The organism is Yersinia alsatica (assembly GCF_025133195.1).
Lineage (GTDB): Bacteria > Pseudomonadota > Gammaproteobacteria > Enterobacterales > Enterobacteriaceae > Yersinia > Yersinia alsatica.
In genome coordinates this window covers 3,689,756-3,747,426 of record NZ_CP104006.1, presented here as the reverse complement: position 1 = coordinate 3,747,426, position 57,671 = coordinate 3,689,756, and the positions used below count along the sequence as shown (strand labels likewise).

Here is a 57,671-nt window from a genome sequence, read left to right as displayed (position 1 = left end):
CAGAAATAACGCGATTCTTGCGGGCTAATGATCTGAATATAGATACCACCGTTGAGGTGTTTATTACCGTAAGCCGTAATGAGATGCTCGTGGCCTGTGGTGGTATTGCCGGAAATATTATCAAATGTGTGGCGATCAGTGAGCAAGTCAGAGGAGAAGGGCTGGCACTAACACTGGCAACAGAGTTGGTCAATTTGGCTTATGAACGTCATCACAGCCACCTGTTTATTTATACCAAAACTAGAAATGAGAGCTTATTTAAAGCTTGTGGCTTTTATCCTATCGCAAGTGTTCCCGGTATTGTGGTGTTGATGGAAAATAGTGACTGCCGCTTGCAGCGCTATGCCAAGCAATTGAGCCAATTACGTCAGCCAGGGCAAAAAATTGGCAGCATCGTAATGAATGCCAACCCATTTACCCGTGGACACCAATATTTAGTACGCCAAGCTGCGGCGCAGTGTGATTGGTTACATCTGTTTTTGGTGAAGGAAGATAATTCCCGTTTTCCTTATGAAGACCGGCTGCAATTAGTTCTCGATGGCACACAAAATATCCCTAATCTCACCGTGCACCCCGGCTCGGAATATATGATTTCCCGCGCCACATTCCCGTGTTATTTCATTAAGGATCAAGGCGTGGCAGACGACTGCTATACCGAAATCGACTTAAAAATATTCCGCCAATATTTGGCTCCGGCGCTAGGGGTGACTCACCGTTTTGCCGGTACCGAGCCGTTTTGTACGGTGACCGCCAAATATAACCGCGACATGAGCTTCTGGTTAGCAACGCCGTCATTGCCATATCCGCCAGTTTCACTGGTAGAGATTGAGCGCCTTAAATACCACGACACCGCTATTTCCGCCTCTTGGGTGCGCAAATTATTGGCACAGGGCGACGGTGAAACCATTCGCAAATTAGTCCCGCCCGCCACTTGCCACTATTTACAGCGACTGTTGGCACAACGTGCACAAAAAGCGGCTAGTGCAGAGAAGAGCGCCACCTCAGCAAAGAATCCAACCCTGCTGTTAGTCGATTAACGTCAGCCGACTAAAGCAGGGCGCAAAGATAGGGACTGGTACGTAAGTCAGCAACCACGAAATTGAAGACAAGTTAATCAGGTGAAAAATGAAAATTATCAGAGAGGCCGTCGCTGGAACGTTGGAGTCGAGCGACGTCATGGTGCGAATTGCGCCATTGAATCCACCCGAAATAGACCTGCAAATTCACAGCAGTGTGGATAAGCAGTTTGGTGAAGCCATTCGTTACAGCGTGTTGGCGTTACTGGAACAGTATCGGGTTACCGGAGTGCAACTGATTATTGACGATAAAGGCGCACTGGATTGCGTTTTGCAGGCTCGGCTGGAGACCGCTCTACTCAGGGCCTGTGATGAAAAAATTCTGCCATGGAGAGCTTCGCTGTGAAACCTGAAATGAAAGACAGAATGCGCCGCAGCATGTTGTTTGTTCCCGGTGCCAATGCCGCAATGGTCAGTAATGCTTTTATTTATCAGGCTGATGCGTTGATGTTTGATCTGGAAGACTCCGTGATCTTGCGCGAAAAAGATGCCGCCCGACGTTTGGTTTATCACGCCCTACAACATCCGCTTTATCAAGATGTAGAAACCATTGTGCGCGTCAATGCATTGGATTCAGCTTATGGCCTGGCGGATTTGGAGGCCGTGGTGCGTGGCGGGGCGGATATCGTGCGTTTACCCAAAACAGATAATGCGAAAGATGTGGAGGATATGGCGCAAGAAATCAGCCGTATCGAGGCGGAATGTGGTCGTGAGGTGGGTAGCACCGGCCTGTTAGCCGCTATTGAATCGGCGCAGGGCATTACTCAGGCTTTGGCCATTGCTCAGGCCTCTCCGCGCTTAATGGGGATCGCATTGGGGGCAGAGGATTATGTCCGCAACTTGCGCACCGAACGTTCCCCGGAGGGTATTGAACTGCTGTTTGCGCGCTGCTCAATTTTACAGGCCGCGCGCGCCGTCGGAATCCAAGCCTTCGATACCGTGTATTCCGATGCCAATAACGAAGCGGGTTTCTTGCAGGAAGCCGCCCTCATCAAGCAATTGGGATTTGATGGTAAATCACTGATCAACCCACGCCAAATCGAGCTGTTACACAACCTCTATGCCCCGACCGAAAAAGAAGTTCGCCATGCACAAGCGGTGGTTGATGCCGCCGCTGCGGCAGAGGCCGAAGGGCGAGGTGTGGTTTCCCTCAACGGCAAAATGGTGGACAGCCCAGTGATTGAACGGGCGCGGTTGGTTTTGCAACGTGCGGTCAGTGGCCTGCGTGAGGAATAACAGATGAATAGGCAACAACGAGTAGAAAGTTTACGTCATTGTCAGGATAACAGCCCGGCATATCACCTGTATCAGAATACTTCTAAAGCAAATTTACAGGCGCAGAAGCCCCGCAATATCAAGATTTGTGATTCTTTGGAAAGCACAATCCGCCGATCTGGGCTGCAAGATGGCATGACCATCTCGTTTCACCATGCTTTCCGGGCCGGCGATTTAACCTTGAATTTGGTCATGAATGCCATTGCTGCAATGGGATTCAAAAATCTGCGACTGGCTTCTAGTTCCCTCAGCGATTGCCACTCGCCATTGGTTGAGCATATCCGTAATGGCGTGGTGAGTGAGATTTACACCTCCGGCATGCGCGGGCCATTGGCCGAGGAAGTGTCACGTGGGTTATTGGCGAAACCGGTTCAGGTTCATTCCCACGGCGGCCGCGTTAATTTAATCGAATCTGGCGAATTGACCATTGATGTCGCCTTTATTGGGGTGCCGGCTTGTGATGAGTTCGGTAATACCAATGGCTTTAGTGGCAATGCCTGCTGCGGTTCTCTGGGTTATGCCCGGGTCGATGCCGAATATGCCGATTGTGTGGTGCTGCTGACTGAAGCACTGGTGGCCTATCCTCATCATCCGGCCAGTATCACTCAGGATCAGGTTGACCTGATTGTTCAAGTCGAGCAGGTGGGCGATGCCGACAAGATTGGTGCTGATACCACCCGTATGACCTCCAATCCCCGCGAGTTACTGATTGCCCGTCGTGCTGCCGACGTGATTGCCGGGTCGGGCTACTTTGTCGATGGTTTCTCGTTACAGACCGGTACCGGCGGGGCGTCGTTGGCAGTGACCCGTTTTCTTGAGGACAAAATGTTACGGCGCAATATTACCGCCGCTTTTGCCCTCGGCGGTATCACCTCAACCATGGTGGAATTGCACGAAAAAGGGCTAATTACCAAGCTACTGGATGTGCAAAGTTTTGACCGGCAGGCGGCTGCCTCTCTGGCGCGAAATCCACGTCATATTGAAATCAGTGCAAATCAATACGCCAACTTCAGTTCGAAAGGTGCATCTGTTGACCGGCTGGATGTGGTGGTGCTCAGTGCCTTGGAAATTGATACCGGCTTTAACGTCAATGTGCTGACCGGCTCGGACGGAGTATTGCGCGGCGCTTCTGGCGGCCATTGTGATACTGCGGTTGCTGCGCGGCTGTCAATTATTGTCGCGCCATTGGTGCGTGGACGTATTCCGACCTTGGTCAACGAAGTCACAACCTGTGTGACACCGGGTTCCAGTGTTGACATTCTCGTGACCGATCACGGGATTGCGGTCAATCCAGCGCGGCCAGAGTTAGCCGAGCGCTTGCAACAAGCCGGTTTGCCGGTGGTGACTATTGACTGGCTCTATCAGCGGGCTTTGATTCTGACCGGTGCGCCAAAGCCTATCCAATTCACTGATCGGGTAGTGGCAGTGGTGCGCTACCGCGATGGTTCGGTGATTGACGTTGTTCATCAGATACAGGAGTAGATGATGAATACTCTTTCCCCCGCATTAGCCGCCAACCGGCCCATCAGTTTGCCGGAGCTGCTGACCAGCCGCGAATCCCGTCAGACCAGACAACAGCTCTGGCTGGCGCGCCATCAGGTCACGTTAATTTCACTCACGCTGGTGGCTCCGGGCGCGGTGAAAGATAACCCCTTGACTCGCAAGCTATTTACTCTGGCATGGCAAGCCATTACGACACTGAGCCAACAGCAGTGTTGGCCGGTGCTGCAACAAGAAGTTTTCCCGCTGCCCACCGGTTGTGAGGGGCTGATTGCTGTCGATTTACCCGCCGAGCAAGTGAAGGATGCCGCTCTGTTACTTGAGTTAAAACACCCGCAAGGCCGGTTATGGGATATCGATGTGCTTGATGTTTCAGGGCGAATTTTATCACGCCGTGATGTGGGCTTGGCACCACGCCGTTGTTTGCTGTGCCACCGCCCAGCCAATGTCTGTGCTCGGGCGCAAACCCACAGCATTGATGAATTATTGGCTCAGATGGAGTTGATGCTCAATGCCACAACTGCAACGCACTGACGACAGCGTGGCCCAACCGCCACGGGCTTGGTCTGAGCCAGCCACCACACCGGATTTTGCTCGGCAATCTGACTTTATACAACATTACGGCGCATTGGCTTACCGGGCAATGCTGGCTGAAGTCAATCTGACACCGAAACCGGGCCTGGTCGATCGGGTTAACTGTGGCGCACATCAGGATATGACGCTGCTCGATTTTTATCACAGCGCCGAGGCGATTGCGCCGTGGCTGCCACGTTTTATCGAGCACGGCATTCATCAGTGTGATTTATCCGGGCCGGCGGCACTGAACAGCTTGCGGCCGCTGGGATTGGCTTGTGAACACAGCATGTTTAATGCCACTGGTGGGGTGAATACCCATAAAGGCAGTGTTTTTTCTCTGGGATTAATTTGCTGTGCACTGGGGCGGTTAACCGCCCGCGCAGAGCCGATCAGTGCGCAAGCCATTTGTCAGGAAGCGGCCACATTATGCCGTGGGCTAACTGAGCGCGAACTGCGCCAATCAAACCCACAGCAGACTGCGGGCCAGCGCCTGTTTTATCACCATGGCCTGACGGGAGCCCGTGGCGAAGCTGAATCCGGTTTCGCTACCGTGTTAACCCATGCTTTACCCGCGTACCGGCGCTTATTAGCTGACGGGGCGCAACCCGACCATGCCTTATTGCATACCTTGCTGGTTTTGATGTCCGTCAACCGCGATACCAATGTGGTTTCCCGGGGCGGAATGGCTGGGCTGCAATGGCTACAACAACAGGCGGCAGAGATTCTGTCTTCACTCTCACCGGCAGGGATGCGCGAGCCTCTCAGCCAGTGGCGGGTGCGAGTGTTTGACGCCCAATGTATCGCCCGCAACCTTAGCCCCGGCGGCAGTGCTGACCTGCTGATCCTGACCTGGTTTCTGGCGCAGTTTCCTCATCATCATCTCCCTCCTCAAAATAATAATGGTGCTATAGGAGTACCTCTATGTTGAAGTCGCAAGAGAAATTATGGAAAGCGCTCGCGCCTTTTGTGGTGTTGGCCGTTCTGCTGTTGATCCCAACCCCGGAAGGGATGCCACCCCAAGCCTGGCGCTATTTTGCGATTTTTGTCGCCATGATTGTTGGGATGATTTTAGAGCCGATTCCGGCAACGGCGATAAGCTTCATTGCCGTGACGATTTGTGTATTGAGCTCAGACTGGGTGCTATTCAGTGCCGCCGAAGTGGCCGATGCCAGCTTTAATGGCGGCAAAGAGTCACTGAAATGGGGGCTAGCTGGATTCTCCAGTACCACCGTCTGGCTGGTGTTCGGGGCATTTATCTTTGCCCTCGGCTATGAAGCGACCGGTCTGGGACGTCGCATTGCTTTGTTCATGGTGAAGTTCATGGGCAAACGCACACTGACACTGGGTTATGCCATTGTTATCATTGATATTCTGTTAGCGCCTTTTACCCCGTCAAATACTGCACGTACCGGCGGGACGGTATTCCCGGTGGTTAAAAACTTGCCGCCGCTGTTTGACTCATTCCCCAATGACCCATCATCCAGGCGCATTGGCGGCTATCTGATGTGGATGATGGTAATTGGTACCAGTATCAGCTCCTCAATGTTTGTTACCGGCGCAGCTCCTAACGTGCTGGGCATTGAGTTTGTGAGTAAAATTGCCGGTGTTCATATCGGCTGGATGCAGTGGTTCCTGGCGTTTCTGCCTGTGGGCTTAATTTTGCTGATTGTTGCACCTTGGCTCTCTTACGTGCTGTATAAACCCGGCGTAACCAAAAGTGATGAAGTAGCGGCATGGGCGCAAACAGCGCTCACCGAGATGGGTGGGCTGACTCGCAAAGAAGCTATCTTGATTGGATTAGTGCTACTGAGCCTGTGTTTGTGGGTGTTTGGCGGCAAGTTCATTGACGCGACTGCGGTAGGTTTGCTGGCGGTATCTTTGATGCTGGCTCTGCACGTAGTGTCATGGCGAGATATCACCAAATACTCCAGTGCCTGGAACACGTTGGTCAATCTGGCGACTTTGGTGGTGATGGCGAACGGGCTGACTCGCTCCGGCTTTATTGATTGGTTTGCCACCACCATGAGCACCCATCTTGATGGTTTCTCACCGAATATGACGGTGGTGGCATTGGTGCTGGTGTTCTATTTCTCCCATTATCTGTTCGCCAGTTTGTCTGCCCATACGGCGACCATGCTGCCGGTTATTTTGGCGGTAGGTAAAGGATTGACCGGGGTGCCGATGGAGCATTTATCCATGCTGTTGGTATTGTCCATTGGGATCATGGGGGTTCTGACGCCTTATGCCACCGGCCCTGGGGTCATTATTTATGGCTGCGGTTATGTGAAATCGAAAGATTACTGGCGACTGGGTGGGATCATGGGGGTGTTCTACATTGCCATGTTACTGCTGGTGGGCTGGCCAATCATGAGCCTGTGGTATTGATTTAAACGTTTTGCTTTAATCATTATGAGGCGGGCCAGTCAGCGGCCCGCTTTCGTTAACCGCGCTATCAGCCGTTGTGAACACCAAAGACCCTTGGCAACCACAACGAAATCTCCGGAACATAAGTGACCAGCATCAACACCAGCAGCAGCGCGCCGTAAAACGGCAGCATCGCCTTCACCACTTGCTCGATTTTCTGTTTACTCACCGCACTGGCAACAAACAGCACCGAACCGACCGGTGGGGTAATCAGGCCAATTCCCAGATTGATCAGCATAATCATGCCGAAGTGCACCGGATCAATACCCAATGAATTAGTTACCGGCATCAATACTGGCGTCAGGATTAAAATCAGCGGTGCCATGTCCATCAAGGTGCCAATCATCAGCAACATGATATTGATGCACATCAGAATGACGTATTTGTTATCCGAAACCGAGGTGAAGAACTCAGTGATACGTTCCGGCAATTGCATGTAAGTCATGATGGCACCAAAACTGGCGGCAAAACCAATCAAAATCATCACGATAGTGACGGTTTTTACCGTGCGGTACATCAGTTTTGGTAATTCTGACCATTTATAATCACGGTAGATAAACATGGTGACAAAAAATGACCACAAACAAGCAATTGCGGCGGATTCAGTGGCGGTAAACACCCCTGAAAGGATACCGCCCATGATGATGACGACCGTCATCAGCCCCCACAGGGTATCGAGAAAGATTTTGAGCGCCTGACGGAATGGCACTCGTTCACCTTTGGGATAACCGCGCTTATAGGCGAAGCCGACACACATGAGCATCAAGGTCAAACTGAGCAGCAAGCCCGGTAGGATCCCGGCGATAAACAGCGCAGCAATAGAGACAGTGCCGCCAGTTGCCAGTGAATAAATGACCGAGTTATGGCTAGGTGGTGTCAATATTGCCTGCACCGAACCACTCGCCGTCACGGCAGCAGCAAAATCGCGTGGATACCCTTTTTTATCCATTTCCGGGATCATTACTGAACCGATAGAGGCGGTATCTGCCACTGAGGAGCCCGAAATTGCGCCGAAGAATGTTGAGGCCACAATATTGACCAGTGATAGGCCACCACGAATAAAACCGACGAAGATATAGGCGAAATTCACTAGCCGCCGTGCAATCCCTCCTTCCGCCATAATGGCGCCCGCCAGAATAAAGAACGGGATAGCCAGTAATGAAAATTTGTTTACGCCGCTGGTGATTTGGATCATTACCGCTTCCAATGGTAAATCAATCCAAAATGCACCCGCGATGGCGCTCAGACCCACGGCATAGGCAACCGGGACACCGATAGCCAATAAAATAGCCAGAGTAAAAACTAGAATAAATGCATCCATAAGGCAAAAGTCCCCAAATTATGAATTGCCAATCATGACGACCGGGCGGTGGGTCTGCGGGCCAAAAAACAGGCGCTCGAGAATAAAGCACAGGGTAATGGCAGAGCCGATAGGCAGCGGGATATAAGTTTGTCCGGCGGTCAGTAATGGGAACTCAGCCACCGGTTGTGACCAAAGTTCGCTACATAAGATGTAGCTATAAATCAGGATAAACAGGCTGATAACTATCATCAGTAAATCGACTAAGAGCAGGCAAACTTTTTTACCTGTTGCCGAAAGTCGATCGGTAACCATACTGACCGCAATATGCGAGCCCGAACGATAACTGGCGGCAGCGCCAACAAAGGTAAATGTCACCATACATAAAATAGCGACAGGTTCAGGCCAGGATAAGCCATCGTTTTGAATATAGCGGGCGAATATCCCCATAGGGATAACTGCAACCATGATAATTAAAGCAATACCAGCTACCCAGATTGACAGGCGATATAAAGCATCCATCGTTGATAGATAAAAGCGAGCCATAGCGGAGACCTCAGTTTACCCTTTGTCCTTGACGCTGCAGCAGTGTTAGCAGTATTTGCTGCGACACCAAGGATTTGGGTATATATGTCAGCGGTATTAAGGTTATTAATACCGCCAGAATAGTGTTATTCGACAGCGCTGATTTGTTTTATGAGGTCTTGATAATCTTTGCCAAACTCATCGCGTACGGGCTGGGTGGCTTTGTAATAATAATCATGGTCAATCTCGTGATATTGCACGCCACCGGCTTTCATCTTGTCATGTGATTGTTGTACGTAGGCTTGCCATAATACGCGCTGTTCAGCCTGTGCTTCTTTGGCCAGTTTTAGAATAGTTTGTTGATCTTCGGGGGATAATTTATCCCACTTGGTTTTAGAATAGAGGAACAGCTCAGGAATAATAAAATGGCCGCTCAAGGTATAGTTTTTCACCACGGGCAGATAGTTATGGGCAACAAACGTTGGTTCGTTATTTTCAGTACCATCAATAACCCCGGTTTGCATGCCGCTAAACACTTCGCTCACCCCCATGCTCAGAGAATTTGCCCCCATTGCTTTTAGCGTAGCCAATGCAATTGGGCTGCCTTGAACACGGATTTTCATACCCTTGAGATCTTCCGGCTTAATCACTGGCTGCTTGGTTATCAGATTACGGGTTCCGGCATCCATCCAGCCAAGAAACACTAATTTTGAATCTTTGTTGTTAGTGATTTTATCGCCAATTTCTTGGCCGATTTTGCCATCAAGCACTTTATGTAAGTGATCTTCATCGCGGAACATATAAGGCAGGGTAAAGACGCTGATCTCCGGTAAAATAGAGGCCACCGGTGTCATGGATACACGAATAATATCAATGGCTCCCATTTGTGCCTGTTCGATCATCTGTTTCTCATCACCCAATACCCCACCAGGGAAGGTTTTAATTTCCAAACGCCCATCAGTGGCAGTCTTAAGTTTGTCGCCCATATTTTTAACTGCGACAACATTGGGATAATCTTTGGGATGAACATCAGCAGCTTTAATTTGTTGTGCGGAGGCTATTTGGCTAAATAATATGGCAGAAATAGCCAGACACAGTGTTGGCAAAGGCTTAGGGAATTTCATTCAGTTATCTCCAGAAGTCACTATACCCTTGTTACTTGAAGCTGCGGTGCTGTTAGCTGAAACTTCAACTACCGTGGGTATAAAAATAGATAAAAAGGCATCATTTCTAATAATGGAATCGTTATATCAATGTATATAAAAGGGTTATTCCCTTATCCCCATGGCATTCAAACTAGCGGTTTATATTTGCTATTAAATTGACCATTATCACAGAAAAAGAAATGACAGGAACTGCGTTTCAATAATTGTGAAGTTGCATTTCATTCGCGGTTAAAACGCAATAAAAAGATGATTAGCTGTGGGCTTAGGGGGGCACTCAGTGAGGAATAACGTGTTGCTGCTAACGTTTTACATCAAAAGGCAGGGGTTCTGATATTGTAGCAATGCGGGTTAACCACTACTATAAAAGCCTATGAATCAATGTGATTAGGATAGCGCGTGACGTCGGTATTTATTCGTAACTTTACTTTTGCTGCACTGCCAGCCAGCGGTTTGAATGGGCAGCCACAGTTTCGCGGGCTTTTGGCTAAATGTGATTTTGATGTCAATGAATACCGGGATGAGCTATTTGCTGTGTATGGCATTACGTTTCCGGGCAATTTACAAAAAGCGGTCGCTAAACGGCGCGCGGAATATTTGGCGGGGCGCTTTGTTGCCCGACAGGTACTCAATATGCTGGAAATCCGCGACTATCCGCTGGGCAGTGGGATAGACCGCGCGCCACAGTGGCCAACCGGATTGATTGGCAGTATTAGCCATAATAATCAACGTGCTTTATGTACTGCGCAAATAATAACGCCAGTGGTTGAGTCTGAAGAGGTGAACCTCAGTATTCATGGTGTTGGCTTGGATATTGAAAGTTTAATTTCTGCGGAAAGAGCCGAAAACTTGTGGCCGGGTATTCTTAGTGAAAAAGAATATCATTATTTTCAAGCAGGCCCATTGCCCTTCAATCAACTACTCACATTAGCTTTTTCAGCCAAAGAGAGCTTATTCAAAGCTGTTTTCCCTCAGTTAGGGCGCTATTTTGATTTTCTTGAAGCTCAATTGTTAAGTTATTCGCTAGATACGGGGCGTTTCGAATTACAATTATTACGCGAACTAAGTGATGATTTCCCTGAAGGGCGTCGTTTTACGGGGTGTTTTACACTCAATGACAGTGACCTTCAGACATTTATTGCCTACTAATCTTAATGTTACTGACCCTCTTAATGAGTTTTCATCTTTTTAAGTTGGAAAATTTGCTTGAGATAGACTAAATATTTAGCTACCAGCCATATTTGTTGATAGGACATCATGAAATATATAGTGCTATTGGTTTTTATCTTGTGCGTAGCCTATGTGCATTTTCGCGGGAAGGTTCGTTATAAGTTCTGGCGTCAACTTTCAGATCATTCGACATTTGTTTCGCCCATCAATGTTTTCATGTACTTATTTTCGCGGGTGCCGACAACACCCTATTTAAAACAGGATCTTTTCCCCGAGTTAGCCGTTTTGCGCGATAACTGGTTACAAATCAGGGAAGAGGGCAAAGCATTAATGGACATCCAGCAAATAAAGGCATCAGATAAATACAATGATGCCGGTTTTAACTCTTTTTTTAAAACCGGTTGGAAACGTTTTTATTTGAAATGGTATGAAGACAGTCATCCATCAGCCATGACACTGTGCCCCTATACCACCTCACTATTACGGGGGCTACCTTCAGTAAAAGCCGCCATGTTTGCGGAGTTACCGGACGGCAGCCGTTTACCTCGTCACCGTGATCCTTATGCGGGCTCTTTGCGTTATCACTTGGGCTTGATAACGCCAAATGATGATCGTTGTTTTATTGATGTAGATGGCACCACTTACAGTTGGCGCGATGGTGAAGGAATATTGTTTGATGAAACCTACATTCACTATGCTGAAAACCAGAGTGGGCAGAACCGGCTTATTTTGTTTTGCGATATTGAGCGACCAATGCGTTATCGTTGGGCGCAATGGGTTAACCATTGGCTAGGGCGTAACCTGATGACCGCGGCCACGGCCCCTAATGAAGAAGGGGACCGAACCGGTGGCGTTAATAGGGCATTTAAATATATTTATGCGGTGCGCAAAGTCGGTAAACGGCTGAAAGCTTGGAATCGCAGAATTTATTATCTGATCAAATGGCTATTATTTGGCGGGATTGCCGTATTGATTTTCTATGCATTGTAGCTTTTACGCACAGTTATTGAACCCGATAAAAAGCCCGCTTAAGTTTTCTTAAGTGGGCTTTGCTAATGAAGGCTTATGCTGTCAAGAGCACGAAAATAACCACTAATAAAGCTATAGCGATACAGTAGTGGCGCGGCAAGAGGGGGAGTATTGCGCGGTTGTTTAATCCTGAGGGCTAGCCATACCAGCCTCTGATAGATTCGTCCAAATTCAAACTACGCAGTGATCAAGCCCTGCAACCTAGTACAGCCTCGAAAATTACAGGTATAATCCCACAAATTATTCAATTGGTTTAGAAGCGAAGATGACAAAACTTACCTTACAAGAGCAGATGCTCAAAGCTGGACTAGTGACCAGCAAAAAAATGGCCAAAGTCCAAAGAACAGCTAAAAAATCACGAGTTCAGGCTCGTGAGGCAAGAGAGGCTGTGGAAGAAAATAAAAAAGCGCAACTTGAGCGTGATAAACAGCTAAGCGAGCAACAAAAACAAGCTGCTTTATCGAAAGAATATAAAGCTCAGGTGAAGCAGCTCATTGAAATGAATAAAATCGACATTTCAAAAGGCAATATTGGTTTTAACTTCACAGATAATAATTTAATTAAAAAAATAATGGTGGATAAGCTGACGCAAGCCCAGCTGATTAGTGGCCGCCTCGCCATTGCTCGTTTGGTTACAGATAACAGCGGTGAGAGTGAATACGCTATTATCCCAGCGAGTGTCGCCGATAAAATTGCACAGCGAGATGCGAACAGTATTGTATTAAATAGTGCGCTTAGTCAGGAGGATCAAGATGAAGAAGATCCATATGCTGATTTTAAAGTGCCCGATGATTTGATGTGGTAATTAACGTTTGGTAGATATCTATATATGAAAAGTCCCTCAGGGCTTTTCATATATATTTTATGCTCAACCTGTTCATGGAAAAATATCAGCATAGTCACCCATTTGGGCTGACCACCATAGTTTAAACATAAATAGTTTAAGCATAAATGGTTCGCTTTCAGAACGGGCTGGCATTATGGGCTTTGATCCACTCTCCGCTAATGGGATGTGCAAAATGCAGCTCACTGGCGTGCAACATCAGCCGTGGAGTCCGTTCGGTACCGGGTAGCTGGCGACCGCCATACAGGTCGCAACCCCAAATAGGGTGGCCCAACTGCTGACAGTGGATGCGGAGTTGATGAGTACGTCCGGTTTCCGGGGTCAGTTGTACCCGCGTCAATGGCAGTAACGCCCCATCATCCAACTCATGATAAAAGCGCTCAACGACCCGATAGTAGGAGCGAGCGGGCTTACCGTGGATTGCGCAAATCGACATTAGCGGGAACAGCGCCGGATCTTTGGCAATCGCTGCGTCTATCACCCCTTCGTTGTCATCCAGATGTCCACAAAGCAGTGCGCTGTACACTTTGGTCACTGTGCGCTGGCTGAATTGTTGGCAGAGGGCGGCATTTATAGCCTTATTGCGGGCAATCACCATCAGCCCCGAGGTACCGAAATCAAGGCGGTGGACCAGAGTGCAGCCAGGGAATATCTGTACCAGCCGATGATGCACCGAATCAAGATTTTGCGGATTTTTCCCCGATAGGCTGAGCAGCCCGGTGGGTTTATTGATAAGCACCAGATGATCGTCCTGATAAAGATTCTCGATCTTGTCATAGCACTGTGGGGCAATAAAGGTATCGATAATCTTGGACATAAGCGACCCGATGGAGAGTGGGAGCGGATGATAACGAATTTTAAGCCGACTGGCGAATCCGGCTATGGGTCTAACGGAGCAACTGGTGGCAATCTGTCACGCAGGTTACGACGCCAATTTTTCGCTCATAACTATCAGAAATAACTGAAAGCAAAAAGCCCGCTTAAGTTTCCTTAAGCGGGCTTTTCTAATTTGGCTCCTCTGACTGGACTCGAACCAGTGACATACGGATTAACAGTCCGCCGTTCTACCGACTGAACTACAGAGGAATCGTGTGAACGGGGCGCATGATATCTAGCATGCCGGATACTGTCAACGCTAAATTGGTGGATTTAGACTGACTGCTCAGCATCTGAACAAATACCTTATATTTTTCAAATTACACCGGTGCGGAAAATATATAAATTTACTCTCAGCGTGCTGAATCACTTAATTGATCACATTCGGCGGGGCTTGTTTCTTTCCGCCTGTCGGTGCATTGCAATCTATTAGGAGAGTATCTTACTTTTTATTTTTCCCAGCGTTTTAGCCTGGCAAGTGGATCTTGGCGATAGAAAGCACTGAAGTGCTGATAAACAGCAGGGAAGCGGTTTTCTAACAGTTCTGGTGCACTGAAAAAATACTCGGACAGCACCGCAAAACATTCGGCGGGGTCACTGGCGGCATACGCATCCATGCTGGCGGCTTCAATGCCGACCATATCTATCTCATCTTGAATATTGTCCATCGCCTGATGGAGATCATATTCCCATGCGGCGACATCACGCATAGCAATCGGCGGCACTCCATTAGAATGGCCGCCATTACGCATATCAAGCTTGTGAGCGGCTTCGTGGATGACAAGATTAAAGCCGGATAAATCAAAAGAATCTTGAATATCTTGCCAATTCAACACGATCGGACCTTGTTCCCAGCTCTGACCGGACTGCACGGTTTGGCCCGAATGAATTAAACCGGCATCGTCTTGCCAGTCATCATCAACCACGAAAGGGGACGGATAAATAAGCACTTCATGAAAGCCATCTAACCATTTAGCACCCAATTCCATTACGGGCAGTGCAAATAACAGCATCAAGCGAGCCTGCATTAATGGAGTCAATACCAAGCCTTGTAGCGGGACCAAACGTTTCTGTTGCAGCAAATGACTTGCAACAGAGACCAGCCGCTGCTGCTCCTGCTCATCCAAAGGTGCTAGCAAGGGAATACTCAGTGCTTCACGCCACTGTGCAAGCATCTCCGCTTGCGGTTGGTTTGCTTTCCACAGCCACTTAATCATCAGGTTGCTCACAAAGTGATAATTCGAACGTCTAAAGCAGGGAGGTGTTGTTGTAAACATGCCGTAAAAAGGGGCATGAACGCAACCGTTTCATGGGGTGATACCCCAGCGGTTGAAAGGACCGTCTCGAAAATTGTTGAAAAGAAAACCTTTCAGGGAGAAGAAATCCCTCTCGCTCTTTCATTATTCAAGCACTTATAGAAAAAAAATTCAGCGATCCTTATCACACTAAGCCTGTTAATTGGGGTGATAAATAATACGCTGCGCCAGCACATGGCTTTCTGATATTAGGTATATATTTAATGATAAGGGCAGGGATTTCTTATTACTTGCCTAATAGACGGGAGAAGACTATCCGCGGATTAACCGGTTCAATTGCGATCTTGGTGGCAGTATTCATGCCAGCGACTGTTGCGCATGCCACGACGGGCCATCCTGATCCTATTATGGTGGCTCAACACCATTTTGAGCAGCTTGAATCCTACCAACTCAGAATCCACTCCCAATCTGCGCTAGGCGATTCTACGATCATTCGTTACAGCTATCATAAGCCCGGCTATGTCCGCATGGATTTTGTCGAACCTCACAGTGGTGCGGCATTGGTCTATAACCCGGTTAGTGGCAAAGTTCGATTATGGCCATTCGGAATGGGAATGCTACCGGTCCTGAGCCTGCTGCCGACCAATAGTTTGATTCGTGATAAAAGTGGTCATCGGGTGGATCAATCCGATATCGGTGTTTTGCTCGGTAATATCCAACGTCTGCAACAAGGCGGGAAGACGGTGGTGGTTGGTGAGGAAAAGTTAGGGCAGCAACCAGTATTACATATGTCGATAACTGGCCCGGCGGGTATCAGTGTTGATAACGTCCATCGCTATGATATTTGGCTGGAGAATGACCAGAATTTCCCTGTGAAAGTAATGAGTTATGATGCCAGCGAGCAACTGCTGGAAACAGTCGTTATGGATGCCATGGTGGTTAATTTGCACTTTCCCGCCCATTTCTTTATTCCTTGATACGGAGTTGAACGATATGGCTGAGTATCGGTTTTCTACCCTCTGGCGCGTCAAGGCACCATTACAGATTGTATGGGATATCCTTGCTCATCCTGATATGTGGCCAAATTGGTGGAAAAGTCTGGAGCAGGTTGTTGAGATAGAAAAAGGGGATGTCCGAGGCATTGGTGCTTTGCATCGCTATACCTGGAAAGGCGCACTCCCATACCGAATAACGTTTGATATTCATGTGATTACTATCAAACCCCTACATTTACTTGAGGGTATAGCCAGTGGTGAAGTTGAAGGGATTGGGTTGTGGTCATTATTCTATGATGGGACGGATACTATCGTTCGTTACGACTGGCAAATTCGCACGAATACGCGCTGGATGAACTATTTGGCACCCATTGCGGCACCACTATTTCGTTGGAACCACCATAGCGTAATGCGCGAAGGTGCTAAAGGGTTGGCGCGAAAATTAGGCACTAAAGTTGATATTGGCTGACGTTGCCCCTCTACATTTCGGATAACAGAGTAAATAACCGGCAGTAATACAACATTGCATTGAGGCCGTTTATAACCACAAAAATAAAGGGTGTTATTTTAAAAACGTAGAAATATGATTTTCTCAGAAAGAATACTTTTATAACCACAAAGTGGTAGGGGGTTTATATGTATTCCATTTAAATAAAACTAGCCATTTTAAATGATAAAATAAATATCTTAGCATCGTCAAAATTAACTAATTAATGCATTGATTTAATTGTGCTTTATTTTTTAGTAAAATTTATTTTACGATTTATTTGTGGGTTTAAATGCAAGTGCCAGGTGTTTTATCTCGAAAAATAAATGAAATCCAGCATGACTGGAAATAATCCTGTAAGACAATTCCTACAATAAGTCGGCCTGCAGTCTGATGTACAAGGAATGTCTTAAAACGTTTAATAGCAGCATAAATTTTGAGTTCACATTTTGATTTGGGTCAGCCAAATACAAAACGAATTCAATTCCCAGGCACTAGGCCTATTAAAGTTTGGGTATCGCGACGCGATAAACATTATATATCAGGACTATTTAAATGAAAAAGCAACTGGCTAAAATTACTGTACTGTCTTCTTTAATTTTTGGTATTAACGCTGCCAATGCAGAGGCGCCAACTGCAGAATTAAAAGTGGTAGGTACTTTGACGGTGCCAAGCTGCACTATTGTTGCTCCGGATGACGGTGTTTATGACTTTGGTCATCTCTCTTCATCTTTAGTTAAATCCGGTGTTGCAACAACACCTCTGACGCCGATCACTAAAACCTGGACGGTAAACTGTGACGCTGAGACTTACCTGAACTTTACACCGATTGATAACCGCACTGCTTCAGCGAGTCTTGCTGCAACGACTAACTTCGGTATGGGTAACGTGAATGGTACCGGCAAGCTCGGTTACTACACTGCACAAATGAAGAACGGCACTGTTGATGGCAAAACATCTAACGTGTTCTCTTCTGCGACCACGACCTTCCCTGTTGCTACCACTGCCAATCTGACCACTGGTATGCGTACTGGTTGGTCATCTGCGGTTAACACCCAGACCACCGGTAAAGTGTTCACTGCTGATATTACGGTTAGCCCGATCCTGGCAGGTACCACCACGATGGGTGGCCCGATCACTGATGATGCAGAGATCGACGGCTCAATGACGATGAATTTCGCATTCGGTATCTAACTTCCGTGTTCGTTAATTCATAAAGTAAGGGCAGAGTTTTATATCTGCCCTTTATTTTAACGTTAATAATATTTATGGATAACTGCTAGCGATGTTTTTATATCGGGAGTTACTTTCATTTTATGAAAACGCATATTTCTAAATTAACTGTTCTGGCTTCTTTAATTCTATCTGTAGCGTCGCAAGCGGCGACACCAACAACAGAATTGAAAGTTAAAGGAAAAATTGGGGTTCCAAGTTGTACCGTCATTGCTCCCAATAACGGTGTTTATGATATGGGACGTTTGTCTGCTACTAATGTAAAAGCTGGGACGACCGTAACTGCGCTGCCAGAAATGAAAAAAAACTGGACTATCACTTGTGATTCAACGACATATTTAAGTTTGAGTAGTGTTGATAACCGCTTAGCTTCTGTCAGTGATGCTACATCAACTCGAAATTATGGATTGGGTAACATTAATCGTACCGGTAAAATTGGTTTCTACACAGTAATATTAAGTAATGCTAGCGTCGATGGCACCAGCACTTCTATGTATTATCGAGTGGGAACTGGGGCTGCCACATTAGGCACAAGTTTATATTTAGTTAATGGTTATACCTATGGTTGGTCAAACTCAACTTCGACTGCTAATTTTGGTAAGACGTTTAGCGCTGATATTGCTGTTACACCAACATTAGCAGGAACCTCTACTATGAATGGCCCAATTACTGAAGATTCTAATATTGATGGGTCACTGACTATGAACTTTTCTTTTGGTATTTAATTAAATAATTTCATATGTCAAAGGCTATTTTAAATAGCCTTCTTACGTTCTTTATTTTTTGAACAAAAATCGATCTGTACTCAGATTAAAAACTTTCGGGAGACCACATGTTTATCTGCCGTTTCCCGCGTCCATTCACCGCACTTCTTTTTTCTTTTTTTCCTCTAGCGGCTTTTTCCGCGACCAAAGGGGATGCAGTGGAGTTCGACATAAAAACATTGGAGGGCTTGGGTTTCTCGGCAGAATTAGCTAATTTTTTTAGCACACAGGATAAATTCTTACCGGGTGAGCATGATGTCACCATCATTATTAATGCCAATAAAACCTACCGTGTTGAAGCGACATTCGATAGTGAAGGGCAACTGTGCGCAGACCGAAAGCTATTGATGGCATTAAAGTTACGTCATAAAAACAGCGGAGACAGCTGCGAGAATATTGAATCTTTGTGGCCGGGGGTTGCGGTAAAGCTATTTCCCGGCCAATTTCGGGTTGAGTTGACATTACCGCAAGAGGCATTTGATCCTGAAATGGACAGCAGTGACTACCAGCGAGGTGGTCATGCATTGCTACTTAATTATAATTTATTCGGGCAGCGGATCGAAAATAACAGCGATAACCTTAATTTATTTCAGGGGCAATTCGAGCCGGGCATTAATTTTAATAACTGGGTGCTACGTAACCGTGGCTCTTATACCTATAACCAAGGTCTTAGCCACTATGACAATCAGGAAACCTATGCGCTACGCGCCGTGGAATCGTTAAAGTCAGTGGTGCAACTAGGTGAGTTTGGTCTGGTTGGCGATACTTATTCTGGCCTACCAGTAGCAGGGGCTCAGTTATATTCCGATAATGCCCAACTGAATAATTCGCAGTTAGTGGTTCCCATTGAAGGGATTGCCAACACCAATGCCACAATTGAAATTCGTCAGCGTGGCCGTGTTATTTATCGAACGGTTGTAGCGCCAGGGCCATTCTCGTTATCCAATATCAGTAACTTTTCTAGCGGTGTAGTCACAGATGTTGATGTCATTGAAGAGGACGGGAGTCGGCAACATTTTACGGTATCAAATGCTCTTGACCCTAATTTTGAGCAGCAAGCCACTACATACCAACTGGCTGTGGGCCGTTATCGCGACAATTTGCATGACAGTGAAAGCCAATCGCCACTCTTGGTTTCGGGCGAGATGTCTTTCAGCCCGGCGAATTCATTGCGCATGACATCTGCCGGGTTAGTTTCCCCTGATTATCAAAATATCAGTGTGCAAAATCTTTATAGCGGGTTAGAGAATGCCTGGTTTTCAGCGGCAGCCAGTTATACCAATACCAAAGATGCAGGACAGGGATACCAATTAACCTTGCAAAATCAGGTCGCAATTAACGGTAATCTGAGTGCGTCACTGTCTACAGTATATGACTCAGCTAATTACTGGTCACCGGATAATGCCCTAAGCGGTGGCAATAATCTGGATGACCTGATGTATGGAAAACTGAAGAATTCCACCTCGGCGGCAGTGACTTGGGCACACCCACGTTGGGGCGCATTTTCCTATGTTTTGTCTAATAATATGTATTATCAAGCGGCTGACAGTGTTTCCCATACTTTCTCAGCTAGCGAGCAATTTGGTCGGGTGACAACGACGTTGAGTTTTCAATCAACTTCGCAGGGGCAGAATGCGGTTTATGTCGGTATCAGTATGCCGTTGGGTAAAGGCTCACTTACGGGGCGGATGCAACGTAACAACGGCAATATGACCTTAGGTAGCTCCTATCAAGGTACTTGGGATGATAATAAAGGGTACTCGGTCGGGGTAACGGGCAGCAATAGTCAGCGGCGTGTTAATGGATCACTGAATATGAAAACGGCCTATTCGCAATTGGCTGGTGGGGTATCTCAGGCGACAAATAATAGTCGTTCGGCCTATATTTCGTCTAGTGGTTCAGTGGCTTATGCGAATAACACCTTTGCGACATCCTCCTCGGCTATTGGTGATACTTTTGCGGTAGTGAATATACCGAGCCAATCCAATTTACGCGTATCGTCGCCGAGTAGTGGAATGGCAATTACTGATTATGCCGGGACAGCATTGCTGCCATCAGTGATGCCTTATACTTTATCAAAGGCACAAATAAGCACTAAAACATTGCCACTTAATATTCGTCTTAATAGTACCAGTGCAGATTTGATGATGACCCGTGGCACTGTAGCCACCCGTAACTTTGAGGCGATAGAAACGCGCCAATTGCTGCTAACCATTCGCGATAGCAATAATGAAATGTTGCCAGTAGGGGCTAACGTGCTGGATGAAAAAGGTAATTTTCTGGGCACAATTATTGGTGATGGCAACTTTATGTTGGAAAACAAAGCAATTGGTACAACGTTACGTGTTAAAGCAACCAACCGCAGTGAATGTATCGTGAGTTATGCTGAGCCGGATAAATTTGATCCAGATACATTGTATGAAGTAGCCGAAGGCACATGCCATTGATACTAAAAGTGGCGATGAAAACAGAGACTCAACAATATTTTTTAGACATAGGATCTATTATGAACAATACGATGATTAATACAGTGACAGCATTTCACCCTATTTGGGGTCGCATTAAATTCAATCGCGTTAAATCGCTTTTCATTTTTAGCTTACTGCTGTTATTGAGTGGTTGGAGCCTGACAACTTATGCTTCGTTTAAATTAGAGAGCACGACGGTCATTTTAAAAGAGAGTGAGGGCCGCGCGAGTTTTACTATCGATAATACCTCAGCAAACCCAATATTACTGGTAACTAAACTGGTTGATTTGGATGGTAAAAGCCTCAGTAAGCAGATTTTGATTTCACCTCCGGTGACTCGCATTGACGCAGGGCAAAGTCAGCAAGTTAACTTTGTATTGAAGAAAGGCACGGTACTCGATACTGAAGTATTGTTAAAAGCCTCATTTGAAGGTGTTGAGCAGGTACCGGGTAATGCGACAGTAATGCCAATTCGTCAGGAAATCGGGTTTTTTATCCAGCCAAATGCGGTGCCACAAATTAAAACACCATGGCAAGAATTGGTTTTCTCTACCTCTGGTAATAACTTAATTATTAAGAACCCAAGCAAGCATGTAGTTCGCCTAGGCCCACAGGTGATTCTGGCCCCAAGCAATGAAGTTGTTGCGTTGGGTAACCCATATATTATGCCTGGTGCTAGTAAGCAATTCCCCATTAAGTCATCACCAACATCAGTAAAAATGACACCTCTGAGCCGTTATGGTTTTGCACAAGCGGAAGTTGCAATTCCTGTCACTCATTAATATCAAATAATCATGAATATTAAACACGGCCAGTAATGGCCGTCCGTTCGATATGAGTTATATAGTTCTAAATTGGCAATATGAATTGATAATCATTCTTCTTTAAGTGCTAATAAACATGGTGGTTATTGTTGTTTTTTATAATGACAGCTGTTAATCGTCATGCGTTTTTGCCAAAAAATAAAATATTTTCACTTTTATAACGTAAATAATGTGTAAACGTCATTTTTGGACAAATTTACGTTGTGCTTTTTTGTGATGCAGGTCACATAGTGACTGTTTTTTAGCAGTTTTTCCTCTTGCCGATACAAGAAAATTCCTAGAGCCCTGTTTTGTATTGTTTTTTTATTTCATGTTTTTTCGATACTTATAATTTGTGACAGATTAAATATTTTATTTATTATCTCGGTTGTGGGATTTTTCCTACAAGTGAAAAGATATATCACACAGTCTGATTCAGCTTTCTTTTATTCATATTTAATCATTCTTATTATTTAACAAAATATTGATGATCCTGCATTTTTGGCCTAATTGACAATATTTTAAATGATGGAATAATAGACACAACGAAATCGGACTTCACTGATTCAGGATATAAATCCTAATTAAACTTATTGGTCTAAACATATTTAAAATCACGGGGAAATAAACATGAAAATTAAAACTACTAGCGCATTAATTGCGGCTATAGCGGGTGTATTTATCGCACAATCTGCTTTTGCTACAGACGGTACTATTACTATTAATGGTCAAATTACTGATACCACTTGCGGAGTTTCAGTAAACAATGGCACCAAAGATGGCACAGTAAACTTACCGACTATCTCTGCAAGTGCATTGAGCACTATTAACTCGGTTGCCGGCACAACACCTTTCAATATCGTCTTGTCTGGTTGTACTGGGGCTTCAATGACCAATGCTTATGCTTACTTTGAGCCGGGCTCTACGGTAGAGACTGCAACTGGCCGTTTGAACAGTAATGGCACATCGACTGGTGTTCAGGTTCGCCTGTTAAATAAAAACAGCGCACCCATTGTTGTGGGGGGTGCAGGCCAGAGTAGTGTAGTTGAAGATATTGGTGGCGGTGGCGCGACATTAACTTACTATGCACAGTATTATGCGAACAATGTCACTGTTGAACCTGGCACAGTAACGACGCAAGTTGACTATACTATTGTTTATGACTAATTAATGCTTGTGATATAGCGGGGTTGATAATGGGGACTTGTTAATTACCCACGTTATCAGCTACAACATGGGAGCTTAATGCTCCCTGTTTCGTTCGCTCTATAATTGGAAACCTTATGCGTAAAACATTCTTTATAGCATTTACCCTGGCCGCATTATTAGTTGCTGTGACAGTTGCTCGCGCTGAAGTGATGATTTCGGGGACACGTGTAATTTACAATGAAAAACAACGTGAGGGTGTCGTTAAGGTTTCCAATACCGGGAATATGCCGGTTCTTCTTCAAGCCTGGATTGATAACGGTAATGCGAATGCGCGTCCGGATACTATCAAGGTGCCTTTTAGTGTTACGCCACCGGTAATACGTTTAGATCCGAAGAGAGATCAAACTATCCGGCTGTTTCGTACCGGCAGTGGCTTAGCCACAGATCGTGAAACCCTTTTTTGGTTCAATTTATTAGAAATCCCGCCTAAGCCAACAAAAAGTGCCACCGGTGAAGATAACAAACTGCAATTGGCTTTCCGTACCAGAATTAAAATGTTCTACCGGCCGGCAGAATTAGTAATGCCGTCAGAGCAAGCAATGAAACATTTGACCTTCTCTAAGAAAGGTAACCAATTGGTAATAAAAAATGCGTCGCCGTATTACATTACCTTTAGAAAAATTGAACTTCGCGCATCAAAAGAAAGCCCGATTTTGGCTAATATGAGTAAGATAAATAATAAAATGGTGGCACCTTTTGCTGAGCTTAGTTTGCCGGTCACTACTCAAGGGTCAATTAATAATACAACGCAAGTATTTTATTCTATTATCAACGACCAAGGTGGAGAGACTCAGGGCACTCAAAAACTGGAACAATAAAATTATAAAACATAAATAAAATTAATTTGTCTCTTTCTGCCATTTTTATGGCGCAGCTTCATTTAATGGCCTCGACATAATGCTTAGTTATTACATGTATTATCAAAAACGCGAGCGCCCGAAATATTTATCGGCATTCTCTCTTGTTATTTGTAGCTTGGGTAGTGTGCTATTTAGTTCAACTTCAGCAGCTGAAGATCCTGAGCATGTCGAGTTCAGCGATTCTTTTCTCCGTTTCTCTGTAGATGCGGCGCGTTACAGTGAGGGCAATCCTGTTGCTCCGGGTGAGCGCAGCGTTGATATTTATCTGAATGAGCAGTGGATTGGGCGTCAGAATATGCGCTTTGAGTTACCTACGCCGGATTCTAAAGTTGCCTCCCCCTGTTATGACGCCACACTGTTTGCGGAATTAGGAGTTGATATCACACATATCACTTCTGATGTTCAACAGCTGCTTGAAACGACGGGTGTGTGCCTGCCATTGAGCAATCTCGTGGAAGGCGGCAATGCCATTTTTGATGAGAATACTCAGCGCCTGGATATTCAGGTTCCTCAAGCTTTTTTAATCCGTCAGGCCCGTGGCTATGTTAATCCCAAATATTGGGATGATGGGGTGACGGCGGCAACCTTGAAATATGACTACACCGGTTATCGCAGTAACCAGCACGATATCAGCAGTCAGACCTATCAATATCTGGGGCTGTTGGGCGGTTTTAACTGGCAAAGTTGGCGTTTGTATTACCGTAGTGCACTAAATCGTAGTGATAGCCAAGGATTTGATTATCAAAATCTGGCCACCTATGCTGAGCGCGCCGTGCCATCCCTGTACAGTAAAATGACGGTGGGTGATTCAAGCACTGATGGTCAGGTATTTGACAGTATTAGCTACCGCGGTATTGAACTGACCTCGGATGACCGCATGTTTGCAGATTCTCAGCGCGGTTATGCACCAGTGGTCCGTGGTATTGCCCGCACCAATGCCCGCGTAGTGGTACGACAGCAAGGCCAATCTATTTATGAGACCACGGTACCGCCGGGGCCGTTTGCCATCGACGATCTCTATCCTACTGGTCAGGGCGGCAATCTGAGTGTGACCATCACCGAAGCTGATGGTAGCGAACAGTCATTTGTCGTGCCTTTTACCTCTATAGCTGAATTATTGCGACCGGGAACCACGCGTTATTCCCTGATGGCCGGTGAGTATCGTGATAATTCAATGGTCGAAAAACCGGCTCTGTTTATGGGAACCGTGCGCCATGGTTTATCCAATCTGATTACGGGCAATGGTGGCGTAGTGGCGGCTGAAGGGTATCTTTCTGCTTCTGCCGGGCTGGCATTTAATACCTCCGTCGGTGCACTGGCATTTAGTGTGACACAGGCGCAAACCAAGCTACCGGGGGAAAGTGATCAAAATGGTCAGAGTATTGGTGTGACCTACGCCAATTCATTACCCGAAACCAATACCAGCCTAACCATTGCCAGTTACCACTACTCTAGTGATGGTTTTTACACAGCTTCTGAAGCTATGCGAATGCGTGACTATCTGCAGCACGGCGAAGTGAATAGAACGGTTTTCAATTCTAGCTTGCCAACGGATAGCACCAGCTACGATGACAGCTTTAAATATCGTCGTCGCAATCAGGCGCAAGTCAGCATTACCCAAGGTCTGCCCGAGGGTTACGGTGCGTTTTATGCCAACGCCAATGCGCAGGATTACTGGGGCGGGCAACGACGCGATATGAATTTCCAGCTTGGCTATAATAATAGTTATAAGTCACTGAGTTATAACGTGGCCCTTAACCGGTTACGCAATATGTCTAGCGGGGATTGGGATAATCAGTTGAGTGTCTCTTTCTCTATTCCATTGGGCAGCAAAAATGGCTCACCGCGTTTGAACACCAGCTATACCAGTACTCGCGAGAGCAGTTCGATACAAACTGGCGTGTCAGGTTCTGCGGGAAGTGATAGTCAATTTAACTATGGTGTTTCGGTTGCGAATAATCGTACTGACGAGAATGGCAGCTATAACACTCTGGGCGTGAATGGTAATTGGCTGGCACCGAAAGCTACTATTGGTGGCAGTTATTCGAAAAGTAATGATTACGATCAGGTCAGCGGCAGTGTGTCTGGTGGTGTTGTTGCTTATCGCGGTGGTGTGATATTTGCCTCAACGTTGGGTGATACCGTTGGCATTATCGAGGCACCGGATGCGGCAGGGGCGCGAGTGACCAATTATTCAGGTACCCGCCTTGATAGCCGAGGTCGGGCGATTGTGCCTTATCTAAGCCCTTATCGACAAAATGATGTTGAACTTGATCCGAAAGGTTTGTCGTCAGATGTGGAATTTAAAACCACCAGTCAGCGGGTTGCTCCAACCGCGGGCGCAGTGGCGTTGATGAAGTTTGAGACTTCCAGCGGTTATTCGATTCTATTGACCGGGCATCGGGCGGATAGCACGCCATTGCCTTTTGGTGCTGAAGTAAAAGATGCTAATGGTATTGGTGTAGGCTATATCGCTCAGGGCGGGCAAGCCTTGGTCCGGGTGCATGAGCAAGAGGGCCATCTGCGCGTCATCTGGGGTGAGGGTGCAGGTGAAAGTTGTGGATTTGATTATAAATTACCCGGCGGCGCTGTGGCTCAGGGAGAATTCCGGCAGTTAGAGGTGATATGCAAATAAATACTATCGGAAGACAGGAATACGATAATGATGCAACGTAACTTTTTGCCCTTGAGTTCAGCCCTATGGGCTGTAATTGCCCGCTGGAAGCCGCTGTTTTTAGGTGGTTTACTGCTGCTGGGTTATGCCGGAGTGGCTAGTGCCGAGGGGGTGTATGCTAACTGCGCGCGTAACAGCGGTTATTATCAGTATTTCGATACCACGTCGCTGGAAATAGGTAAAGACAGTATCGTCGGTAGTGTGATTGGCCCTTGGATCAATTCAAATAACTCTACCGCCTGGAATTGCACGCCTAATAGCAATTATCAGCAACCAATTACTTTTAGCGTGCAGGGCTATCCACCCTATGGGGTAAACAGCAGTATCAGCACCGATGGGCAAACTTATAATGTTTATAACGGCACTGGCAAGACTGGCTTGGGGTACATTGCCCGCTGGCGTTTTAGCCTGAATGGTAAAACCACTAATTGGCAGCCGTTAACTATCGCCACTGGGGGGCAGCAAACACATTCTGAGTCGATCGCCATCAGTTACAATGCCGGGGTCAAATTCTATCTGGGGCTTGATGTCCAGATTCGTTTCGTCAAAACCGCTACAACCCTGACCAGTGGCACGATACCGTTGTTCGACCCGACTTATATGCGCCATGTGCAAATCTACAATAACGGCACGCCTGCGGTCGGTGATCTCACCTATATGATTACCCAGTTTAAAGCCGGGAGTTCAATTGCCGCAGCTGGCGGCACTTGCACGACGCCCAATGTGACGGTGAATTTGCCCGAGGCTTCAGTCAGTGATTTTCATGGGGTTGGTTCTAATGCCGGCCGCAAAACATTTAATCTGGCATTCAACCAATGCCCAGCCGGGTTGGCCAGCATTGGTTACAGTTTTGCGGCCACGACGAAAGTGCTTGATGCTACGAATGGTGTAGTGGCACCGAATGCAAGCTCCACAGCCAGTGGTGTCGGCATCCAACTATTACGTGGTACGGGTACACCGGTGACCTTTGGTACGGTTTATCTGCTGGATAACTACGATGCGACCTCAAAGGCCAACTATCAGGTGCCAATGCAGGCCGGGCTGTTTCAAACCGGCAACTCGGTGGGTGCCGGTAGTGCTAATAGCGAAATCACTTTCACGCTGAATTATAAGTAGGACTACTATGTCAGCTTCTCATCGTTGGGGCTTAAACTTGAAAGGTCGATGGTTAAGTGGTTTGCTACTCGCCAGTGCGATGGCCTTGTGTAGCCAGATTCCAGCAGCGCATGCCGAGATCTATCTGGGTGCTACGCGTTTGATAGTCAACGCCAAAGATAAAGAAGCGACACTGAGAGTGGTTAACGAAGGCCGCTCAGCGGTGCTGCTTCAGATCTGGGTCGATCTTGGCGAAAGTGAAGCGCCACCAGAGAAAATCACCACGCCTTTTATTGTGTCCCCACCGATTTTGCGTCTGGATGGCACGCGCTCACAACGTCTTAGAGTCTTATTTACCGGCAGTGGCACACCACTGCCCAGTGATCGTGAATCGGTATTTTGGCTAAATGTACTGGAAGTCCCACAGAAGGTACCGAACAATGCTGCCAGCCAAATGCAGATGGCCTTCAGAACGCGGATCAAATTATTCTATCGACCGCAGCAGTTGCAGGGAATAAGCACCGCCACTATTCAGGAACAACTCCGTTTTAGCCTGATAAAACAAGGAAATAAATCTGCGGTACTCGTTAGTAACCCCACACCTTTCCACCAGACGTTGCTCGAAATCTCACTGGGGCGCGATAAGAGCCAGATTGTCGCGAGTGTCGTCCCCGAAAGCGGCATGATTAATCCTAAAGGACAGGATAGCTTTGTTTTGGAGCAAACCAAGGGCATGGTGACTGCTGGAATGAAGGTATTTTACTCGGTGCTGGATGACTTTGGCACGGTGGTGACGGCTGAGCAGCTATTGCAGCCCTGATGGGCTGAGTACTCAATCATAACCGCTGACTCGACGCTACTTTCCGCGGCAATAATGGGCTGGCAATAGTCGAAGAAATGAAATCAAGAAAATTCCTATAAATCAATCTGATAGATCTGGTTTTCGCCTCATTTTTCCTGTTGGTCTCTTCGGCCACAAGTGATACCTTTCTAGAATCATTTGGTGTGGAATATTCAAATATCGCCACACCAGACAATTGCTGACTTTTTCAGGGTCAATACACAGGTGTATTTATGACGCTTTATGATATTAAACCACGATTTCAGGCGTTACTGCGCCCGTGTTTGGCTTGGTTGCACCGGCGGGGGATTACGGCAAATCAGGTCACATTATTTACCCTGATTGCCTCATTAGTGGTTGGCTGCTTATTGCTATTATTTCCAGCGCGGATGATGTTTATCCTACTGCCCGTGTTCCTGTTTTTCCGTATGGCGCTGAATGCTATTGACGGCATGTTGGCGAGGGAATTTAACCAGCAATCTCATCTAGGGGCTTTATTAAATGAGATTGGCGATATTGTCTCAGATGCGGCGCTCTATCTGCCCTTCGCTTTACTGCCTTTTGCACGTCCGGAGCTGGTGATATTAGCGGTATTTCTCGCCTTACTGAGTGAGTTTTGTGGTGTTATGGCCCAAACATTGGGCCGTCCACGCGGGTATCAGGGGCCGATGGGGAAAAGTGACCGCGCACTGTTATTCGGGGCTTATGGGCTAGCAATTGCCCTATGGCCACAGGCTTTAGCGTATTCCGGGTGGTTGTTTGCGCTGGTATCCATATTACTGCTATGGACCTGTATTAACCGCTGCTGGGCAGCACTAAAGCCAGAGGCATAATATGAACTCGACTCTTGTTGTCAGTCTGTCCGTCATTTTTGCTTTATTAGCCGTAGCCAGCGTCACTATTTTGGTCTTGATATTGCGCTACCCACAAAAAGACTGGCTGGAATTACGCCAGCGTATTACCAGTTGGTGGCTGATTATTATTGTTTTTGCCGTCGCTATGGTTAGCCCAAAATGGCTGTCGCTGGTTATCTTCGGTTTTATTAGTTTTTTGGCATTAAAAGAGTTCCTGACGCTTATTTCAACTCGTCGCTCTGACAATATTCCTTTGCTATGGATGTATCTCGCTATCCCGATTCATTATTTATGGATTGGAATGGGTTGGTACGGCATGTTTGTTATTTTCATCCCAATTTATGCTTTCTTATTCTTGCCGGTACGCATGGTGATGATTGGTGATACCCAGGGCTTCTTGCATGCGGCATCCAATATGCATTGGGGGTTGATGACCACGGTATTTGCACTCAGTCATGTGGCATTCCTAATGGTATTACCCGGCGGTATTGGCGGGCAGGGCGCGCTGTTAGTGGTGTTCTTGGTGGCATTAACCGAACTGAATGATATTGCTCAATACTTATGGGGGAAATCATTAGGCCGCATCAAGGTTACGCCGAAAGTTAGCCCAAATAAGACGCTAGCCGGTTTGCTGGGCGGAGTGGCAACCACCATGGTATTAGCGGGTATTCTGGGGCCACTATTAACACCGATGAACCTCGCGTTTTCACTGCTTGCCGGGTTACTGATTGGTTTAACCGGGTTCTGCGGTGATGTGGTGATGTCAGCAGTTAAACGCGATCTTGGGGTGAAAGATTCAGGCAAATTATTACCTGGTCACGGTGGCATTCTCGACCGGCTGGATTCCTTGATCTATACCGCGCCGCTATTTTTCCATTTCATTCGTTATTTTTATTATTGAGGGCTGGCCGTGAACCGACTATTGCGCTGGATTTTTACGCTGTGTGTGGCGTATCCGGTAGTGCTGGTATGGCTGGGGGTTTCTGTCTGGCAGCGAAAACAACTGCCCCTCAAAGGGCCGGCAATTGTGGTGGCAAACCATAATAGCCACTTAGATATATTGACGCTGTTTACCTTATTCCCCTTATCGACGTTGTCACAAGTTCATCCGGTCGCGGCAGCGGATTACTTTCTACGTAACCGCGCCATTGCCTGGTTCGCCATTAAAGTGATTGGCATTATTCCGGTAACCCGTGGTGGTGCAGCTAAGGGCAGTGACCCTTTGGCGGGCTGCATTGAAGCGCTCTCCAATAACAAAATTGTGATTCTGTTTCCTGAAGGAACCCGTGGCGAACCGGAAAAGTTCTCCGAATTTAAATCTGGTCTGTGGTATTTGAGCCGCCAATTTCCCAGCGTACCCATCACTCCGGTGTATATGCATGGACTAGGGCGGGCCATGGGAAAAGGACAGCGCATCCCAGTGCCATTCTTTATTGATATCTATGTTGATAAACCTTTCTATTTTCATGATGACAAACAGATATTCCGAACTGAATTACAGCAGCGTTTTATCGCCCTGCAACAGCTCGCAACAAGGAAAATGCCGTGACTCAAGGAAATCGTATTGCTCAGGAACTGACATTTACCACCAGTGACAATGTCGCGCTATTTTACCGCTGTTGGCCGGCGCAAAATGGCCCAGCTAAACGGGTCATCGTGCTATTTCACCGTGGTCATGAACATTCAGGACGTCTACAGCATATTGTTGATGAATTGATGCTGCCGGATGTGACATTTTATGCATGGGATGCCAGAGGGCATGGTCAGTCGCCGGGGGATCGTGGCTATAGCCCAAGTCTGGCTCGTTCGGTACAAGATGTTGATGAATTTGTCCGTTTTGCCGCCACTGATAGCCAAGTCGCGATGCAAGATATTATGGTGGTGGCACAGAGCGTGGGGGCGGTACTGGTTTCGACGTGGGTACATGACTATGCGCCGAAAATTCGCGGAATGATTCTGGCGTCACCGGCATTTAAGGTAAAACTGTATGTGCCGTTTGCTCGCCCTGGATTAACCTTAATGCACCGTTTACGCGGGCTGTTTTACGTTAAATCCTATGTCAAAGGTAAATTCCTGACCCACGACGCACAGCGTGTTGCCAGTTTTGATAATGACCCACTGGTCAGCCGCCCAATTGCGGTCAATATTCTGTTAGATCTCTACCGCGCCGCCGACCGAATTGTGCAGGATGCTGCGGCCATTACCTTACCGACACAATTACTGATTTCGGGTGACGATTTTGTGGTCCATCGCGCGCCACAGCAACAATTCTACCAGCGGCTGAGTAGCCCGGTGAAAGAGCAACATATTTTGCCCGGTTTCTATCACGACACCTTGGGTGAAAAAGATCGCCAACTGGCGTTTGATAAAATGCGTATTTTTATTGAGCGCCTGTATACCGAAGAACTGCCTCGCCACAATTACCGCTATGAAGATCGCTGGAGTGCCAGTGCGGACAGCTATCGCGCACTGCAAGTGCCACTAAAACCCTATTCTGCTGAAGGATTATACTATCGCGCATTGCGCTATGGCATGAAGACACTGGGCAGCAGTGCTACCGGGGTACGTTTAGGGTTCGAAACCGGTTTTGACTCTGGCAGCACGCTGGATTATGTCTATCGCAACCAGCCGGAGGGCAAGAACAAGCTAGGAAAGTATCTTGATCAGCAATATCTCAACAGCATTGGCTGGCGCGGCATTCGGATGCGTAAAGTCCATCTGCAACAGACAATCCAAATGGCACTGACGCAACTGCGTGATAAAGGGATGCCACTGCGCATTGTCGATATTGCCGCAGGTCATGGTCGTTATGTGCTGGATGCCCTGACCGAGCAACCTGATGTTGAACAAATCCTGCTCCGTGATTATAGCGAGCTGAATGTAGAAAAAGGGCAGGCCATGATTGCGCAGCGCAATCTGGCTGAAGTGGCCCATTTTGAAAAAGGCGATGCCTTCGACCGGGACTCTCTGGCGAGTCTGACGCCCAATCCTACACTGGCGATTGTTTCTGGCTTGTATGAGCTATTCCCGCAAAACGAGATGGTTGCGGCGTCATTGGCTGGGCTGGCAGCGGCGGTTCCGCCCGGCGGCGTGCTGGTCTATACCGGGCAACCTTGGCATCCACAACTGAAGATGATTGCCCGTGCATTGACCAGCCATCAGGGGGGCCAGCCGTGGGTAATGCGGGTGCGCAGTCAGGGTGAGATGGATGCGCTTGTCGAGCAGGCCGGTTTTGATAAATGCCATCAGTTGATTGACGAGTGGGGGATTTTTACCGTGTCGCTGGCGGTACGTCGTGCGCATGACTGAGGTTGATAGTCTGGTAAGCTGCAGGCAGCTCTGGCGACGAGCTGTGCTGTGGCTATTGTTGCTGGCCCCACTATTTTTTATCAGCTATGGCCAGACCAACCATTTCACCGCAAGCCGTGTTGGCGTGGGCAGTGTGGTATATGGCTGGGAGCACCATATTCCTTTTTTGCCCTGGACGATTGTGCCCTATTGGAGCATTGACCTGCTCTATGGTTTGTCGCTCTTTATCTGCACTTCGTTACGAGAGCAAACTCGACATGCATGGCGCTTGGTGATGGCCTCGCTGGTGGCCTGTCTAGGCTTCCTATTATTCCCACTCAAGTTCAGTTTTGTTCGTCCAGTGACTGACGGGCCATTTGGGTGGTTATTCCAACAGTTGGAAATGTTTGACTTACCATACAACCAAGCACCTTCATTGCACATCATACTGGCCTGGTTGTTATGGTTGCGCTTCTGGCCGCACTGCCAAGGGACATTGCGTTGGTTAATGAGTGGCTGGTTTGCATTGATTGCAATATCAGTTCTGACCACTTGGCAGCATCATGTGATTGATATTGTCACTGGATTGGCGGCGGGTGTTGTTGTCAGCTATTTGATCCCGATAAATAGCGGTTGGTGTTGGCAGCGACCGTGTCGTCCGGCTCTGAAGCTGGCGCTCTGGTATGGCGGTGCAGCGATACTGGTGGGTAGTTTGGGTCTGTGGCTGGGGGGCGGCTGGTCTATACTGGGATGGTTAGCACTGGCTCTGCTTGCGGTGGCTGCTGGCTATAGCGGTTGGGGCGTGGGTGTGTTCCAAAAGCAGCAAGATGGCCAGATTTCACCTTCAGCCCGCTTGCTATTATGGCCTTACCGGCTGGGGGCGTGGCTCTCGATGTATGGCTTCACCCGCCGATTGCCCCAAGCGGTAGAAGTCGCAGACGGCGTATTTATTGGCAGTTACCCGCGAGTACCGTTAGCGCAGGCCAGTGTATTGGATGTCACCGCAGAATTTAGCCGCAGCCTTAACAGCCGCCATAAAGCCTATATATGCTGCCCATTGATGGATTTAGTGGTGCCGACGCAGAAGCAATTGGCCCAGGCAGTTGCGAGCCTTGACCAACTCCAGCAGCAACAGGGGACGGTGTTGGTTCATTGTGCGCTCGGTATGTCGCGCAGTGCATTGGTGATTGCGGCATGGTTGTTAGATACGCAACGAGTCGCGACTGTGCAAGCGGCGGCTGAGTTGCTGCAGCAAGCTCGCCCACAAGTGGTGTTGCAGCCGCAGCATTTACACGCACTCGCGCTATGGCAAAAGAGGAAAACAGCATGCTAAATCACCCCGTCGCCGGGCAGGTGTTGACCATTCATCTTGCCAGTTGGCGTTATCTGGCTGCCTTAACGCTGCCACCCATCATCTTTGCCCTATGGGGCGCCGATAGCATGATTGCCGCACTATTATTACTGCTTGCCGGTGTTACCCATTATTACTGCTGGCGTTTATGGCTTGATGAGCGACTTTTTGCTTTGCTGTATACCAGTGAGCCGCAAACAGCGGATTTTGATATGGCGTTACAGCAATTATGGGGCGGAAAGCCAGTGAATGGGCGCTCTCTCGACTCGCGCTGGCGCGGGGCAACTAAGCTATTGCATCGCGCTATGTTTAGCACTTTATTATTGTGGCTGGTGATGGTCAGTGCGCCGTTGATTGACTTGTTTTGGATCACTTGGCCGCGCTAAAAAAAGACGGCACCGCTAAGTGCCGTCTTAGGTTACTGATTCAGAGAACTGAAAAGGCTAGCTGTCTTTTTTCTTACCAAAAATCTTCAGCAAGGCACCGACGGCACAACCAATAACGACACCCAGAATAACCCATTCAGTAAATGACATAATCAAACCCTTTCATTTGTTTGGCCTGATTATATAAATTATTCCCAGCTTGTCTATGTCAGGCCATCTCCGCTTTTATAGCTTTGCCAGCATTTCTCGGGTGACAAGGACAATGCCGTTGTCTGAACGATAGAAACGACGGGCATCTTCATCGGCATTTTCACCAATGATCATCCCCTCAGGAATGGTACTGGCACGATCAATTACGCAGCGCTTCAAGCGACAAGAGCGGCCGACATTGACGTCGGGTAGCAATACGCAAGAATCAATATTACAGAATGAGTTGACGCGAACACGGGAGAACAACACGGAGTTAACCACCACGGAGCCGGAGATAAAACAGCCGCCGGAAACCAACGTATTCATGGTCATGCCATGGCTGCCAGAGCGGTCCTGAACAAATTTTGCGGGTGGTAGTGGCTCGGCATAGGTACGTATTGGCCAATTAGGGTCATACATATCGAGCTCAGGTGTGATGGCGGCCTGATCGAGGTTAGCTTGCCAATAAGCATCCAGTGTTCCGACATCCCGCCAATAATCAGGGGCATCAGGCGATGTGGAAACACAGGACAGAGAGAACGGATGTGCCCAAACATGGCCCTGTTCAGTGATTTTTGGCAGAATATCTTTACCAAAATCATGGCTACTACTTTCGTCTGCATGATCGCTCTCAAGCAGGCCAAACAGGAACTCGGCGTTAAACACATAAATCCCCATACTGGCTAGACTACGGTCTGGCTTACCGGGCAGTGTCGGTGGGTCTTCAGGTTTCTCCCAGAACATTTTCACTTGCAGATCTTCGGATACTTCCATTACACCAAAGGCAGTTGCTTCCTCCTTTGGCACTTCAATGCAAGCTACGGTGCAGGCTGCGCCACTCTCTACGTGGTCCAACAGCATGCGTGAGTAATCCATTTTATAAATATGGTCCCCCGCCAAAATCACCACATATTCAGCGCGATAGCGGCGGATGATATCCAGATTCTGGAACACCGCATCAGCAGTACCGGTATACCAATGCTCTTGGCCTTGACGTTGTTGCGCCGGTAATAAATCAACAAACTCATTCATCTCTTCACTGAGAAATGACCAACCATGCTGGATATGTTGTACCAAGGTATGGGACTGATACTGCGTTATCACCCCGATACGGCGAATTCCTGAATTAAGGCAATTAGATAGTGCGAAGTCGATAATGCGGTATTTTCCACCGAAGTGAACTGCCGGTTTTGCCCGGACAGACGTAAGGTCTTTAAGGCGTGAGCCGCGGCCCCCGGCAAGGATCAGGGCTACAGCTTTATTGGGAAGTTGTCTGGCCGACATAACTCTGTCGATATCGCCTGCTTTCCGCATGTCAGACTCCTTATGATTTGTCTATTGGATTATGGGTTATTTCCATCAACCCTACGGCGCTAGCTATGGAGCGGATAGTAGGTCTGTCTGGTTCCTCCTTAAGTATAAGCATTGTTAATTACATAATCGGCTAATTAGCATTCTAACAATGAGAAGCGAATCAAGTTTAGCGCGTCCCAACACAAAATTTTTTCATGTTAGCCCTTCGTCTACCAGGGGTATGCCTGTTTGTTGCTTTAGTACATTGTGAGGTGAGTTATCGTCGACCATACTCGATAGGGCAAAAATATTCGTAGTTTTAATAAGGATATAAAATTATGACAGTAGCAAAAAAACCTCTGCGGTTCGCCGCACTAACTTTGATGCTAAGTAGTTTTACTATCAGTGCTGCGCCAGTTGTCGCACAACCTGGCGGTTACACTTTGGAGCGCGTGGTGATTTTGAGTCGCCATGGGGTTCGCTCGCCGACGAAACAAACACAGCTAATGAATGATGTAACACCTGACAAGTGGCCGCAGTGGCCTGTAAAAGCGGGCTATTTAACCCCTCGCGGGGCGCAATTAGTGACGCTAATGGGCGGATTTTATGGTGATTATTTTCGCAGTCAGGGGTTATTACCTGCGGGATGTCCGGCTGATGGCGCTATTTACGCACAAGCGGATGTTGACCAACGCACCCGGTTAACCGGGCAGGCATTCCTCGATGGCGTCGCTCCGGGTTGCGGCTTGAAGGTCCATTATCAGGCTGACTTGAAAAAAATAGACCCACTATTTCATCCGGTTGATGCCGGGGTTTGCAAGTTAGATTCGGTACAAACTCATAAGGCAGTTGAGGAGCGGTTGGGGGGGCCATTAAGCACATTGAGCCAGCGCTATGCCAAACCTTTTGCTCAGATGGGCGAGGTGCTCAATTTTACGGCGTCACCTTATTGTAAAATGTTACAACAAAACGGAAAAACTTGTGACTTTGCCACTTTTGCCGCCAATAAGATTGAGGTGAATAAAGCAGGGACGAAAGTCTCATTAAGTGGGCCACTGGCGCTGTCATCCACATTAGGTGAAATTTTCCTGTTACAAAACTCACAAGCGATGCCGGATGTTGCCTGGCATCGGCTCAGTGGGGCCGAAAATTGGGTTTCTCTACTATCGCTACATAATGCGCAATTTGATTTGATGGCGAAAACACCCTATATCGCCCGCTCTAAAGGCACTCCGTTGTTACAGCAGATTGACACCGCGTTAGTGCTACAACGCGATGCACAGGGTCAAACACTCCCATTATCACCACAAACTAAAGTACTTTTCCTCGGCGGGCACGATACCAATATCGCCAATATTGCGGGTATGCTGGGGGCTAATTGGCAGTTGCCGCAGCAACCGGATAATACGCCGCCAGGAGGGGGATTGGTCTTTGAGCTTTGGCAAAATCCTGAGAATCACCAACGCTATGTAGCGGTGAAGATGTTTTATCAAACGATGGACCAACTAAGAAATGCCGATAAATTAGATCTAAAAAATAATCCTGCCGGGATTGTTCCTGTGGCCATAGAAGGTTGTGAAAATAGTGGTGAGAACAAACTTTGTCAGCTTGAAACTTTCCAAAAGAAAGTAGCCCAAGTGATTGAGCCTGCTTGCCATATTTAAACTGAGCTTATCCGGTGGCCGAGAATAGCTGCCGGATAAGTTAATCAATCTTGGTTATAAATGGAATTTGCCTTTGTCATAATTACATTTTGTTATTAAATGGCTTTTTGATAATTACTGTTATTATATAAATAACAATGACCGGAGCAACCGAGTAGATAGGGGTTAGCTCCGGTATATAAGTATCGATACTAATAAATTGAGTTTCTAACCTACCAATATTCTATGTAGGGAAGATTATTAGCCGAGTCTGACTAAATCGAAAGGCACATAGCGTTCGCCTGTTTGCTGTAATTCTACCACCGGCTCACGCTCAGCTTGTACTGGTGCCAGACCTTCCGCATGGATAGCTTTCGCTACGTCGATCTCCCCGGTTTGCGCGACCATTACACGTTTGCCTGGGATAATTTGGTTTCTGTTTCTGTCATAGACTTTAACCATATTAACCTCCAATAGTTATCCGATAAGGTTCAACAACTATCGAGTGCAACATTCGCACTTAATATCAAACCACTATCTAAGATATATACCTATAGCCAAAACAAAGATGAATAGCTAAATAACTGCCACACACAGGCTACGCTCGATGAGGTCAATTTCTTTGCCTCAGGTCAAACTATTATTGGGTTGGCTTACATTGCGAGGAAAATGATATTTATTTTTTTGCCACGGATCAAGTCTGATATGCATTTTTTTATGCTTAATTTATGGCATATAAAATGTAGCCTATCACTGTGATAAATCCGCCTTATCCGCGGATTTATCACAGTCAGTGGCAGCAGTCAGCCATCAATTATATCAGCGTTTTCTGGGTCAATGACTCCAGTATTTTTAGCGGAGACTGCTGGGGGTGTTTCATACCGTCAACCGGCAGTAGGAAGGTCTGTTCCAGCATATATTGCCCGCCCATCGCCGCATGTGGCGTTTGATCTGAGAAGCAGATCCAACTGCTACCCGAAGGAAAATCAATGGCTTGTTGTTGACCATTCTTTTGATAATCCAGATCTGACTTCATTTTATCATGCAACTGAAGCATCAAATGATCGTAATGGCTACGGCGGCGCTTGGTGATACCGACCTTATGTTGCAGCCAACTGCTAATAGGGGAATAGCTATCAAGCTGTGGTAAATAGCGGCTGGCAAGCTGTGTAAAATCTTCTCCGACTCGCCATGACCGTGGTTCACCATGAGGATTGATATTGGTAAAGATTCGGATGATGCGCTCGCCATAATTTGGTCGCGAAGGAAAAGCATCAATATGTAAGCGGCTATCGTCCTTACGCCACGATGTTTTATCGCGCCAGGCGGTCACCGGATGCAAGCGCAGACTATTGGTTGGGCTGCGTAAGGCCGTGGCATATTCCGGCAATAATTGATTCACCAGACTGAGGCAACTCTGATAATAACGCTCAAGCAATTGGCGGGTTAATGCCACTTTACTTTCATCAGTGACACCGGTAAGTGTGCCTTCCTGTGGTTTAAAACTGATATTTTTACGTTTAACATCAACCAATGCAGGGTCAAGCAGTTGCTTTTCCTGCTCACTTAACTCAAAGGTTAGATGAGGTAAAAACAGCACTTTACCTTGCTCCAGCGCTTCGATGGCACTGGTGTTTTCCGCATTGCTTTGATCCCAACTGCTGTAGGGGAGCGTAAGAATCGATGAATCTAACGCATGACTTTGATTATAATTGTTCATCAACTTTCCGCTTCTAGATATTAATTTTGTCGATCATAACTTTTTATTATAGGTAATGTGAGGTCTGTGGCACAGATTTTAGATTTTGTTTGTCTTCGTTATCTGCACTAATGGTGGCAGCCGTCGCATAATCGGGGAGGATTTTACAATTGAAGTCTGGATTTCGGCATGTTCTGACCAGCGATCGATGATGATATCCAATTGATCCATGGAATGAATGTATAAGCGGCTAACAAAGCAGTCGTCGCCAGCAACTTTATCACATTCGACACATTCCAACGTTTCCTTAATCATCTCTTCGGTGATGTGCCGCATTCCGGGTAAAGGCTTCACACGCGCAATGGCTTGTAAACCGTAGCCGAAGGCCCGCTGGTCCAAATCCAATGTATAACTACGGATGATATTACGTTCTTCGAGGCGTCTTAGGCGCTCGGATGTACTGGGGGAGGAGAGGTTGACTTGTTGAGACAGGTCTTTCAGGGATATCCGTGCGTTGTCTGCTAAAATTGCAATCAATTGTTCGTCAATTTTGTCCATGCCTGTCGCCTCTTATTATTAGATACAATAGCGTTATTATAGGCATCATTTTGATTTATTAACGATATTTACCTAGCAAAAAGAATATGTCAGGTCAATAAAAGGTAAGTTTTCGACAGTTGCTAATGATGATAAAGCTGGCGATGACCTCAATGAGGGTTACCAAGATTTAATGACTGGAAGCCTAATTTTGGCTAAAAGATAAACTCATACCTCACCTGGTCTCTGGCTGGGTATGAGTATGCTGATTATTGTCTGATCGCCGATGTACTGGCTAATGATGCGGTATCATTCAGTTCATTGCTTCGCATCGACTTTTTTTGCAAATAGGCTAAATCATAGACATCATAAAAGTCTATTTCACCTTTATTACTAATTATATTTTTAAATCGCAGCTTAAAATCATCACTGATATTTTTATTATTAAGTATTTCATCAATTGCTTGGCTTGATAATGCGCGACTGAAGAACCATTCGCCGTTATAACAAACACGTAAATCAAGAATGCCAATATCATCAAACTTAAATACGGGTTTGATTTCCATCATCAGAACGGCTGACATCAAGACAAAGAAAACGGTAAAGGCGATCATATAGCCAGTACCAAAGTAAGGTGTTAAGTACATTAAAACTAATACAAAAAAGTATGAGATCAACATCGCCAGGCAGAGGTAGGGATGTTTGTAGACAAAATCGCTGTTAAATTTTAACCGGCCATCTCTATTTTCTTTCTGGTTTATTCTTGCGATGTCGTCGATTAATATTTTTTTAATTATGTCCATAATTATGACCTTGTATTTAATAGCGCATAAAAATTAAACCATAATGGTTTGTTATAGATTAGCATGAAAAGTTAAATTTAAGGTATATCAATTCGATGAATTAGTTTGCAAAACTGTTATAGCTAAGCAGGGGCGATATTACTATTTTATTTATTCATCAGGTGAAAGCAATCACTTCAACTTTCACCTGATGAATCTTCACGATACGGGCAGTTATAGGTCGAAACCACGCTAAGCGGTCAGCACAATTTTACCAATATGTGTACTGCTTTCCATCAATTCATGGGCCTTTGCTGCATCTTCCAATGGGAACGTCTGAAATATTTGCGGTTTCATTTTGTTCTGACCCAGCAGCGGCCAAACTTGTTGTTCCAGCTCTTGGGCGATGAGCGCTTTTTCTGCCACACTGCGTGAGCGCAAAGTTGAGCCCGTATGTGTGAGGCGTTTTAACAGCATCAACATAAAGTTTAGATCTTTGGCATTGCCATTCTGCGTACCAATCTGAACAATACGACCATTCATAGCAGCAGCGTCATAGTTACGCGCGACATAATCGCCAGCAATTAAATCAACAATAACATCAGCGCCTTTTCCTGCGGTGGCCCGCTTGGTTTCAGCAACAAAGTCTTCTGTATGATAGTTAATGGCAATATCGGCACCTAACGCCAGACATGCCTGACGTTTTTCTTCGGAACCGACGGTAACAATAACTGTTTTTGCGCCGAATGCCTTACTTAATAAGATGGCCGTGGTTCCGATACCCGAAGAGCCTCCGTGAATTAATACTGTCTCACCGGCAGTAAAATGGCCGCGCTGGAATAAATTGGTCCACACAGTGAAGAATGTCTCTGGCAGGGCGGCGGCTTCTATTTCTGTCAGGTTGTTAGGGATAGGCAAGGCATTCGTTTCATGTATAACACAGTATTGGGCATAACCGCCCCCTGCGATGAGCCCACAGACTTTATCCCCAATCTTAAAGCGGCTGACACCGGCGGCGAGAGCAACGACCACACCTGCGACTTCTAGCCCTGGAATATCTGACGCTCCGGGTGGTGGAGCATATTGCCCGCGACGCTGCATGACATCAGGGCGGTTAACTCCAGCGGCTGAAACCTTAACTAATATTTCGCCCGCAGCGGGCATAGGTGTCGGTCTTTTTACTGGAACGAGAACCTCTGGACCACCAGCTTGGGTGATTTCAATCGCGACCATATTTGCCGGGAGATGAGTTAACGATGTCATAATATTCCTCTTGTCGCATGAAGATACTAAGTCAATAGCTATGCTAATAACCGAATGACTATCTTAGTCCCGCAATAGAAATAGTTCATGGCGAGAATGTGCTTAAGTGATGACGATATTGTCAGAGTTTGAGGGTATCGCAGGAGTCGAAAACAAAAAAGCGCCCGATAGGGCGGGCGCATAAATTTGCAAAGGAGTAGTACATGTATGGCTTATTGCATGGCTACAATCAAGACTAAGAGATGTTTGGAACACTTTGATAGTAGAAGGCTTCCTCTTGGGGCGATATAGGTATAAATCCGAAATCACAGAAAACGATCACTGAATTTACTTCACCCCAATAAAGATAAAACCTGGATTTTATACCATCTGATTACTGGACTTTGTACTGCCAACGGACCTGATACTGATAAATTTCATTGGTCAGTAAATGATCGGTATGGACACTAGGGCTCCAGGAGTCATCGCCGCCCACTCCCATATGAAAACCATCAATATTCAGCCAAGTGCCCGGCTCTGGTTTAAGCAAGTGTTGATGGCTAGTCGTCATTAACTGCTGCGTGCTATAACGGCTGATACCAAAATGGAACTGTCCAGTTAATTGCCAGTTTCCGTAATTCAGGTTGCGAGTATTGCAGCGCAGACCATTTTCACTTGGGAATATATAGGGAGTATGCATTTGACTGAGAGATTGTTGCCAATGTCCAAATTGTGCAGAGAGCTGGCGATCAGGGTAGTTCTCGTGCGGTCCTAAGCCTAGCCAGTCAACATTTTCGGCGACATCGGATAATTGGCAGCACATACCAATTCTTGCCGGGGAGGGGAGTGATGTAGCGATTTGAACCCGGACATCAATAGTCATTCGACCATGCTGATCAAAGTGGTATAGCCAATGTGAATGCAATAGCTGTTCATCGGCAAATTTGTAGCCATACTCCGCGCTAATCTGTATTGAGAGAGATAATTTATCGGCCTGTAGCGATAAACAGTGCTGCTCTAATTGATACATCCCAGCTTTTTTCCAGCGCTCAACCCAGGCGTTGGGATCAATACGAGTTGCCTCACTAATACCGATATCGTTATCTAAGGGGGCGCGGACAAATTGATCTCGTAACGGGGCCAACAACATGGCTTTTTCGCCTACCCACCACTGTTCTAATAATCCAGTTTGCCGACTGAATTGCCAGCGCTGCTGCTGATGGACCACCATAATATGGTGTGCATCTTGTTGTAGTTGGAGATGACTCGGTGTGGCAACTTTAGCTTGGGAGTGACGAGTGAAGGAGAGTGCCTGAGGTAAACGCCACTGATGCCAGGCGCAGCGATGATTATTTGACGACCAAGATGTTGCTTTCGTTTGTCTGACTTCAACGTTCAGCCATAGATTCCCTAATTTATCGATGGTCGGTAGTTGTTCAGCCAGAGTGTAATGCTGTGTGCTCTCGGGGGATAAATTCAGCTCAAAATTTCCTTCCAGAACTAATTTCCCCTCTGACTCTATTCGCCAATAGAGCTGTTCGTTGTCACTGTTTCTGAATAGATATTCGCTGGTTATGCTTATTACTAGCGGAGTGGTGCTTAGTAATGAGAACTGGAAAAATTGCTGAGCACATTGTGCTTCATATAAGCTTGGATGAGGAGTACGGTCTGGAAAAACCAGCCCATTCATACAGAATTGGCGATCATTTGGGGTATCGCCAAAGTCACCGCCATAAGCCCAATAAGGTTGGTTATTTTCATCATTACGAATCAAGCTCTGGTCTACCCAATCCCAAACAAAGCCCCCTTGTAGCCGAGGATGCTCACGGAACGCTTGCCAATAACGGGCAAAATCGCCAAAACTATTTCCCATCGCGTGGGCATACTCACACAAAATCAATGGGCGAGATTCATCTGGTAAACCAATCCATTTCTTTATTGACCATTTAGGTACGGCAGGAAACGGTTGGTCTTCATCCACTCGGGCATACATTGGGCAAACAATATCGGTTGCAGCAGTATTTGCACCACCGCCTTCATATTGGACTGGCCGGGTGGGGTCATTGGATTTTATCCAGCGATAGAGGGCATCATGCGTAGCTCCGTGGCCGGACTCGTTACCTAACGACCAGATGATAATACAAGCATGGTTACGGTCACGCTGAACCATGCGGGTAACTCGTTCGCTGAAAGCAGAAAACCACTGTGGGTCATCGGCTAGTCGCCCCATCGGCTGCATTCCATGGGTCTCAATATTGGCTTCATCAACAACATACAGTCCATAGCGGTCGCACAGCCGATACCACAACGGGTGATTGGGATAGTGCGAGCAACGTACAGCATTAAAATTATGTTGCTTCATCAGAATGATGTCTTGCAACATACTTTCTTCATCAATGGCTTGACCGGTTTGTGGATGATGTTCATGGCGGTTAACGCCACGAATCAGCACTGCTTTGCCGTTTACCTTGAGCTGCCCTTGATGAACTGCAACTTGCCGAAAACCAACATCATAGGCCTCGACCTCGATAAGTTTCTGTTCACTATTGAGTAGAGAAACGACAGCACGATACAGCGTTGGTTGTTCCGCGCTCCATAATAATGGAGAAGTTACCCGAAGGTTTAAGTGGGTACGATCCGTATAATTGCCCCGTTCATCAATCGCCTGTGTACCAAGGGGCTGCTGTAAATCTGCGACCAAAGTATCTGCGAGGAAAAGCTGAACACGGACTTGGTAGGCTCCGGTGATTTGCGGATTATTAATATCAAGCAGTGGGATATTAATCGCCGCTATCACCTTTAAGTTAGCTGAACTGAATTCGGGAGATAGGTGAGTTGCAATATGAATATCTCGCAAATGAATATCAGGTTTGTGCAGTAAACTGACATCGCGGAAAATGCCGCTCATCCGCCACATATCCTGATCTTCCAAATAACTGCCATCACTCCAACGCAACACCAATACCGCAATACGGTTATCGCCTGTCTGTAAATAAGGCGTGAGATCAAATTCCGCAGGCAAGCGGCTGTCTTGCGAATATCCCACCCATTGACCGTTACACCACAGATAAAATGCAGAATTTACCCCATCAAAAATAATGCGGGTTTGTCCTGACGATAGCCAGTGAGGTTCTAAAGTAAAATGACTTGAATAGCAGCCAGTTGGGTTTTCCTGCGGTACACGAGGGGGATCGACAGGGATGGGATATTGCACATTAGTATAAATAGGTGTGTCGAAACCATGGAGCTGCCAGTTGGCGGGTACTGGCAGTGATGTTGCCTCAGGTAAATCATGCTCAACCCAATCATCGGGGACTAATTCGGGCTGAGTAAAGTAGCTAAATGCCCATTGCCCATTGAGTAGCCGCCGTTGTGGCGAGTCGGTGTCGCTTTTAGCAGCGTCAATATCACGCCAACTGTGAAAAGGCGGGTGTGCTTCGAGACGATGATACTGCGTCACCTGCGGGTTTTCCCAATCCCGGCGAGACAGAATCTGCGATAGGGTTGGTTTCACTTGCTGTTCAGCCTTTTGCAGTGACGTCATGGTATCAGCCTCATATTTGGTGAGTATTTTCTTGTTTTAGTCAGCGATAAAAATAAATGTTATGCGCTCACAATTTCGATGCAGTCAAGATGGATTCAGCAGAAAGTAAAGTAAACAGCGGCGGGTTAAATAGTCGAGAGTGATCGCATTTATTCACTTTCACGCGCTTTAGGATTAAATATGGCAGTTGTTTGGCGTATCGTCAGTTCGGTGGTCAACAGCAAAGACTCAGAAAGAGGCTCAATGGTGTGGTGCAGTCTGACAATCAGGCGAGAAACACTTTCTTCACCTAATAATTTAAAATTTTGTCTGATCGTCGTCAGTGGGGGATGAAAGTAGGCGCTGTCGGCGGTGTCATCATAACCAATCACCGAAACTCGACTTGGCACATCGATATTGTGCTCATGCAGGGCGCGTAGCACTCCCAGTGCCATTTGGTCGTTAGCAACTAAAATGGCGCTAAAGGGGATATTGCTGGTAAGGAGTTTCTGTGCTGCCTGATAACCACTTCGAGCGTTCCATTCTCCATAATAGACCGCTTGCGGAACTAATGAGGCGGTACTGAGCGCTTGTAACCATCCCTGATAACGTAATTGGGCAGAAATCGCGTCTTTCGGCCCGCAGATAAATACAATTTGTTGGTGGCCTAATGCAATAAGGTGCTCAGCCCCCTGAATTGCCCCTAATTTAGGATCGAATAAAACACTAAACGCGGCAGATTGCGGGTCTACATCAAGAAAAAGTACTGGGGTATCAGCGCATTGCTGGGCAATCTTCTGGCTGCGCTTCGGTTTTAAAGGGACATTAACTAGAATGCCATCAACCCGTTGAGCCAATAGCTCATTGATGGCTTGTTGACAGGCATGTTCACTATGGTCATCAATCATAGCAATAACGACGTTATATCCCAATTCACGGGCCTTTCGTTTAATAGCCGCCGCTATCTGTGAAGGAGCATGTAAGGAGAGGTCGGTGGTGGCTAATCCTAGTGTTAGGCTATGCTTTCCCGCAAGCTGCTGAGCAACCCGGTTAGGGACGTAGTTCAACTCAGTCATCGCTAACTCCACCTTATGGCGAGTTTTTGGCGAAACATGCGGTGCCTGGTTTAGAACGCGAGATACGGTTTGATATGAAACACCAGCCTGGCGCGCAACATCATCTAAAGTGGCAGACTTGGCTTTCATGTATTCCTCTCAGGTATAGATGGCTGCTTATTATAGCAAATTCAATAGATAAACTTTCAGCCGCTCCCCGCAAAGATGATGAAAATAGGCTGTTGAAGATATTTTTACTCTGTTGAGACTAAAAGCACTGCGGTGCCGCCACCTATTAATAATAATTCTGGTGATTATTATGTGTAAAACAAAGCTTCAAGAGTATAATAAATAGCTTTTTTGGCTTTATTTTAGTCATACAAACAAGAATCTGTAGTTTGCCTGCTAAAAAGAGTTGCTATTAAAAGCCGGTCATGAGTTAATGCGTCTCGGCCTGTGGTACAGACCTATTTATGCACGACATCTTGAGTAAAGTGGTTCATATTTAAAGCGTTATCGTTGATAGCTCTTCACTGACGAATTTCCTTCATAGTGCCTCCATAAGTAACGACTGATAACCGGCTATAACACGCCCATGGTGGCAAAATTTTTTAATAAAGGAAATACACATGTCTAACATGATGAAAGGTCAAGTAAAGTGGTTCAACGAGTCTAAAGGCTTCGGTTTCATCACTCCAGCTGATGGCAGCAAAGACGTGTTCGTTCACTTCTCTGCAATCCAAGATCAAGGCTTCAAGACCCTGGCTGAAGGCCAGAACGTACAGTTCTCTATCGAGAACGGTGCTAAAGGTCCGTCTGCAGCAAACGTAACTGCAATCTAATTGGCCTTTGGCTGATTATAAAAAAACCCGCTAAGGCGGGTTTTTTACTTTCTAGTGCAAAGCAAAATCCAATCAATTAACACTCCCTCTACATCGATTCGCTGATTTACCTAACTAATCCTCTGCGTGAATATTTCCCTTCAATATTTTCATCAAAAGCATACCGTTGAGTGCGCGTAAACCTTATCATTCTCACCTGATTCTGTACTACACTAGCAACATTGATTTAACCAAAGGTAATATCATGAAAGTGAATGATCGGGTGACAGTAAAAACCGATGGCGGCCCACGACGTGAAGGGGTTGTTTTAGAGGTGGAACAGTTTAGCGAGGGTGTCATGTACTTGGTTTCGCTAGAGGATTACCCTGCGGGCGTCTGGTTCTTTAATGAAATTGACAGCCATGATGGCACCTTTGTTGAGCCACTGCATAAGTAGTGTTTTTGACCCTTTTAGCTGCTGGGTGGTTATCGAGCAGTAATAAAAAACCGGAGGAAGGTGGATACCTTGCCTCCGGTTTTGTTATCTATTTTTATAAATCATAGCTCGGCTGAATTATTGCTAGTGATAACTTAGAAGGTTTCCCAATTCAATGAGTCATCACCTGACTTTTTATTGGTGCTGGTTTTATTCTGGGCTGTCGACATCGGTGCTGGGTTTTTAAGCGCCGTGGATGAGTTGCGTCCCTTCAAATGGAATACCGCGACCGCTTGAGTCAATACTTCAGCTTGTTGCTCCAGAGATGCTGCCGCTGCGGAGGCTTCCTGTACTAAAGAGGCGTTCTGCTGTGTCACGTTGTCCATTTCGGACACGGCTTGCGCCACCTGACTAATACCGCGGCTTTGCTCATCAGATGCCGATGCAATTTCACCCATAATATCAGTTACATGGGTGACGGCAGTGACTATCTCTTTCATAGTCTTACCTGCATCGGACACAAGAATTGAGCCATCGCCAATAAGATCAACTGAAGCTTCAATTAATGACTCAATTTCTTTGGCAGCATCAGCACTACGCTGCGCCAGATTACGAACCTCACTGGCCACCACGGCAAACCCACGGCCTTGCTCACCCGCGCGGGCAGCCTCAACGGCTGCATTTAATGCCAGGATATTGGTTTGGAATGCAATGCTGTTAATGACATTGGTGATTTCAGCAATTTTCATTGAGCTGAGAGATATTTTATCCATGGTGCTGACAACATCGTTAACGATATCACCACCTTGAGCCGCTTTTCCTGATGCGTTAGCCGCCAGTTGGCTGGCATGGTGTGCATTTTCCGCATTCTGCTTCACTGTGGCGGTAAGTTGCTCCATGCTGGCGGCTGTTTGCTCAAGTGACGCCGCTTGTTGCTCGGTTCGGGCGGAAAGGTCAGTATTGCCCAATGCAATTTCACTGGAGCCTTGATAGATAGATTCGGCGCTGCTGCGAACGGCTTCAACAGTTGAGGATAGTGAATCCTGCATTTGCTGAATGTTGTTGCCTAGTACACCGATTTCATTGCGGCCAAACGAAACTGAACTCTGGGTTAAATCACCTTGAGCAATGCGCTGGATCCGCTCTACCAGCCAGTTAATCGGCTTGATAATTACTTTGCTGATCACCAAGAAAGCAATGACTGTCAGCAGCAAGGCGAGAATAAAAGCTCCCCCCATCAGAATGTAACCCAGGCGTGCTTCTTGTTGAGCAGCCAGATTGATTTGATTAGCGCGCTCAGTACGATATTTAACTGCTTTTAACAGTGGCTCATTGTAGGCGTCATCTAACTGATTGAGTTTTTCTGCTTCTAGCGAGATAACTTCTTCAAAATGCCCCTCTTTGGTCGCGGCCAGCATGAGCTTCATCCCATCGTCGCGATACTCTTCATAAGCTTTTTTCAGTGGTGCATCTAAGGCGGTGTCGGTTTCGGATTTAATCGGGCGGTTATAGTAGAGGTTAAACATTTGCTGAGATTGAGAAATAAGACTTTCTGCATTTTTCAGACCTTGTTGATAACCTTGAGTATCACCGATACGTGCCGATGATGCCGCTTGAATCAAAATAAGGCGTGCTGTACGCAGGTGGTTCGAGCTGTTAGACAGGCCCAGACGGATATCCAGTTCTTGAGTCGCTTCTTCCAGCGATTGGTTACTTTGTTTTAAAAAGTAGCCAGAGGTACCAATTGCCGCTGCAAATAACAGCAGTATTCCCGCCAAAATGGCAATAAACAGAGTGACCAGACGCATATTATTAACAAATAATACTTTCGTATCTTTATTATGTTCTGGCGCTATTTTTATATCCGATGGGTTATGCGTACTTCCACGTTTCATTGTTAGTTCCGTTTCTATAGTCGCTCGAGGAAAGGTCCTTGCCTGATATATCCTGACTTGATGCTACCGTGCTGTTGACTGACGAATGGCAACACCAGTGACTCCGGATATAGGCATCGCTACTTAAAGTTAATCCACCCCTATAATTGAAATAATTTTCACAGTCCTTTAAGAACCTATCGGCAAAGGCCCTAAAATAGTTAGAGCTATAAATGAGACTGTGATCGCAATTTGAACTAAAGATTCATTACATTTCTGTAATTGTGTCAATGACTTGATAGAGGGTTTCCCCAGCGCTGTACACAGTTGCACAAGCTAGGGCAAGGGGTTACAGCCACTGGGCTGTTGCTTTTCCGAGAGGTGAGGCAGGCAGCCTCCAATGACACTGTGTGCTTGATAATGATATTGGTGCGTGCAAACGTAACGCCGGACCCCAGTAGGTCATTTCGGGTTGCGGTTGATAATCATCAGCCGTTGCGTAAATAGCTTTTAAACTAATGTCGTCGGTATGATAAGGAGCATCAAGCAATATCTCGGCGGTACGAGCTAGAGATAGTCGGGCGCTGTAACCTCTATTTTGTGTCAGTCGCTGAACCAGTCCTTGGACCGCTGCAGCGGCCATTAAATAGCCGGTTGCATGATCCAGTGCCTGTACAGGTAGAGGGATAGGATGTGGCGCTTTTTGCCATTTCATCCCAGCATCAGCAATGCCACAGCTCATTTGTACCAAACTGTCAAAACCGCGCCTGTTACGCCACGGGCCGCTCCAGCCATAAGCATTTAGGCAAATATCGACGAGTCCGGGGCATAACTGACGCCGTTCGTCCGGGCCGTAACCCAACTGCTCTAATGCTCCGGCTCGATAGCCATGGATGATGACATCGGCCTGACTCAATAAATGTTCAAAGATGTGGCGGTCATGATGATTATTCAGATTTAACCGTGCGCAACGTTTACCTAGGGTGACTTCCGGTTCGACGGCGGGTTCATCCCAAGAGAAAGGATCGATGCGCAACACGTCAGCGCCCCAACCAGCAAGAAAGCGAGTGGCTATCGGCCCCGCCAGAATGCGAGTGAGATCTAACACGCGGATACCCGCTAGTGGCTGTGCCAGTGATACCTCCCAATCGGGCGCAGCAGTTTCTGGATGATAAACCGCCGCAAAAATGGGTTCGCTGGTGACACTGGCACCTTGGGTATGCTGTTGCCATTGTTGGTGAGAATACATCTGAGCGGCACATCCGCCAGCAGTAATAACAGCTTGTTCGAGCTCATGAGCTTTCCATTGGCTGACTGCATCAGCTACGGCACTTTTATGCTGATGCGTGCCTAGAACTCGTTCGACGGCCAGGCGGTGACGCGGGGCACTAGTGTGCAAGCGGATCCAGCCATCACTGGCCTGATAATCCCCTGCAATGGCATCCCATGCAGAGGGTAATTGCCAGTTTATCGGTTTCAATGACCATCCAAACCATAATGAGGCCAAATGGCTATCAACCGTGACTATGGGTTTTAAGCCGTGCTTGGCCTCAAGTAATGCTGCAACAGCTAATCCAGCCGTGGCAATAGCGGCACAAGCTAACGGCGTTACCGGAAATACTGATGGCAGTTGTTCCTCTCCAACAAACACTAATTGATCCTCAGGGAGGTCGGGATAACCCAAACTTTGCCATAACTGCCGTGTCAGTGTTGTTGTGAGTGGTGTGGTCATGAAAAACTCCAGTGATAACGTGACGTTTGCAGTGTAGCAAGTGGGAAAGCTTTTTGCCTGAGACTGATAAATATTGTATGCGGCAATAAAGTATTATTAAAAAAAGATATTATTAATATTATCCCTATTATTTATTAGGCAGAAGTTGGTTTAAGTTTTGTTTAGAAATATAACCTTTACATAATTATCACCCGCAACTATACTCTTGAAAAATTTCGGTGGAGAAACTAATGGATACGCAAAGTAGTAGTCAAATAAGCAAGGCAAGCTAACTCATCTCCCGACTGATTTGTTGCTTGCCGAAAAATGGCGGGCAGCACCCTCTCTGTATTTCCTGAGCTGTGCACACCCAATAAATTATTTAACTCGATGAATTTCATCGAGGGTATTAATTCGGGTTTTTATTATGGTATTTAACAACCACGCACTCTTTCCTCCAGGCACTAACACCGGTTATTGCTGATTTCCTTCGGGTATATATCAGCACAATTACCTGTGTGCTAAATAGCACATGATTATTCTACCAATGATTAATTCATGGAGAGAATCATGGCATTAACTCCTTTTGTCGTAAATTTATTACTGGCGATGTGTCTGGGCGCGTTAATTGGCGCGGAAAGACAATGGCGTCAGCGTATGGCCGGTCTACGGACTAATGCATTGGTCGCCACCGGTGCTGCGGTATTTATTCTTAGCTCTTATGCAACATCCCCTGACAGCCCGGGCCGTATTGCTGCTCAAGTAGTTTCCGGAATTGGCTTCCTCGGTGCTGGTGTGATAATGCGTGAAGGCATGAATATTCGTGGCCTGAATACGGCTGCCACACTGTGGTGTTCCGCCGGGATTGGCGTGCTTTGTGGTCTGGGCCTATATTGGAATGCTGTTGTTGCAACGGCGGTTATCCTTTGCGCCAATATATTGCTACGCGAAGCGGCACAACGAATCAATATGCAACCTCAGCAACAAGCTGTCGATTTAGAAGTTCGGTATCGGATTCAAGTCACTTGTGGTGCTGAAGATGAAATCTTGGTTCGCACGCTCATTTTGCAGGCGCTAAATGGTGTGGCGTTACGGTTACAGTCACTTTGCAGCGCCGATATTGCCAGACCGGGGCAGCTAGAGGTCTGTGCTGAAATTATGGCGACGCCAGCAGAACAAAAAGAAATTGAAAGTATTGTTTGCCGCGTAAGTTTAGAGCGCAGTGTCAGCTCTATTCACTGGCGCATCGCGTCGGAATTACCGGTATAGCCTTTATTTAGCGTAGCAACATTGTGGCAACGCCAAATTTTGTTAGCATGATTAATTCAGGGAATTAATCTGTATTTTAAAAAGTAATAAATAGCGCTAACCCATGTGGTAGTAAGGAGTCGTTATGGACGATCACCCCGGAGTTAACTCAATTAGCTGCTGCTAATTAAATATAAATACAAAGTTGGCAGCGCAATAATAGTTCAGCACATTTATCTCTCAGTAATTGAGCGGATAAGTCCTGTGCGTTTAGAATTAAAAGAGAAGCGTTATGACCAAATTTAAAAAGACAGCTACCGGCCGAAGCGATAATAAAAAACCTTTTACTATTGCGCTAGAGGCTAAAAATAGCCTGGACCAAACTTTATCCAAGTTAAATGCAAACTTGAACGGGCTGACTGAGGAAGATGCTCAAGAGCGTCTGGAATTATATGGCATTAATCAGGTTGCACATGAGAAAGCGCCGCCAGCATTGGCCCAACTCTTATCGGCATTTAATAACCCTTTTATTTTTGTTTTAATGATCTTGGCGGCAATCAGCTTCTTTACTGATTATTGGTTGCCTCTGCAAAATGGTGAAGAAACCGATCTGGTTGGCGTCAGTATTATTGTGACGATGGTATTAATCAGTGGGTTGCTGCGCTTCTGGCAAGAATATCGCACTAATAAAGCTGCGGAAGCATTGAAGTCGATGGTGCGCACCACGGCAACAGTGTTGCGCCGTAGTAGCCACAGTGCTCAGCCGGCAAAAAAAGAAATAGCCATTAAGCATCTGGTACCCGGCGATATCATTTTATTATCTGCCGGGGATATGATTCCAGCTGATCTACGACTGATTAAATCCAGAGATTTGTTTATCAGCCAGGCCATTCTGACAGGTGAAGCGATACCCATTGAGAAATATGATGCCATGGGCGCCGTTACTTCAAAGTCAGTAGAGGCGAATGCCAGCAGTGAAAGCGAATTACTTGAGTTGTCCAATGTCTGTCTGATGGGGACTAACGTTGCCAGCGGGACAGCAATGGCAGTGGTTGTAGCCACTGGTGGACATACTTATTTCGGGTCGCTTGCTAAGTCGATTGTCGGCAATCGTGCGCAAACTGCCTTTGATCGTGGGGTTAATAGCGTCAGTTGGTTATTGATTCGCTTTATGCTGGTGATGGTACCAATTGTATTATTGATTAATGGTTTTACTAAAGGGGATTGGTCTGAAGCGGCGCTGTTTGCATTGGCGGTTGCTGTCGGATTGACGCCTGAAATGTTGCCGATGATTGTCAGCTCCAACCTGGCTAAAGGCGCGATAGCGATGTCGCGGCGAAAAGTTGTGGTTAAGCGATTGAATGCAATACAGAACTTTGGTGCTATGGATGTGTTGTGTACCGATAAAACCGGGACGTTGACACAAGACCGCATCATTCTTGAGCACCATTTAGATGCGCGCGGCAGTAATGACAGCAAAGTATTACAGTTAGCATGGCTTAACAGTTTTCACCAAAGTGGTATGCGTAATTTGATGGATCAGGCGGTCATCAAATTCAGTCGCGGCAAGCCAGAGATTGATGCTTTGCGTAGTTTCAATAAGGTTGATGAGCTGCCATTTGATTTCATCCGTCGCCGCCTATCCATTGTAGTAAAAGATGAGCAACAGCATCAGCAATTGATCTGTAAAGGCGCGGTGGAAGAGATGCTCAGCATCTGTACCCATGTACGTGAAGGTGATGAGATTTATGCGTTGGATGATGCTCGTCGCATGTCATTACTGGCGCTCGCCACCCAATATAATGAAGATGGTTTCCGTGTTTTGCTGCTGGCAACCCGTGAGCTGGGTAACCAAGTCAGTGAATTACCTCTAAACATTGCTGATGAGCGCGATTTAGTGGTTCAAGGCTTATTGACCTTCCTTGATCCACCCAAAGAGAGCGCCGAGGCCGCGATTACTGCATTACGTGAAAATGGGGTTGCCGTCAAAGTGTTAACCGGTGATAACCCTATTATTACGGCCAAAATCTGTCGCGATGTTGGGCTGGAGCCCGGTGAGCCTCTCAGTGGTCGAGCGATTGAGGATATGGATGATGAAACACTGGCGCGTGAGGTGGAACTGCGCACCGTGTTTACCAAACTGACACCATTGCAGAAGTCGCGAGTGTTGAAAATGCTGCAAAGCAATGGGCATACCGTCGGTTTCTTGGGTGATGGTATCAATGATGCGCCAGCATTACGTGATGCGGATGTGGGGATCTCAGTTGATACCGGAACTGATATTGCTAAAGAATCAGCCGACATTATTTTGCTAGAAAAGAATTTGATGGTGTTGGAAGAGGGCGTGATTAAAGGACGTGAAACTTTCGGGAACATCATCAAGTATCTGAATATGACGGCCAGTTCAAATTTCGGTAATGTCTTCTCCGTCTTGGTCGCCAGTGCTTTTATTCCGTTTTTACCAATGCTCGCCATTCATTTGCTGTTGCAAAACCTGATGTATGATATCTCTCAGCTCTCGCTGCCGTGGGATAAAATGGACAAAGAGTTTTTGCGTAAACCGCGTAAGTGGGATGCGAAGAACATTGGCCGTTTTATGCTATGGATTGGGCCGACTTCCTCCATTTTTGATATTACAACCTTCGCTCTGATGTGGTTTGTATTTGCTGCTAACAGTGTTGAACATCAGGCGTTGTTCCAGTCCGGCTGGTTCATTGAAGGTTTACTGTCGCAAACGTTAGTTGTTCATATGCTGCGAACACAAAAAATTCCGTTTATTCAAAGCACTGCGGCGTTGCCTGTGCTATTGACTACCGGGGTAATCATGGCAATTGGCATTTATATTCCATTCTCACCATTAGGGACACTAGTTGGGTTGCAACCCTTACCATGGCAATACTTCCCATGGCTGGCCGGCACGCTAATCAGCTACTGCGTCGTTGCGCAACTGATGAAGCAGTTCTATATTCGCCGCTTCGGTAAGTGGTTCTAACCGCTATTGTATCGATTCGAATCATACTGTTTTATATAACAAATCCGGGGCCATTTGGCCCCGGAATGATGAAACCCTTTTTATTGCTGACTATTCGTTACTGACGCGTATCACCAGCTTGCCGAAGTTTTTGCCCTCTAGCAGGCCAATAAAAGCTTGTGGCGCATTTTCCAGCCCATCGACCAGATCTTCCCTAAACTTGATTTTACCTTGCTCAACCCAAGGGGTCATTTGCTGCAAGAAATCACCAAAATGCGGGGCATAATCATCAAAGATAATGAATCCTTGCATCCGAATCCGCTTTCTTAAAATGATGCTTTGTAACAGGGGCAAACGGTCTGGGCCATCAGGTAACGCAGTGTCGTTATAGCGCGCAATTAAGCCACACACTGGGATACGCGCACGTGGGTTGAGTAACGGTAATACCGCGTCAAAGACGGCTCCACCGACATTCTCATAATAAATATCAATGCCTTTTGTACACACTTTTTCCAGCTGTTGCGCAAAATCGGTGGCCCGATGGTCGAGACAGGCATCGAAACCCAATTCTTCGACCACATAGCGGCATTTTTCTGCGCCGCCAGCCACGCCGATGACTTTACATCCCTTCAATTTACCGATTTGTCCGACAACAGAACCCACAGCACCGCTGGCTGCGGCGACCACGATCGTTTCACCGGCTTTGGGCTGACCAATATCCAATAAGCCCATGTAAGCGGTGAAACCTGGCATACCCAGCACCCCTAGGGCGCGTGAAGGGTGGGGGAATTGTGGCCCCAAATTGCGAATGCCCGTGCCATCAGAGAGTGAATAATCTTGCCAGCCGCTGCTGGCCAGAACCCAATCGCCGACTTGAAAGTCTGGATGTTTTGAAACTTCGACCCGTGAAACCGCACCCCCCACCATGACCTCACCCACTTCAACCGGGGGAGCATATGACGGCGCATCGCTCATTCGACCACGCATATAAGGGTCGAGAGATAGGTAGCGGGTGCGCAGTAGCACCTGACCCGCTGCGGGTTGTGGAATGGGCTGAATATCGAGTGTGAAATTTTCGGCAGTTGGTGTGCCGTGCGGACGTGAAGCTAGCAGAATACGGCGGTTATTCATTTTATCTTGTGGCATCAGATTCCCTTACCTGTAAGAAGTCAATCGGGGGAGTGACGATAGAGACTGCTGAAAATCATAGTAGAACTCTTCAGGATGGTTTCAGCTAATAGTGCGAAAGGCGTTGCTCTTTAGCCTGAGCAGACGCCATAAGAGGAAAGAGGGCGGTTAATCAAAGGGGAACAACGAGCACATCAACCATGCTGGTATTAATTAATCGGGCAGAGGAGCAAGAGAATTTATTCATCAAACTTGCACTATGATTGCCACATATCACCAGATCAACATGCTGTTTTTGGCAGAAATACGCCATGCTGTCGGCAAATTCGCCGTGTGCAATATTCCTGCTCTCAATGGGATAATCAGCATTGGCAGCCAACTCCGCCATAAATAATTGCGCTTCTTCTTGTATCACCGAGCGCAAATCACCCAGCATCGGTGCCGCATAGCTGCTGTACATTTCGGGCTCTGTGGTCAGGGTAATTAACGAGACCTTGCCATTATAGGGCCGAACGATGGAAACCGCTTTATTAACCAATTGTTGGCTATCAGGCGAAAGGGCAACTGCGACCAGCACATTCCTGTATCCCATAATTAAGCTCCTATAAGCACCGCTATAGCTTAAAGATTAGGGGATCACACCGTTAAGAAATGAGATGTCAGTCACACTTGGCTGTTGATGGGAGATAAATAAAGTTATATCAATAAGTTAATTAAACTGAATGGCACAGAAATAAGTAATGAAACTTATGTTTCAAACATTATTAATTAACTTATCTTACATTTTTGTCACAAGTCCCTTGCAAAAATGCGGATATGAACCAAAGTTGAAAATGTGCTGATGAAAATGTGTACGGGAGAGTGAAAATGAAACATGTAGTTACCTCTGTTGCCTTTTTTAATACGTGTTGTCGGTCTTTTTAACGCAAAAAGGCAAATAGGTTAATAAATAATCGAAGAATGACTTTTTTGGCAACCGCATAAATATTCGTTTAAACCTAATAGTTTCGGAGGGTAACTTATAGCATTGCCGAGTAATAAACCCCTATACCAGTCCTTAATACTGATAATTTCGAGTTAAGACAGATTTATGTTCTGCTATTTTACTTTGGGAATGCTTTTGTTCGAATTGATCTAAAAACACTAAGAATTGGGCCTATATCACTAGTTTTTTAGCTCTTTTCTGACTTCTGATTG

General features: G+C 46.6%; 49 protein-coding genes and 1 tRNA gene (1 of these 50 cut by a window edge). 32 read left to right on the top strand and 18 right to left on the bottom strand.

The genetic code is table 11. The features are described 5' to 3' along the window. The 7 genes from citC to N0H69_RS16705 form a co-directional block, all read left to right on the top strand. Positions 1-1,037: the 3' portion of a [citrate (pro-3S)-lyase] ligase gene (gene citC / locus N0H69_RS16735; RefSeq protein WP_050152529.1), read on the top strand. 49 nt of this gene lie to the left of the window's left edge; only the last 1,037 of its 1,086 coding nucleotides appear in the window; the start codon falls outside the window, past its left edge; it ends in the stop codon at positions 1,035-1,037. Positions 1,038-1,125: 88 nt separating this feature from the next. After that, positions 1,126-1,422, top strand: a complete 297-nt coding sequence (citD, locus tag N0H69_RS16730) for a citrate lyase acyl carrier protein (protein ID WP_050111051.1) — start codon at positions 1,126-1,128, stop codon at positions 1,420-1,422. Positions 1,423-1,430: 8 nt separating this feature from the next. Beyond that, complete coding sequence (locus tag N0H69_RS16725; protein WP_172665493.1) at positions 1,431-2,312, top strand: aldolase/citrate lyase family protein; 882 nt, start codon at positions 1,431-1,433, stop codon at positions 2,310-2,312. Between the two features lie 3 nt (positions 2,313-2,315). Next, complete coding sequence (gene citF / locus N0H69_RS16720; protein ID WP_050111053.1) at positions 2,316-3,833, top strand: citrate lyase subunit alpha; 1,518 nt, start codon at positions 2,316-2,318, stop codon at positions 3,831-3,833. A 3-nt stretch (positions 3,834-3,836) separates the two neighbouring features. Continuing rightward, positions 3,837-4,385, top strand: coding sequence for a citrate lyase holo-[acyl-carrier protein] synthase (gene citX, locus N0H69_RS16715; protein WP_050111054.1), 549 nt, complete (start codon positions 3,837-3,839; stop codon positions 4,383-4,385). A gap of 109 nt (positions 4,386-4,494) precedes the next feature. Then, complete coding sequence (citG, locus tag N0H69_RS16710) at positions 4,495-5,355, top strand: triphosphoribosyl-dephospho-CoA synthase CitG (protein ID WP_253272102.1); 861 nt, start codon at positions 4,495-4,497, stop codon at positions 5,353-5,355. Further along, entirely contained in the window at positions 5,349-6,812 is a 1,464-nt protein-coding gene (locus tag N0H69_RS16705; RefSeq protein ID WP_050111055.1) for an anion permease, read from the top strand. The genes citG and N0H69_RS16705 overlap by 7 nt, the downstream gene beginning before the upstream one ends. 67 nt (positions 6,813-6,879) lie before the next feature. On the opposite strand, the gene N0H69_RS16700 is transcribed toward N0H69_RS16705, so the two are convergent. From N0H69_RS16700 to N0H69_RS16690, 3 genes are all read right to left on the bottom strand, one after another. Beyond that, positions 6,880-8,172, bottom strand: coding sequence for a TRAP transporter large permease (locus N0H69_RS16700; protein WP_050111056.1), 1,293 nt, complete (start codon positions 8,170-8,172; stop codon positions 6,880-6,882). Between the two features lie 18 nt (positions 8,173-8,190). Further along, positions 8,191-8,697, bottom strand: coding sequence for a TRAP transporter small permease (locus N0H69_RS16695; protein WP_050111057.1), 507 nt, complete (start codon positions 8,695-8,697; stop codon positions 8,191-8,193). 125 nt (positions 8,698-8,822) lie between these two features. Next, the gene (locus N0H69_RS16690; RefSeq protein ID WP_050111058.1) at positions 8,823-9,800 is read right to left on the bottom strand and encodes a TRAP transporter substrate-binding protein; all 978 of its coding nucleotides are present in this window, start codon (positions 9,798-9,800) and stop codon (positions 8,823-8,825) included. Positions 9,801-10,238: 438 nt separating this feature from the next. On the opposite strand from N0H69_RS16690, the gene N0H69_RS16685 reads away from it, so the two are divergent. From N0H69_RS16685 to N0H69_RS16675, 3 genes are all read left to right on the top strand, one after another. After that, complete coding sequence (locus N0H69_RS16685) at positions 10,239-10,988, top strand: 4'-phosphopantetheinyl transferase family protein (protein WP_050134704.1); 750 nt, start codon at positions 10,239-10,241, stop codon at positions 10,986-10,988. 108 nt (positions 10,989-11,096) lie between these two features. After that, complete coding sequence (gene lpxO, locus N0H69_RS16680) at positions 11,097-11,999, top strand: lipid A hydroxylase LpxO (protein WP_050111060.1); 903 nt, start codon at positions 11,097-11,099, stop codon at positions 11,997-11,999. A gap of 304 nt (positions 12,000-12,303) precedes the next feature. Continuing rightward, entirely contained in the window at positions 12,304-12,843 is a 540-nt protein-coding gene (locus tag N0H69_RS16675; protein WP_050152526.1) for a DUF2058 domain-containing protein, read from the top strand. 157 nt (positions 12,844-13,000) lie between these two features. Here the strand turns inward: N0H69_RS16675 and N0H69_RS16670 are convergent, their stop codons facing one another. The 3 genes from N0H69_RS16670 to mtfA all read right to left on the bottom strand — a co-directional run bounded on the left by N0H69_RS16670 (position 13,001) and on the right by mtfA (position 14,975). Further along, positions 13,001-13,699 carry an RluA family pseudouridine synthase gene (locus N0H69_RS16670; protein WP_050152525.1) on the bottom strand — a complete coding sequence of 233 codons (699 nt, stop codon included), beginning with the start codon at positions 13,697-13,699 and terminating at the stop codon, positions 13,001-13,003. Positions 13,700-13,892: 193 nt separating this feature from the next. Beyond that, positions 13,893-13,968, bottom strand: a tRNA-Asn gene (locus N0H69_RS16665). A gap of 239 nt (positions 13,969-14,207) precedes the next feature. Next, positions 14,208-14,975, bottom strand: a complete 768-nt coding sequence (mtfA, locus tag N0H69_RS16660) for a DgsA anti-repressor MtfA (protein ID WP_050121910.1) — start codon at positions 14,973-14,975, stop codon at positions 14,208-14,210. Positions 14,976-15,373: 398 nt separating this feature from the next. Between mtfA and N0H69_RS16655 the strand changes: the two genes are divergently transcribed. The 17 genes from N0H69_RS16655 (at position 15,374) to N0H69_RS16575 (ending at position 34,322) form a co-directional block, all read left to right on the top strand. Continuing rightward, positions 15,374-15,991, top strand: coding sequence for a MucB/RseB family protein (locus N0H69_RS16655; protein ID WP_145529265.1), 618 nt, complete (start codon positions 15,374-15,376; stop codon positions 15,989-15,991). 16 nt (positions 15,992-16,007) lie between these two features. Continuing rightward, positions 16,008-16,478 carry an SRPBCC family protein gene (locus N0H69_RS16650; protein ID WP_050151334.1) on the top strand — a complete coding sequence of 157 codons (471 nt, stop codon included), beginning with the start codon at positions 16,008-16,010 and terminating at the stop codon, positions 16,476-16,478. Positions 16,479-17,051: 573 nt separating this feature from the next. Continuing rightward, the gene (locus tag N0H69_RS16645) at positions 17,052-17,690 is read left to right on the top strand and encodes a DUF1120 domain-containing protein (protein WP_050151333.1); all 639 of its coding nucleotides are present in this window, start codon (positions 17,052-17,054) and stop codon (positions 17,688-17,690) included. A gap of 122 nt (positions 17,691-17,812) precedes the next feature. After that, positions 17,813-18,454, top strand: a complete 642-nt coding sequence (locus N0H69_RS16640; RefSeq protein ID WP_050145271.1) for a DUF1120 domain-containing protein — start codon at positions 17,813-17,815, stop codon at positions 18,452-18,454. Between the two features lie 107 nt (positions 18,455-18,561). Then, positions 18,562-20,940, top strand: a complete 2,379-nt coding sequence (locus N0H69_RS16635) for a fimbria/pilus outer membrane usher protein (protein WP_050106737.1) — start codon at positions 18,562-18,564, stop codon at positions 20,938-20,940. 59 nt (positions 20,941-20,999) lie between these two features. Further along, entirely contained in the window at positions 21,000-21,743 is a 744-nt protein-coding gene (locus tag N0H69_RS16630; protein WP_375541920.1) for a fimbria/pilus chaperone family protein, read from the top strand. Positions 21,744-22,394: 651 nt separating this feature from the next. Then, positions 22,395-22,931: a fimbrial protein gene (locus N0H69_RS16625; RefSeq protein ID WP_050106736.1), complete on the top strand. Its 537-nt coding sequence runs from the start codon at positions 22,395-22,397 to the stop codon at positions 22,929-22,931. 116 nt (positions 22,932-23,047) lie between these two features. Continuing rightward, a complete protein-coding gene (locus tag N0H69_RS16620) occupies positions 23,048-23,791 on the top strand; it encodes a fimbrial biogenesis chaperone (RefSeq protein WP_050151332.1) in 744 nt (247 codons plus the stop codon). A 79-nt stretch (positions 23,792-23,870) separates the two neighbouring features. After that, complete coding sequence (locus N0H69_RS16615; protein ID WP_050151331.1) at positions 23,871-26,468, top strand: fimbria/pilus outer membrane usher protein; 2,598 nt, start codon at positions 23,871-23,873, stop codon at positions 26,466-26,468. Positions 26,469-26,495: 27 nt separating this feature from the next. Then, positions 26,496-27,623, top strand: coding sequence for a fimbrial protein (locus tag N0H69_RS16610; RefSeq protein WP_050134715.1), 1,128 nt, complete (start codon positions 26,496-26,498; stop codon positions 27,621-27,623). Between the two features lie 7 nt (positions 27,624-27,630). Further along, complete coding sequence (locus N0H69_RS16605; RefSeq protein ID WP_050151330.1) at positions 27,631-28,422, top strand: fimbrial biogenesis chaperone; 792 nt, start codon at positions 27,631-27,633, stop codon at positions 28,420-28,422. Positions 28,423-28,676: 254 nt separating this feature from the next. Continuing rightward, the gene (locus N0H69_RS16600; protein WP_050106732.1) at positions 28,677-29,276 is read left to right on the top strand and encodes a CDP-alcohol phosphatidyltransferase family protein; all 600 of its coding nucleotides are present in this window, start codon (positions 28,677-28,679) and stop codon (positions 29,274-29,276) included. A 1-nt stretch (position 29,277) separates the two neighbouring features. Continuing rightward, positions 29,278-30,198 (top strand): phosphatidate cytidylyltransferase, encoded by a 921-nt coding sequence (locus N0H69_RS16595; protein ID WP_050106731.1) that lies wholly within the window; start codon positions 29,278-29,280, stop codon positions 30,196-30,198. Between the two features lie 9 nt (positions 30,199-30,207). Beyond that, positions 30,208-30,846, top strand: a complete 639-nt coding sequence (locus N0H69_RS16590; protein WP_050121917.1) for a lysophospholipid acyltransferase family protein — start codon at positions 30,208-30,210, stop codon at positions 30,844-30,846. Further along, positions 30,843-32,606 carry a bifunctional alpha/beta hydrolase/class I SAM-dependent methyltransferase gene (locus N0H69_RS16585; protein ID WP_050151329.1) on the top strand — a complete coding sequence of 588 codons (1,764 nt, stop codon included), beginning with the start codon at positions 30,843-30,845 and terminating at the stop codon, positions 32,604-32,606. The genes N0H69_RS16590 and N0H69_RS16585 overlap by 4 nt, the downstream gene beginning before the upstream one ends. After that, positions 32,599-33,918: a phosphatase PAP2/dual specificity phosphatase family protein gene (locus N0H69_RS16580; protein ID WP_050151328.1), complete on the top strand. Its 1,320-nt coding sequence runs from the start codon at positions 32,599-32,601 to the stop codon at positions 33,916-33,918. The genes N0H69_RS16585 and N0H69_RS16580 overlap by 8 nt, the downstream gene beginning before the upstream one ends. Continuing rightward, positions 33,912-34,322: a hypothetical protein gene (locus N0H69_RS16575; RefSeq protein WP_072077533.1), complete on the top strand. Its 411-nt coding sequence runs from the start codon at positions 33,912-33,914 to the stop codon at positions 34,320-34,322. The genes N0H69_RS16580 and N0H69_RS16575 overlap by 7 nt, the downstream gene beginning before the upstream one ends. 225 nt (positions 34,323-34,547) lie before the next feature. Here the strand turns inward: N0H69_RS16575 and glgC are convergent, their stop codons facing one another. Further along, the gene (glgC, locus tag N0H69_RS16570; RefSeq protein WP_050106718.1) at positions 34,548-35,825 is read right to left on the bottom strand and encodes a glucose-1-phosphate adenylyltransferase; all 1,278 of its coding nucleotides are present in this window, start codon (positions 35,823-35,825) and stop codon (positions 34,548-34,550) included. 317 nt (positions 35,826-36,142) lie between these two features. Between glgC and N0H69_RS16565 the strand changes: the two genes are divergently transcribed. Further along, the gene (locus tag N0H69_RS16565; protein ID WP_050151327.1) at positions 36,143-37,468 is read left to right on the top strand and encodes an AppA family phytase/histidine-type acid phosphatase; all 1,326 of its coding nucleotides are present in this window, start codon (positions 36,143-36,145) and stop codon (positions 37,466-37,468) included. A gap of 240 nt (positions 37,469-37,708) precedes the next feature. Here the strand turns inward: N0H69_RS16565 and ydfZ are convergent, their stop codons facing one another. From ydfZ to N0H69_RS16530, 7 genes are all read right to left on the bottom strand, one after another. Further along, positions 37,709-37,909 (bottom strand): putative selenium delivery protein YdfZ, encoded by a 201-nt coding sequence (gene ydfZ, locus N0H69_RS16560; RefSeq protein WP_032910764.1) that lies wholly within the window; start codon positions 37,907-37,909, stop codon positions 37,709-37,711. Between the two features lie 352 nt (positions 37,910-38,261). Further along, positions 38,262-39,167: a Kdo hydroxylase KdoO gene (gene kdoO, locus N0H69_RS16555; protein ID WP_050151326.1), complete on the bottom strand. Its 906-nt coding sequence runs from the start codon at positions 39,165-39,167 to the stop codon at positions 38,262-38,264. Positions 39,168-39,245: 78 nt separating this feature from the next. Next, entirely contained in the window at positions 39,246-39,704 is a 459-nt protein-coding gene (locus N0H69_RS16550; RefSeq protein ID WP_050106715.1) for an Lrp/AsnC family transcriptional regulator, read from the bottom strand. 248 nt (positions 39,705-39,952) lie between these two features. Then, positions 39,953-40,486, bottom strand: coding sequence for a YlaC family protein (locus N0H69_RS16545; RefSeq protein WP_050106714.1), 534 nt, complete (start codon positions 40,484-40,486; stop codon positions 39,953-39,955). A gap of 231 nt (positions 40,487-40,717) precedes the next feature. Next, positions 40,718-41,728, bottom strand: coding sequence for an NAD(P)H-quinone oxidoreductase (locus N0H69_RS16540; RefSeq protein WP_050106713.1), 1,011 nt, complete (start codon positions 41,726-41,728; stop codon positions 40,718-40,720). A gap of 373 nt (positions 41,729-42,101) precedes the next feature. After that, on the bottom strand, positions 42,102-45,251 hold the full coding sequence (locus tag N0H69_RS16535) for a beta-galactosidase (protein ID WP_050151325.1): 3,150 nt from the start codon (positions 45,249-45,251) through the stop codon (positions 42,102-42,104). Between the two features lie 149 nt (positions 45,252-45,400). Then, entirely contained in the window at positions 45,401-46,435 is a 1,035-nt protein-coding gene (locus N0H69_RS16530) for a LacI family DNA-binding transcriptional regulator (RefSeq protein WP_050151324.1), read from the bottom strand. A gap of 479 nt (positions 46,436-46,914) precedes the next feature. Here N0H69_RS16530 and cspE point away from each other — a divergent pair, with 479 nt between their 5' ends. Beyond that, positions 46,915-47,127, top strand: a complete 213-nt coding sequence (cspE, locus tag N0H69_RS16525; protein WP_002210893.1) for a transcription antiterminator/RNA stability regulator CspE — start codon at positions 46,915-46,917, stop codon at positions 47,125-47,127. Between the two features lie 244 nt (positions 47,128-47,371). Then, entirely contained in the window at positions 47,372-47,563 is a 192-nt protein-coding gene (gene dsrB / locus N0H69_RS16520) for a protein DsrB (protein WP_004701013.1), read from the top strand. A 134-nt stretch (positions 47,564-47,697) separates the two neighbouring features. Here dsrB and N0H69_RS16515 read toward each other — a convergent pair whose 3' ends face one another. After that, positions 47,698-49,437 carry a methyl-accepting chemotaxis protein gene (locus N0H69_RS16515; protein WP_050106710.1) on the bottom strand — a complete coding sequence of 580 codons (1,740 nt, stop codon included), beginning with the start codon at positions 49,435-49,437 and terminating at the stop codon, positions 47,698-47,700. A gap of 328 nt (positions 49,438-49,765) precedes the next feature. Next, the gene (locus N0H69_RS16510) at positions 49,766-51,148 is read right to left on the bottom strand and encodes a CoA transferase (RefSeq protein ID WP_050151323.1); all 1,383 of its coding nucleotides are present in this window, start codon (positions 51,146-51,148) and stop codon (positions 49,766-49,768) included. Positions 51,149-51,697: 549 nt separating this feature from the next. Here N0H69_RS16510 and N0H69_RS16505 point away from each other — a divergent pair. Next, the gene (locus tag N0H69_RS16505) at positions 51,698-52,396 is read left to right on the top strand and encodes an MgtC family protein (protein ID WP_050106708.1); all 699 of its coding nucleotides are present in this window, start codon (positions 51,698-51,700) and stop codon (positions 52,394-52,396) included. Positions 52,397-52,667: 271 nt separating this feature from the next. Beyond that, positions 52,668-55,367, top strand: a complete 2,700-nt coding sequence (gene mgtA / locus N0H69_RS16500; protein WP_050151322.1) for a magnesium-translocating P-type ATPase — start codon at positions 52,668-52,670, stop codon at positions 55,365-55,367. Between the two features lie 90 nt (positions 55,368-55,457). On the opposite strand, the gene curA is transcribed toward mgtA, so the two are convergent. Together curA and uspC are read right to left on the bottom strand one after the other, a co-directional pair. After that, positions 55,458-56,492 (bottom strand): NADPH-dependent curcumin/dihydrocurcumin reductase, encoded by a 1,035-nt coding sequence (curA, locus tag N0H69_RS16495; protein ID WP_050151321.1) that lies wholly within the window; start codon positions 56,490-56,492, stop codon positions 55,458-55,460. A 154-nt stretch (positions 56,493-56,646) separates the two neighbouring features. Next, positions 56,647-57,066 (bottom strand): universal stress protein UspC, encoded by a 420-nt coding sequence (gene uspC / locus N0H69_RS16490; protein WP_050106705.1) that lies wholly within the window; start codon positions 57,064-57,066, stop codon positions 56,647-56,649. Positions 57,067-57,671: the final 605 nt, after the last annotated feature.

Bases quoted from the DNA above. Each gene is read 5' to 3' on its own strand.
- citD (WP_050111051.1), top strand. From the start codon at position 1,126: ATGAAAATTATCAGAGAGGCCGTCGCTGGAACGTTGGAGTCGAGCGAC.
- N0H69_RS16725 (WP_172665493.1), top strand. From the start codon at position 1,431: ATGAAAGACAGAATGCGCCGCAGCATGTTGTTTGTTCCCGGTGCCAAT.
- citF (WP_050111053.1), top strand. From the start codon at position 2,316: ATGAATAGGCAACAACGAGTAGAAAGTTTACGTCATTGTCAGGATAAC.
- citX (WP_050111054.1), top strand. From the start codon at position 3,837: ATGAATACTCTTTCCCCCGCATTAGCCGCCAACCGGCCCATCAGTTTG.
- citG (WP_253272102.1), top strand. From the start codon at position 4,495: ATGCTGGCTGAAGTCAATCTGACACCGAAACCGGGCCTGGTCGATCGG.
- N0H69_RS16705 (WP_050111055.1), top strand. From the start codon at position 5,349: ATGTTGAAGTCGCAAGAGAAATTATGGAAAGCGCTCGCGCCTTTTGTG.
- N0H69_RS16700 (WP_050111056.1), bottom strand. From the start codon at position 8,172: ATGGATGCATTTATTCTAGTTTTTACTCTGGCTATTTTATTGGCTATC.
- N0H69_RS16695 (WP_050111057.1), bottom strand. From the start codon at position 8,697: ATGGCTCGCTTTTATCTATCAACGATGGATGCTTTATATCGCCTGTCA.
- N0H69_RS16690 (WP_050111058.1), bottom strand. From the start codon at position 9,800: ATGAAATTCCCTAAGCCTTTGCCAACACTGTGTCTGGCTATTTCTGCC.
- lpxO (WP_050111060.1), top strand. From the start codon at position 11,097: ATGAAATATATAGTGCTATTGGTTTTTATCTTGTGCGTAGCCTATGTG.
- N0H69_RS16675 (WP_050152526.1), top strand. From the start codon at position 12,304: ATGACAAAACTTACCTTACAAGAGCAGATGCTCAAAGCTGGACTAGTG.
- N0H69_RS16670 (WP_050152525.1), bottom strand. From the start codon at position 13,699: ATGTCCAAGATTATCGATACCTTTATTGCCCCACAGTGCTATGACAAG.
- mtfA (WP_050121910.1), bottom strand. From the start codon at position 14,975: ATGATTAAGTGGCTGTGGAAAGCAAACCAACCGCAAGCGGAGATGCTT.
- N0H69_RS16655 (WP_145529265.1), top strand. From the start codon at position 15,374: ATGCCAGCGACTGTTGCGCATGCCACGACGGGCCATCCTGATCCTATT.
- N0H69_RS16650 (WP_050151334.1), top strand. From the start codon at position 16,008: ATGGCTGAGTATCGGTTTTCTACCCTCTGGCGCGTCAAGGCACCATTA.
- N0H69_RS16645 (WP_050151333.1), top strand. From the start codon at position 17,052: ATGAAAAAGCAACTGGCTAAAATTACTGTACTGTCTTCTTTAATTTTT.
- N0H69_RS16640 (WP_050145271.1), top strand. From the start codon at position 17,813: ATGAAAACGCATATTTCTAAATTAACTGTTCTGGCTTCTTTAATTCTA.
- N0H69_RS16635 (WP_050106737.1), top strand. From the start codon at position 18,562: ATGTTTATCTGCCGTTTCCCGCGTCCATTCACCGCACTTCTTTTTTCT.
- N0H69_RS16630 (WP_375541920.1), top strand. From the start codon at position 21,000: ATGAACAATACGATGATTAATACAGTGACAGCATTTCACCCTATTTGG.
- N0H69_RS16625 (WP_050106736.1), top strand. From the start codon at position 22,395: ATGAAAATTAAAACTACTAGCGCATTAATTGCGGCTATAGCGGGTGTA.
- N0H69_RS16620 (WP_050151332.1), top strand. From the start codon at position 23,048: ATGCGTAAAACATTCTTTATAGCATTTACCCTGGCCGCATTATTAGTT.
- N0H69_RS16615 (WP_050151331.1), top strand. From the start codon at position 23,871: ATGCTTAGTTATTACATGTATTATCAAAAACGCGAGCGCCCGAAATAT.
- N0H69_RS16610 (WP_050134715.1), top strand. From the start codon at position 26,496: ATGATGCAACGTAACTTTTTGCCCTTGAGTTCAGCCCTATGGGCTGTA.
- N0H69_RS16605 (WP_050151330.1), top strand. From the start codon at position 27,631: ATGTCAGCTTCTCATCGTTGGGGCTTAAACTTGAAAGGTCGATGGTTA.
- N0H69_RS16600 (WP_050106732.1), top strand. From the start codon at position 28,677: ATGACGCTTTATGATATTAAACCACGATTTCAGGCGTTACTGCGCCCG.
- N0H69_RS16595 (WP_050106731.1), top strand. From the start codon at position 29,278: ATGAACTCGACTCTTGTTGTCAGTCTGTCCGTCATTTTTGCTTTATTA.
- N0H69_RS16580 (WP_050151328.1), top strand. From the start codon at position 32,599: ATGACTGAGGTTGATAGTCTGGTAAGCTGCAGGCAGCTCTGGCGACGA.
- N0H69_RS16575 (WP_072077533.1), top strand. From the start codon at position 33,912: ATGCTAAATCACCCCGTCGCCGGGCAGGTGTTGACCATTCATCTTGCC.
- glgC (WP_050106718.1), bottom strand. From the start codon at position 35,825: ATGCGGAAAGCAGGCGATATCGACAGAGTTATGTCGGCCAGACAACTT.
- N0H69_RS16565 (WP_050151327.1), top strand. From the start codon at position 36,143: ATGACAGTAGCAAAAAAACCTCTGCGGTTCGCCGCACTAACTTTGATG.
- ydfZ (WP_032910764.1), bottom strand. From the start codon at position 37,909: ATGGTTAAAGTCTATGACAGAAACAGAAACCAAATTATCCCAGGCAAA.
- kdoO (WP_050151326.1), bottom strand. From the start codon at position 39,167: ATGAACAATTATAATCAAAGTCATGCGTTAGATTCATCGATTCTTACG.
- N0H69_RS16550 (WP_050106715.1), bottom strand. From the start codon at position 39,704: ATGGACAAAATTGACGAACAATTGATTGCAATTTTAGCAGACAACGCA.
- N0H69_RS16545 (WP_050106714.1), bottom strand. From the start codon at position 40,486: ATGGACATAATTAAAAAAATATTAATCGACGACATCGCAAGAATAAAC.
- N0H69_RS16540 (WP_050106713.1), bottom strand. From the start codon at position 41,728: ATGACATCGTTAACTCATCTCCCGGCAAATATGGTCGCGATTGAAATC.
- N0H69_RS16535 (WP_050151325.1), bottom strand. From the start codon at position 45,251: ATGACGTCACTGCAAAAGGCTGAACAGCAAGTGAAACCAACCCTATCG.
- N0H69_RS16530 (WP_050151324.1), bottom strand. From the start codon at position 46,435: ATGAAAGCCAAGTCTGCCACTTTAGATGATGTTGCGCGCCAGGCTGGT.
- cspE (WP_002210893.1), top strand. From the start codon at position 46,915: ATGTCTAACATGATGAAAGGTCAAGTAAAGTGGTTCAACGAGTCTAAA.
- dsrB (WP_004701013.1), top strand. From the start codon at position 47,372: ATGAAAGTGAATGATCGGGTGACAGTAAAAACCGATGGCGGCCCACGA.
- N0H69_RS16515 (WP_050106710.1), bottom strand. From the start codon at position 49,437: ATGAAACGTGGAAGTACGCATAACCCATCGGATATAAAAATAGCGCCA.
- N0H69_RS16510 (WP_050151323.1), bottom strand. From the start codon at position 51,148: ATGACCACACCACTCACAACAACACTGACACGGCAGTTATGGCAAAGT.
- N0H69_RS16505 (WP_050106708.1), top strand. From the start codon at position 51,698: ATGGCATTAACTCCTTTTGTCGTAAATTTATTACTGGCGATGTGTCTG.
- mgtA (WP_050151322.1), top strand. From the start codon at position 52,668: ATGACCAAATTTAAAAAGACAGCTACCGGCCGAAGCGATAATAAAAAA.
- curA (WP_050151321.1), bottom strand. From the start codon at position 56,492: ATGCCACAAGATAAAATGAATAACCGCCGTATTCTGCTAGCTTCACGT.
- uspC (WP_050106705.1), bottom strand. From the start codon at position 57,066: ATGGGATACAGGAATGTGCTGGTCGCAGTTGCCCTTTCGCCTGATAGC.